The sequence below is a fragment of the Pseudomonas delhiensis genome (assembly GCF_900187975.1).
Lineage (GTDB): Bacteria > Pseudomonadota > Gammaproteobacteria > Pseudomonadales > Pseudomonadaceae > Pseudomonas > Pseudomonas delhiensis.
Window position 1 is genome coordinate 1 of the sequence record NZ_FZPC01000043.1, and the last position, 46,050, is coordinate 46,050.

General features: G+C 67.5%; 44 protein-coding genes. 11 read left to right on the plus strand and 33 right to left on the minus strand.

Annotated elements, in window-relative coordinates:
• Both CHC02_RS27480 and fpr read right to left on the minus strand, forming a co-directional pair.
• Positions 1 to 290: IS110 family transposase (locus CHC02_RS27480; RefSeq protein ID WP_141137691.1), on the minus strand; the 290-nt coding region annotated here is incomplete at its 3' end.
• A gap of 236 nt (positions 291 to 526) precedes the next feature.
• Positions 527 to 1,303 carry a ferredoxin-NADP reductase gene (fpr, locus tag CHC02_RS27485; RefSeq protein WP_089394557.1) on the minus strand — a complete coding sequence of 259 codons (777 nt, stop codon included), beginning with the start codon at positions 1,301 to 1,303 and terminating at the stop codon, positions 527 to 529.
• A gap of 232 nt (positions 1,304 to 1,535) precedes the next feature.
• Here fpr and CHC02_RS27490 point away from each other — a divergent pair, with 232 nt between their 5' ends.
• Entirely contained in the window at positions 1,536 to 2,462 is a 927-nt protein-coding gene (locus CHC02_RS27490) for a LysR family transcriptional regulator (protein WP_089394558.1), read from the plus strand.
• A gap of 104 nt (positions 2,463 to 2,566) precedes the next feature.
• On the opposite strand, the gene CHC02_RS27495 is transcribed toward CHC02_RS27490, so the two are convergent.
• Both CHC02_RS27495 and erdR read right to left on the minus strand, forming a co-directional pair.
• Positions 2,567 to 2,938: a diacylglycerol kinase gene (locus tag CHC02_RS27495; protein WP_089394559.1), complete on the minus strand. Its 372-nt coding sequence runs from the start codon at positions 2,936 to 2,938 to the stop codon at positions 2,567 to 2,569.
• Positions 2,939 to 3,019: 81 nt separating this feature from the next.
• Positions 3,020 to 3,670 carry a response regulator transcription factor ErdR gene (erdR, locus tag CHC02_RS27500; RefSeq protein WP_089394560.1) on the minus strand — a complete coding sequence of 217 codons (651 nt, stop codon included), beginning with the start codon at positions 3,668 to 3,670 and terminating at the stop codon, positions 3,020 to 3,022.
• A 226-nt stretch (positions 3,671 to 3,896) separates the two neighbouring features.
• Here erdR and CHC02_RS27505 point away from each other — a divergent pair, with 226 nt between their 5' ends.
• The gene (locus tag CHC02_RS27505) at positions 3,897 to 4,778 is read left to right on the plus strand and encodes a DMT family transporter (RefSeq protein ID WP_089394561.1); all 882 of its coding nucleotides are present in this window, start codon (positions 3,897 to 3,899) and stop codon (positions 4,776 to 4,778) included.
• A 3-nt stretch (positions 4,779 to 4,781) separates the two neighbouring features.
• Here the strand turns inward: CHC02_RS27505 and CHC02_RS27510 are convergent, their stop codons facing one another.
• Positions 4,782 to 5,522: a tRNA-uridine aminocarboxypropyltransferase gene (locus CHC02_RS27510; protein ID WP_089394562.1), complete on the minus strand. Its 741-nt coding sequence runs from the start codon at positions 5,520 to 5,522 to the stop codon at positions 4,782 to 4,784.
• Between the two features lie 167 nt (positions 5,523 to 5,689).
• On the opposite strand from CHC02_RS27510, the gene CHC02_RS27515 reads away from it, so the two are divergent.
• Both CHC02_RS27515 and CHC02_RS27520 read left to right on the plus strand, forming a co-directional pair.
• Positions 5,690 to 6,097: a quorum-sensing-regulated virulence factor family protein gene (locus CHC02_RS27515; RefSeq protein WP_089394563.1), complete on the plus strand. Its 408-nt coding sequence runs from the start codon at positions 5,690 to 5,692 to the stop codon at positions 6,095 to 6,097.
• Between the two features lie 10 nt (positions 6,098 to 6,107).
• On the plus strand, positions 6,108 to 6,329 hold the full coding sequence (locus CHC02_RS27520) for a DUF3820 family protein (RefSeq protein WP_089394564.1): 222 nt from the start codon (positions 6,108 to 6,110) through the stop codon (positions 6,327 to 6,329).
• A gap of 14 nt (positions 6,330 to 6,343) precedes the next feature.
• Here the strand turns inward: CHC02_RS27520 and CHC02_RS27525 are convergent, their stop codons facing one another.
• A complete protein-coding gene (locus tag CHC02_RS27525) occupies positions 6,344 to 8,749 on the minus strand; it encodes a phosphoketolase family protein (protein WP_089394565.1) in 2,406 nt (801 codons plus the stop codon).
• Positions 8,750 to 8,877: 128 nt separating this feature from the next.
• On the opposite strand from CHC02_RS27525, the gene CHC02_RS27530 reads away from it, so the two are divergent.
• Positions 8,878 to 10,299 (plus strand): MBL fold metallo-hydrolase RNA specificity domain-containing protein, encoded by a 1,422-nt coding sequence (locus CHC02_RS27530; RefSeq protein WP_089394566.1) that lies wholly within the window; start codon positions 8,878 to 8,880, stop codon positions 10,297 to 10,299.
• 85 nt (positions 10,300 to 10,384) lie between these two features.
• Positions 10,385 to 11,476 (plus strand): LOG family protein, encoded by a 1,092-nt coding sequence (locus tag CHC02_RS27535; protein WP_089394567.1) that lies wholly within the window; start codon positions 10,385 to 10,387, stop codon positions 11,474 to 11,476.
• A gap of 476 nt (positions 11,477 to 11,952) precedes the next feature.
• On the opposite strand, the gene recX is transcribed toward CHC02_RS27535, so the two are convergent.
• The 3 genes from recX to CHC02_RS27550 form a co-directional block, all read right to left on the minus strand.
• On the minus strand, positions 11,953 to 12,417 hold the full coding sequence (gene recX, locus CHC02_RS27540; RefSeq protein ID WP_089394568.1) for a recombination regulator RecX: 465 nt from the start codon (positions 12,415 to 12,417) through the stop codon (positions 11,953 to 11,955).
• A gap of 8 nt (positions 12,418 to 12,425) precedes the next feature.
• Positions 12,426 to 13,487: a recombinase RecA gene (gene recA / locus CHC02_RS27545; protein WP_009616839.1), complete on the minus strand. Its 1,062-nt coding sequence runs from the start codon at positions 13,485 to 13,487 to the stop codon at positions 12,426 to 12,428.
• Between the two features lie 87 nt (positions 13,488 to 13,574).
• Entirely contained in the window at positions 13,575 to 14,087 is a 513-nt protein-coding gene (locus tag CHC02_RS27550; RefSeq protein WP_089394569.1) for a CinA family protein, read from the minus strand.
• A gap of 82 nt (positions 14,088 to 14,169) precedes the next feature.
• Here CHC02_RS27550 and mutS point away from each other — a divergent pair, with 82 nt between their 5' ends.
• Together mutS and fdxA are read left to right on the plus strand one after the other, a co-directional pair.
• On the plus strand, positions 14,170 to 16,743 hold the full coding sequence (gene mutS / locus CHC02_RS27555; RefSeq protein ID WP_176450350.1) for a DNA mismatch repair protein MutS: 2,574 nt from the start codon (positions 14,170 to 14,172) through the stop codon (positions 16,741 to 16,743).
• A gap of 66 nt (positions 16,744 to 16,809) precedes the next feature.
• Positions 16,810 to 17,133 carry a ferredoxin FdxA gene (gene fdxA / locus CHC02_RS27560; protein WP_074985513.1) on the plus strand — a complete coding sequence of 108 codons (324 nt, stop codon included), beginning with the start codon at positions 16,810 to 16,812 and terminating at the stop codon, positions 17,131 to 17,133.
• 753 nt (positions 17,134 to 17,886) lie between these two features.
• Here the strand turns inward: fdxA and rpoS are convergent.
• The 8 genes from rpoS to CHC02_RS27600 form a co-directional block, all read right to left on the minus strand.
• A complete protein-coding gene (gene rpoS, locus CHC02_RS27565) occupies positions 17,887 to 18,888 on the minus strand; it encodes an RNA polymerase sigma factor RpoS (RefSeq protein ID WP_009616703.1) in 1,002 nt (333 codons plus the stop codon).
• 95 nt (positions 18,889 to 18,983) lie between these two features.
• Complete coding sequence (locus tag CHC02_RS27570; RefSeq protein ID WP_089394571.1) at positions 18,984 to 19,862, minus strand: peptidoglycan DD-metalloendopeptidase family protein; 879 nt, start codon at positions 19,860 to 19,862, stop codon at positions 18,984 to 18,986.
• A 65-nt stretch (positions 19,863 to 19,927) separates the two neighbouring features.
• The gene (locus CHC02_RS27575; protein ID WP_089394592.1) at positions 19,928 to 20,563 is read right to left on the minus strand and encodes a protein-L-isoaspartate(D-aspartate) O-methyltransferase; all 636 of its coding nucleotides are present in this window, start codon (positions 20,561 to 20,563) and stop codon (positions 19,928 to 19,930) included.
• 22 nt (positions 20,564 to 20,585) lie between these two features.
• Positions 20,586 to 21,344, minus strand: a complete 759-nt coding sequence (surE, locus tag CHC02_RS27580; protein WP_089394572.1) for a 5'/3'-nucleotidase SurE — start codon at positions 21,342 to 21,344, stop codon at positions 20,586 to 20,588.
• Positions 21,332 to 22,390, minus strand: coding sequence for a tRNA pseudouridine(13) synthase TruD (gene truD / locus CHC02_RS27585; protein WP_089394573.1), 1,059 nt, complete (start codon positions 22,388 to 22,390; stop codon positions 21,332 to 21,334). Before truD ends, surE begins: the two co-directional genes overlap by 13 nt.
• Positions 22,387 to 22,860, minus strand: a complete 474-nt coding sequence (gene ispF, locus CHC02_RS27590; RefSeq protein ID WP_089394574.1) for a 2-C-methyl-D-erythritol 2,4-cyclodiphosphate synthase — start codon at positions 22,858 to 22,860, stop codon at positions 22,387 to 22,389. The genes truD and ispF overlap by 4 nt, the downstream gene beginning before the upstream one ends.
• Before the next feature lie 56 nt (positions 22,861 to 22,916).
• Positions 22,917 to 23,765: an S-formylglutathione hydrolase gene (fghA, locus tag CHC02_RS27595; RefSeq protein WP_089394575.1), complete on the minus strand. Its 849-nt coding sequence runs from the start codon at positions 23,763 to 23,765 to the stop codon at positions 22,917 to 22,919.
• A gap of 43 nt (positions 23,766 to 23,808) precedes the next feature.
• Positions 23,809 to 24,921: an S-(hydroxymethyl)glutathione dehydrogenase/class III alcohol dehydrogenase gene (locus tag CHC02_RS27600; RefSeq protein WP_089394576.1), complete on the minus strand. Its 1,113-nt coding sequence runs from the start codon at positions 24,919 to 24,921 to the stop codon at positions 23,809 to 23,811.
• A 190-nt stretch (positions 24,922 to 25,111) separates the two neighbouring features.
• Here CHC02_RS27600 and CHC02_RS27605 point away from each other — a divergent pair, with 190 nt between their 5' ends.
• The 3 genes from CHC02_RS27605 to yedF all read left to right on the plus strand — a co-directional run bounded on the left by CHC02_RS27605 (position 25,112) and on the right by yedF (position 27,511).
• The gene (locus CHC02_RS27605; RefSeq protein WP_089394577.1) at positions 25,112 to 26,002 is read left to right on the plus strand and encodes a LysR substrate-binding domain-containing protein; all 891 of its coding nucleotides are present in this window, start codon (positions 25,112 to 25,114) and stop codon (positions 26,000 to 26,002) included.
• Positions 26,003 to 26,070: 68 nt separating this feature from the next.
• Entirely contained in the window at positions 26,071 to 27,297 is a 1,227-nt protein-coding gene (gene yedE / locus CHC02_RS27610) for a selenium metabolism membrane protein YedE/FdhT (RefSeq protein WP_089394578.1), read from the plus strand.
• Positions 27,263 to 27,511 (plus strand): sulfurtransferase-like selenium metabolism protein YedF, encoded by a 249-nt coding sequence (gene yedF / locus CHC02_RS27615; protein ID WP_009616683.1) that lies wholly within the window; start codon positions 27,263 to 27,265, stop codon positions 27,509 to 27,511. Before yedE ends, yedF begins: the two co-directional genes overlap by 35 nt.
• 874 nt (positions 27,512 to 28,385) lie before the next feature.
• Here the strand turns inward: yedF and CHC02_RS27620 are convergent.
• From CHC02_RS27620 to bamA, 16 genes are all read right to left on the minus strand, one after another.
• A complete protein-coding gene (locus CHC02_RS27620) occupies positions 28,386 to 28,583 on the minus strand; it encodes a hypothetical protein (protein ID WP_089394579.1) in 198 nt (65 codons plus the stop codon).
• A gap of 4 nt (positions 28,584 to 28,587) precedes the next feature.
• Positions 28,588 to 29,301: a 2-C-methyl-D-erythritol 4-phosphate cytidylyltransferase gene (ispD, locus tag CHC02_RS27625; protein WP_089394580.1), complete on the minus strand. Its 714-nt coding sequence runs from the start codon at positions 29,299 to 29,301 to the stop codon at positions 28,588 to 28,590.
• Positions 29,298 to 29,576 (minus strand): cell division protein FtsB, encoded by a 279-nt coding sequence (gene ftsB, locus CHC02_RS27630; RefSeq protein ID WP_089394593.1) that lies wholly within the window; start codon positions 29,574 to 29,576, stop codon positions 29,298 to 29,300. Before ftsB ends, ispD begins: the two co-directional genes overlap by 4 nt.
• A 76-nt stretch (positions 29,577 to 29,652) precedes the next feature.
• Positions 29,653 to 30,942 (minus strand): phosphopyruvate hydratase, encoded by a 1,290-nt coding sequence (eno, locus tag CHC02_RS27635; protein ID WP_089394581.1) that lies wholly within the window; start codon positions 30,940 to 30,942, stop codon positions 29,653 to 29,655.
• Positions 30,943 to 31,133: 191 nt separating this feature from the next.
• A complete protein-coding gene (gene kdsA, locus CHC02_RS27640; protein ID WP_089394582.1) occupies positions 31,134 to 31,979 on the minus strand; it encodes a 3-deoxy-8-phosphooctulonate synthase in 846 nt (281 codons plus the stop codon).
• Between the two features lie 2 nt (positions 31,980 to 31,981).
• A complete protein-coding gene (locus CHC02_RS27645; RefSeq protein WP_089394583.1) occupies positions 31,982 to 33,610 on the minus strand; it encodes a CTP synthase in 1,629 nt (542 codons plus the stop codon).
• 170 nt (positions 33,611 to 33,780) lie between these two features.
• Positions 33,781 to 35,094 (minus strand): tRNA lysidine(34) synthetase TilS, encoded by a 1,314-nt coding sequence (gene tilS / locus CHC02_RS27650; protein ID WP_089394584.1) that lies wholly within the window; start codon positions 35,092 to 35,094, stop codon positions 33,781 to 33,783.
• Between the two features lie 292 nt (positions 35,095 to 35,386).
• Positions 35,387 to 36,337 carry an acetyl-CoA carboxylase carboxyltransferase subunit alpha gene (locus tag CHC02_RS27655; protein ID WP_089394585.1) on the minus strand — a complete coding sequence of 317 codons (951 nt, stop codon included), beginning with the start codon at positions 36,335 to 36,337 and terminating at the stop codon, positions 35,387 to 35,389.
• Between the two features lie 116 nt (positions 36,338 to 36,453).
• Positions 36,454 to 39,981, minus strand: coding sequence for a DNA polymerase III subunit alpha (gene dnaE / locus CHC02_RS27660; RefSeq protein WP_089394586.1), 3,528 nt, complete (start codon positions 39,979 to 39,981; stop codon positions 36,454 to 36,456).
• A 97-nt stretch (positions 39,982 to 40,078) separates the two neighbouring features.
• Positions 40,079 to 40,690: a ribonuclease HII gene (gene rnhB / locus CHC02_RS27665; protein ID WP_089394587.1), complete on the minus strand. Its 612-nt coding sequence runs from the start codon at positions 40,688 to 40,690 to the stop codon at positions 40,079 to 40,081.
• Positions 40,690 to 41,832 carry a lipid-A-disaccharide synthase gene (gene lpxB / locus CHC02_RS27670; RefSeq protein WP_089394588.1) on the minus strand — a complete coding sequence of 381 codons (1,143 nt, stop codon included), beginning with the start codon at positions 41,830 to 41,832 and terminating at the stop codon, positions 40,690 to 40,692. Before lpxB ends, rnhB begins: the two co-directional genes overlap by 1 nt.
• A 2-nt stretch (positions 41,833 to 41,834) precedes the next feature.
• Positions 41,835 to 42,611: an acyl-ACP--UDP-N-acetylglucosamine O-acyltransferase gene (gene lpxA, locus CHC02_RS27675; RefSeq protein WP_089394589.1), complete on the minus strand. Its 777-nt coding sequence runs from the start codon at positions 42,609 to 42,611 to the stop codon at positions 41,835 to 41,837.
• Positions 42,608 to 43,048: a 3-hydroxyacyl-ACP dehydratase FabZ gene (fabZ, locus tag CHC02_RS27680; RefSeq protein WP_009616653.1), complete on the minus strand. Its 441-nt coding sequence runs from the start codon at positions 43,046 to 43,048 to the stop codon at positions 42,608 to 42,610. The genes lpxA and fabZ overlap by 4 nt, the downstream gene beginning before the upstream one ends.
• A 48-nt stretch (positions 43,049 to 43,096) precedes the next feature.
• Complete coding sequence (gene lpxD, locus CHC02_RS27685; protein ID WP_089394590.1) at positions 43,097 to 44,158, minus strand: UDP-3-O-(3-hydroxymyristoyl)glucosamine N-acyltransferase; 1,062 nt, start codon at positions 44,156 to 44,158, stop codon at positions 43,097 to 43,099.
• On the minus strand, positions 44,158 to 44,661 hold the full coding sequence (locus CHC02_RS27690; RefSeq protein WP_074985541.1) for an OmpH/Skp family outer membrane protein: 504 nt from the start codon (positions 44,659 to 44,661) through the stop codon (positions 44,158 to 44,160). The genes lpxD and CHC02_RS27690 overlap by 1 nt, the downstream gene beginning before the upstream one ends.
• 42 nt (positions 44,662 to 44,703) lie before the next feature.
• On the minus strand, positions 44,704 to 46,050 hold a 1,347-nt coding region (gene bamA, locus CHC02_RS27695), incomplete at its 5' end, for an outer membrane protein assembly factor BamA (RefSeq protein WP_089394591.1).

The window sequence follows — 46,050 nt, forward strand, 5'->3', positions numbered from 1 at the left end:
CAGATCGCTTCGGCGTCGTGGGCATCGTGCTTGTCGCCCTTGACGTAGGGTTTGACGAACTGCGGGGCGATCAGGCGGACCTCGTGTCCCAGCTGGCGCAGTTCGCGCGCCCAGTAGTGCGCACTGCCACAGGCCTCCATCGCCACCAGGCATGGCGCCAACTGGCGGAAGAAATCCTGGACCTTGTCGCGCTTGAGCTGGCGACGGCACACCACCTGTTCGTGGCTGTCGACCGCGTGCACCTGGAAGACTTGTTTTGCCAGATCCAAGCCAATGCGTTTAATGTTCATCGTGACTCCCCCTCCGGGACTGTTGCCAACACATCAGTCTGGCACCTAGATGCCGTAGGAGGGAGGAGTCCATTTCATTGCCCTACGCTCTACGGATATAGGGTGCACCTTGTAGGAGCGCGCCCTGCGCGCGATTCGCGGGCAGGGCCCGCTCCTACACAGCCCACCCGGCATTTCCCGTATCCGCCATGAACGAAAAAGCCCGCCGGGTGGCGGGCTTTTTCAGCGGATCGTGCTTACTTCTCGACGAAGGCGCGCTCGATCAGGTAGTCGCCCGGCTCGCCCATGCGCGGGGAGATCTGCAGGCCGAAGCCGTTGAGCACTTCGCTGGTCTCGTCCAGCATGCTCGGGCTGCCGCAGATCATGGCGCGGTCGTCCTGCGGGTTCATCGGCGGCAGGCCGATGTCGGCGAACAGCTTGCCGCTGCGCATCAGGTCGGTCTGGCGACCCATGTTGCGGAACTCTTCACGGGTGACCAGGGGGTAGTAGATCAGCTTCTCTTTCACCATGTCGCCGAAGTACTCGTGCTCCGGCAGGACCTTGGTGATGAAGTCGGCGTAGGCCAGCTCGCTGACCCAGCGCACGCCGTGGACCAGGATGACCTTCTCGAACTTCTCGTAGACTTCCGGATCCTGGATCACGCTCAGGAACGGCGCCATGCCGGTGCCGGTGCTCAGCAGGTACAGGTGCTTGCCGGGCTTGAGGTCGTCCAGCACCAGGGTGCCGGTGGGCTTGCGGCTGACCATCAGCTCGTCGCCTTCCTTCAGGTGCTGCAGGCGCGAGGTCAGCGGGCCGTCCGGGACCTTGATGCTGAAGAACTCCAGGTGCTCCTCGTAGTTCGGGCTGGCGATGGAGTAGGCGCGCATCAGCGGGCGACCGTTGACCTCCAGGCCGATCATCACGAACTGGCCGGTCTTGAAGCGCAGGCCCGGGTTACGGGTGGTCTTGAAGCTGAAGAGGGTGTCGTTCCAGTGGTGGACGCTGAGAACGCGCTCGGTGTACAGGTTGCTCATCAAGGACTCCTAGAGATTCGTGGCGCACCCCAGCAGATCCCGGACGTAGCGCGATTGCGCGACATTTTATAGGGGGCGAGAATATCCGCAAAATAAATTATCTGGATATTGCTAATCCAAAACGCAGATAAGGGACGCCTGGCGGCCAGCGCGCGCCAGATTACTCCCGCTGCTGCCCCGCCAGGGGCGACCGAATGTCGCGCCCCTCGCCCGCCACGGAGCCCCCGAACCGATGAAATTCACCCTGCGCCAGATGGAAGTCTTCGTCGCCGTGGCCCAGCAGGAAAGCGTCTCGCGCGCCGCCGAGGCGCTGTCGCTGTCGCAGTCGGCCACCAGCACCGCGCTGGGCGAACTGGAGCGGCAGTTCGACTGCAAGCTGTTCGACCGCGTCGGCAAGCGCCTGACCTTGAACGCCCTGGGCCACCAGTTGCTGCCCCAGGCGGTGGCGCTGCTGGACCGCGGCAGCGAGATCGAGACGCTGCTCAACGGCAAGAGCGCCTTCGGCTCCCTGGACCTGGGCGCCACCCTGACCATCGGCAACTACCTGGCCACCCTGCTGATCGGCACCTTCATGCAGCGCCAGCCGGACTGCCGGGTGCGCCTGCACGTGCACAACACCGCCCACGTGGTGCAGCGCATCGCCCACTACGAGCTGGACCTGGGCCTGATCGAGGGCGACTGCCAGCACCCGGACATCGAGGTGCAGCCGTGGATGGAGGACGAGCTGGTGGTGTTCTGCGCGCCGCAGCACCCCTTGGCCAGCGCCGGGCCGGCGGACCTGCAGCGCCTGAGCAGCGAGGCCTGGATCCTCCGCGAGCAGGGCTCGGGCACCCGCCTGACCTTCGACCAGGCCATGCGCCACCACCTCGAGCCGCTGAACATCCGCCTGGAGCTGGAGCACACCGAGGCGATCAAGCGCGCCGTGGAATCCGGCCTGGGCATCGGCTGCATCTCGCGCCTGGCCCTGCGCGACGCCTTCCGCCGCGGCAGCCTGGTGCCGGTGGATACCCCGCAACTGGACCTGCGCCGGCAGTTCTACTTCATCTGGCACCGGCAGAAATACCAGACCGCGACCATGCGCGAATTCCTCGACCTGTGCCGCAGCGAGACGGCGGGCATCAGCCGCAGCGACGAGATCGTGCTGCCGCTGATTCCCTGAGGCGGCAGCCCGGCATACACGGGAAAATTCGGCATCGACCTGTAGGAGCGCGCCCTGCGCGCGAATCGCGGGCAGGGCCCGCTCCTACAGGGAGCGACGCCGGCTCAACCCAGCAGGATCACCGCCCAGGTCACGGTGATGATGGTCAGCGCGACGAACTGCGCGGCGCTGCCCATGTCCTTGGCGTTCTTCGACAGCGGGTGGCGCTCCAGGGAGACGCGGTCGACCACCGCCTCCACCGCCGAGTTGAGCAGCTCGACGATCAGCGCCAGCAGGCACACGGCGATCATCAGCGCACGCTCGCCGCGGGTGACGTCGCAGAAGAACGCCAGCGGGACGAGGATGACGTTGATCAGCACCAGTTGGCGGAAGGCCGCCTCGCCACGGAAGGCGGCGACGAAACCGGCCATGGAGTAGCCGGCGGCATTGAGGATGCGCTTCAGGCCGGTCTGGCCCTTGAAGGGGGAGGAAGTCACGAAGGGCTCTCTGCGAAAAAGACGCGGCACTCTAAACCAGGCGCCGTAGGAAAGTGTGAAACGAAGGTCACGGGCAGCCGCTCAGGCGCCCGGAACCGTTTCCATCTGTTGCAGCAACAGCGCCGCCTGGGTACGGGTGCGCACGTTGAGCTTGCGGAAGATGGCCGTGACGTGGGCCTTCACGGTGGCCTCGGAGACGCTCAGCTCGAAAGCGATCTGCTTGTTCAGCAGGCCCTCGCAGACCATGGTCAGCACGCGGAACTGCTGCGGCGTGAGGCTGGCCAGGCCGGCGCTGGCGGCGCGCACTTCCTCGCTGAGCTCGGTCACCGCGTCGGCCTGCGGCGGCCACCAGACGTCGCCGTCGAGCACCGCGCGCACCGCCTGCTGCAGGGTGGCCATGTCGCTGGACTTGGGGATGAAGCCGCTGGCGCCGAACTCCCGGGAGCGCTGCACCACGGCGGCGTCTTCCTGGGCCGAGATCATCACCACCGGAATCTGCGGGTACTGCCCGCGCAGCAGCACCAGGCCGGAGAAACCGTAGGCGCCGGGCATGTTCAGGTCGAGCAGGACCAGGTCCCAGTCGGCCTTGTCGTTGAGCCTGGCTTCCAACTCGGCGATGCTCGCCGCCTCCACCAGCTTCGCGTCGGGACCCAGCCCGAGGGTCAGGGCCTGGTGCAGGGCACTACGGAACAGCGGGTGATCGTCAGCGATCAGGATTTCGTAGGAAGCCATGTAAGTTCCTTGGTGGCCAGGCTCGATCCCCGACCAAGGGTAGTGGCGGGGCCAGCGTGGGAAAGGTCGTAACCTGATTGCCGCATTGTACGCAAATGCATCGGCCGATGCCCGCGCAGAATGCGCCGCGCCCCCATTCCCGGCGCTCCCGCTGACAGGTTGGACAGCTTTTCAAAGTCCCTGGCTTGCGGCAGAGTTGCGCTCTTTTTTGCCTGCCGAGAACACCATGAAGAGCCACGCCCTGCGCGCCGATATCCTGATGCTGGTCACCGCCATGATCTGGGGGGTGTCCTTCGTCGCGCAGCGGCTGGGGATGGACGCCATCGGGCCCTTCCTCTACACCGGCCTGCGCTTCGCCCTCGGCGCCCTGATGCTGCTGCCGCTGCTGGCCTGGTCGGCCAGGCGCGGCGCCCAGCCGTTCAACCGCGGCCTGCTGCTGGCGGGCCTGGCCATCGGCACCGCGCTGACCCTCGGCATCAACCTGCAGCAGGTCGGCCTGCTGTTCACCAGCGTGACCAACTCCGGCTTCATCACCGGGCTGTACGTGATCATAGTGCCGCTGCTCGGCCTGCTGCTGGGCCACCGCACCGGCATGGGCACCTGGCTGGGCGCGGCGCTGGCGGTGGTGGGCATGGCCATGCTGAGCATAGGCCCGGGCTTCCAGGTGGCCTCCGGCGACTGGCTGCAGCTGGCCGGCGCGCTGGTGTGGGGCTGCCACGTGCTGCTGGTGGGGCTGTTCGCCAGCCGCTACGACCCGATCCGCCTGGCCTTCCTGCAGTTCGCCACCTGCTCGGTGGTGAGCATGGCGCTGGCGGTGATCTTCGAGGAAATCCACTGGGAGGCCATCGTCCAGGCCGGCCCGGCGCTGCTCTACGGCGGCCTGCTGGGCGTGGGCACCGGCTTCACCCTGCAGGTGATCGCGCAGAAGCACGCCATCGCCTCCCACGCCGCCATCATCCTGTCCCTGGAAGCGGTGTTCGCCGCCATCGCCGGGGCGATCTTCCTCGACGAGAGCCTGCACACGCGCGGCTACATCGGTTGCGCGCTGATGCTCGCCGGCATGCTGGTGGCCCAGCTGTGGCCGCAGAAGAAGGCCGCGGCGGCCTGAGCCCTAGAGCGCGGTGTAGGGCCGCAGAGCCTGGTGCGCCGGGCTCTGCTCGTCCAGGCCGCGCTGGTGCTTGGCGCCCAGGTAGCGCTCGCTGAACACATCCAGGTAGGCGTCCAGCGCATCCCCCGCGCGCCGGTCGCCGGCCAGGCCCAGGCACAGCGCCGCCACTTCCGCGGTGCACAGGTGCTCGTCGAACTTGGAGCGGCGCAGGCGGTAGCGCGACAGCGCCTCGGGGGTGATGCTCAGCACCGGGAAACGGTCCAGGTAGGGGCTCTTGCGGAACATCTTGCGCGCCTCGTTCCAGGTGGCGTCCAGCAGGATGAACAGCGGGCGCCTGCCGGGCGCCGGTTCCACCCGCTCCACCACCCGCTCGGCGGCGACGAACTCGCCGGGGAACACCACGTAGGGCTGCCACTGCGGGTCGTCCAGCAGCGCCAGCAGGGCCGGGTCGACCTCGATCCGCGACCAGCCGAAGGCCCAGGTGTCCGGCACCGTCTCGGCGATCAGCCAGCCGGTGTTGCTCGGCTTCAGCGGCTCGGTGTCGAACATCACCAGGCACATCCCGGCATTGGCCTGCACCCGCGGCTGCCAGGCGCACATGCAGTAGTCCGGGCGCAGGCGGCAGCCGGCGCAGCGCGGCGAACGCGAGCCGCGGGCCACGAAGGGCTTCACGCAACGGGCCAGGCGCTCGGCGCGCAGGCGGGCGACGGCATGGTTCTTGGCGGCGGGATGGGCAGGTGACATCGGCAACTCGGGCGGGCGATCACGGCGGGCGGCGATTGTAGCAGAGCCCCTGCGCGCCCAGGCCGCTCGGCAGCCAGGCGGTTTTCGGGGACAATGGCGCCCGCATCCATCCGCCGAACCCAGAAGGGTCCGCGCGGTCGAACAGGCACCCATGCCAGGAGATACCCATGCTGCGCCTAACCGCCCTCGCCCTCTGCCTCGTCCTGCCCGCGGCCCACGCCGCGTCGCTCAAGGATTTCGAACTGGCCAAGACACTGGAGAAAGTCGCCAAGGAAAGCAGCGAAGGCACGCCGCGCGCGATCAACGAGGACATCCTCGACCAGGGCTACACCGTCCAGGGCAACCAGCTGATCAACCACCTCAGCGTGCGCGCCAGCCACGCCGCGAAAATGCGCGCCAACCCCGAGAGCGTGCGCAGCCAACTGGGCGACAGCGTGTGCAGCAACACCGGCTACCGCCAGTTGCTGGCCCAGGGCGCGGTCCTCACCTACGACTTCACCGAGTACCACACCAACGCCCCGGTGGCCGTCGAGCGCTTCGACGCCGGCAGTTGCCGCATCAAGCTGCAGAAGTGAAGCCGGCGCCATGCTGGAGTCGGAAAAGCTCAACCTGCTGAAGATCGCCCGCACGCCGATGCCCTTCGGCAAGTACCAGGGGCGCATGCTGGTGGACCTGCCGGAGGAATACCTGTTGTGGTTCCAGCGCAATGACAGCTTTCCCAAGGGCGAGCTGGGCCGCCTGATGCAGATAGTGCTGGAACTGAAAGTCGAGGGCCTCAACGCCCTCGTCAAACCGCTGAAGCGCTAAGACGCCCCAGCGTTTCAACGCAGGGCCCGCGGGTCCCCCTTGCCGGCCAGCGCCGCGACCTCCTCGGCGGTCAGCAGCGCGCTGCGCGGCACTTCCAGCAGGCGCGCGCAGGCTGCCAGTACGTCGCCCCAGCTGGCCCGGTTGGCAAACAGCATGCCGGGCTCGTCGAGGGTCCCGCCGCGGTTGCGATACCCCAGCACCGAACTGCGCAGCGCATCCGGCAGGATCGGCCAGAGATGCCCGCGCGCCACCTCCGGGCGCATGTGGGTGAGCAGCACGCGGCGCCCATAGGCATCCGGGAACAGCTGCTCGATCAGCGCCTCGTCGGCCACCGCCGCCAGCTCCCAGTTGTCCCTGGGCGCGCGGAAGCGCCCGGGCTCCTGCAGGTAGACCAGGCGGTAGGGGTAGCCGGCCTCGGCCAGGCGCTCCGCAGCGCGGCGCATTTCGCCGAGCTGGTAGCTGCCATTGGCGATCAGCAACAGTGGGTCGCCGCCCGGGTGTTCCTCCACCACGATGGCGCCGTCGCGCGCCAGTTGCTCGGCCTGGGCCCGGTCGAACAGGTTCGGCCGCTCGCGCTTGGGCGCCACCAGGCAGGCCAACTGCCCGCGGCTGCGGTAGATCTGCGGCAGCAGCGCCAGCAGGCTGTTGTGGTCGGCGGGGAACAGCACCCGCACCATGTCGCTCATCTCGCCGAGCAGGCTCTCGCAGAAGGTGGTGTCCTGGTGCGACTGCTGGTTCTTGCCGTTCTCCCAGGTGTGCGAGGTGGCCACCAGCGGCCAGCCGAGCCAGCCGGCCGGGCGCCCCGCCTCTTTCTGCAGGCGGGCGAAGATCAGCGCCTGGCGCACCGCGCCGAGCATCTTCACGCAGAACGCCTCGTAGCTGGCCACCAGGTTGAGCCCGCCCTGGTTGGCCAGGCAGGCGGAGACCACGGCCTCCTCGTTGAGCGCGGTGATGACCCGCCCGTCGAGGGCCTCCAGCACGCTCTCCGGCTGGCAGACGCGGTGCTTCAGCGCCTTGAGCACGCCGCCCAGGCGGTTGCTGGCCAGTTCGTCGGGGTTGCCGACGCGGGCCCGCAGGTCCGGGTTCGCCGCGCACAGCTCGGTGAAGAAGCGGTCCAGCGCCAGCATCGGCGAGCACTGGTCGTTGCGGTAGTGCAGTTGCGGCAGGCTGGGCTCGATGGGCCGGCGCACCGCCAGCGGGTTGTCGCGCTCCAGCAGGCGCCCCTGGCGGCTCGCGGCGAACAGCGCGCAGGCGGCGTCCAGCTCGTCCTCCGGCACCCACAGCTGCGCCGCGTGGTGGTTGAACAGCTCCCGGGCGTTCGCGTCCTCGCTGGGGTTGCCCGGCAGCGGCAGGTTGTGCGCGGCGTTGCTGCCGGCGCCGTAGAAGCCGAAGCCCTTGACCGTCTCGGCGATGCCGTAGGGAATCGGCAGCGGGTAATGCAGGATGCCGCTGTTCTTCTCGTGGACGCGATGGGCCAGGCGCTGCTCCATTTCCCAGAGGGCGCAGACGAAGGCGGCCGGGTCGCGGCCATCGAAACTCAGGGGGTCGAAGCCGCAGCCGCCGAGGTGCTGCCTGAAGCCTTCCAGGCCCTCGCGGGTGCCCAGCTGGGTGCGCTGCTCGATGCGCCGGCCATTGGCGATCATCACCGGCAGGGCCACGCCGCAGTCCTCGGCGCGCCACCAGCGCGGCATCCAGTCGCTGCCGCGCTGCTCCTCGGCGGCGCCGTCGGAGAGGAAGGCCACCAGGGTCTCGCCGGGCAGCGGCAGGTGCGCGTACTGCAGTTCGGCGAAGCCCAGGTAGCCGCCTTCGGCGATGCCGCCGGCGGTATGCGGGTTGACGTGGCTGCCCAGGGGCGCGGCGACGCTGCCGTCCGGCGCCTGAGCGTAGCTGTAGAAGTCCTGCACCAGGCGTTCCAGGCCGGCGGCGTCGATGCCGTAGCACCGCGCCTGCTCGGGGTGCAGGTTGCCGGTCAGCACGTTGAGCGCCTCGATGGCCGCCACGCAGTGCCCCTGCCCCATCAGCCAGCCGCGGGTGGTGCCGGTCAGGGCATTGAGCGCCAGGTAGCCGGCGTAGGCCGGCACCATGTTCAGGGCGCCGCCGGTGTGGCCCTCGGGGCTGGCCTTGAAGTCCTCGGCCTGCAGCGGCGCGCCGTCCAGGCGCACGCGCCGCGCGTAGGTCATGTGCACCACCAGCCAGAGCCCGGCGCAGGTCAGCCGGTCCAGCGCGCGGAACATCCGGTAGACGCCGGGCAGGTCCGGCTGCAGGCCGGCCTGGACCAATTGATGAGCCATGCGGAAGACCGCAGCCTGGCTCTGCGCGCTATGCTCAAGCGGACCGTATCCGCTCAGCCATTCGGCGAATGCCGGCTGCTCCGCCGCGTGCGCGGCCAGCTCCTCCGGACTGGGCAGTATCTGCGACATGCTCGACGTTCTCCCTTGGGCTATGGGGGAAGTCTAGGTCGCCGGATGGGAGCGGCGCTGACCTGTATCAACGCCATTTCGTTCCAGCTACGCGAGTCTGAAATACCGAATCCTGCTAAGGAGGCCCCATGGCCCTACTCACTTTCATCGGCGCCGCCCAGGAAGTCACCGGCTCCTGCTACCTGCTGGAAACCCGGGATGGCGCGCGCGTGCTGCTCGAATGCGGCATGCGCCAGGGCCGCAGCAACGGCAAGAGCACCCGCGACAACGAGGCCGGCAACCGCACGCCCTTCCCCTTCGACCCGAAGAGCCTGAACGCGGTGGTCATCTCCCACGCCCACATCGACCACAGCGGGCTGCTGCCGCGCCTGGCGAAGGAAGGCTACAAGGGGCCGATCTACGCCACCGAGTCCTGCTGCGAGCTGCTGGAACTGATGCTGATGGATTCGGCCAACATCCAGGAAAAGGACGCCGAGTGGGAGAACAAGTGGCGCGCCCGCCTGAACAAGCCGGCGACCACCCCGATCTACACCGTCGAGGACACCGAGAAGGCCCTGGCCCTGCGCCGCGGGGTCAGCTACGGCAGCACCGTGGAAGTGGCGCCCGGCATCCGCGTGACCTTCCACAACGCCGGGCACATCCTCGGCTCGGCCATCGTCGAGATCGAGATCCACGAGCAGGGCCTGACGCGCCGCCTGGTGTTCTCCGGCGACCTGGGCAACACCTGCTCGCCGCTGATGTGCACGCCCACGCCGCTGAGCCGCGCCGACGTGGTGCTGCTGGAATCCACCTACGGCGACCGCGACCACCGCGACAACAACGAGACGCTGCTGGAACTGGCGGACATCCTCGAACAGGCGCAGAAGGACGGCGGCAACGTGCTGATCCCCGCCTTCGCCGTCGGCCGCACCCAGGACCTGCTGTTCTACCTCGGGCGCTTCTACCAGGAAGGCCGCCTGCCGCAGCAGATGGTCTTCCTCGACAGCCCCATGGCCGCGCGGGCCAACGACATCTACCTGCGCCACTCCGGCGAGTTCTCCGACACCGACCGCGAATACATCCGCGGCACCGGCACCGTGAAACTGTCCGAATGGCTGCCGCTGCTGCGCACCACGCAGACGCCGGAAGACTCCATGGCGATCAACCGCATCAAGAGCGGCGCCATCATCATCGCCGGCAGCGGCATGTGCACCGGCGGGCGCATCGTCCACCACTTCAAGCACAACCTCTGGCGCGAGGAATGCCACATCGTCTTCCCCGGCTTCCAGGCCAAGGGCACCCTCGGCCGCGCCATCGTCGACGGCGCCGAGAGCGTGCGCGTGCTGCGCCAGCGCATCGCCGTGCGGGCGAAGGTCCACACCCTCGGCGGTTTCTCCGCCCATGCCGGACAATCGCAATTGATTCAGTGGGTTGGCCACTTCGAGAACAAACCCGAGCTATACCTGATACATGGCGAGCGGGAAAAGATGGATGCCCTGCAGGCCGCACTGCTCGAACGCCTCGACTGGAAAGCCAACATTCCCGAACAGGGGGACCGCATCGCAATCTGAAACAGGGTCATCGCCGACAGCCGTCGGCGGCATGTCAGACTGGCGCAAGCCTACGACAAGGGGTTGAAGAACAAGGAGTATCCCCATGCCCTATGAGCCCGAGGACTACCTCTCCAGGCACTTCCAGACCAGCGGCACCGACCTGACGCAGAAGGTCGAGGAACTGGCCGCCCTCGCCGCGCCGGGCGACAGCCCGAACCTGCCGCTGTACCGCGAGATGCTCTTCACCGTGGCGCGCATGGCCCAGGCCGACCGCAACCGCTGGGACGCCAAGATCATGCTGCAGACGCTGCGCGAGATGGAGCACGCCTTCGCCACCCTCGAGCAGTTCAAGCGCCGGCGCAAGGTCACGGTGTTCGGCTCGGCGCGCACGCCCCCGGACCACCCGCTGTACGCCCTGGCCAGGGACCTGGGGCGCACCCTGGCGCGCTACGACCTGATGGTCGTCACCGGCGCCGGCGGCGGCATCATGGCCGCCGCCCACGAAGGCGCGGGGCTTGAGAACAGCCTGGGCTTCAACATCACCCTGCCCTTCGAGCAGCAGGCCAACCACACGGTGGCCGGCACCAACAACCTGCTGTCGTTCCACTTCTTCTTCCTGCGCAAGCTGTTCTTCGTCAAGGAAGCCGACGCCCTGGTGCTCTGCCCCGGCGGCTTCGGCACCCTGGACGAGGCGCTGGAAGTGCTGACGCTGATCCAGACCGGCAAGAGCCCGCTGGTGCCGGTGGTGCTGCTCGACCAGCCCGGCGGGCATTACTGGGAGCAGGCGCTGCAGTTCATGCAGGAGCAGTTGCTGGACAACCGCTACATCCTGCCCAGCGACATGCACCTGATGAAGCTGGCCCGCTCGGTGGAGGACGCAGTCGGGGAGATCGCCCACTTCTACAGCAATTTCCACTCCAGCCGCTGGCTCAAGGACAACTTCGTCATCCGCCTCAACCACCGCCTCAGCGACAGCGCCATGCAGCGCCTGCACGAGGAGTTCGGCAACCTCTGCCTGCACGACGGCTTCCACCAGCAGGCCTGCGGCGAACTGGAGAAGGACGAACCGGAATTCACCAAGCTCACGCGCCTGGCCTTCGCCTTCAACGGCCGCGACCACGGCCGCCTGCGCGAGTTGGTGAATTTCATCAATGACAAGCAGAACTGGACCGAGGCTTGTCCCGTTCCTGCATAGGCCACCGCTCCTACATGGGATGGCGCGGGTGGGTGGTGTAGGAGCGGATCTCATCCGCGAATCGCACCGGTGGTTCCGGCGATCGCGGACGTAGTCCGCTCCTACGCCCACGCCCAACCGTAGGGCGTATAACCGTTCGCGGTTATACGCCGTTGGCCCGACGTGACACCGCGCTGGCGCGTAATTCCGGGGGAACGGTGTGTGAAATGGCGTAGGGGCAACTGTCTTGCCGACTACGCCGAGATGTTCTCTGTAGGAGCGAGCTTGCTCGCGAACAGACTCCGCTGCGGGGTTTATTCGCGAGCAAGCTCGCTCCTACGAGAAGCCGTGCCCGCGTGTGTGCAAGCGGATCTTATCCGCGAACCACGCCGATACCGCCAGCTATCGCGGACAAGCCAGGGGAACGTGGTTGTGAATGGCGTAGGAGCGGACTCCGTCCGCGATCCGGCCGACAGGCCGGCCAGCGCGCGCAGGGCTCAGTCGTCCCCGCCGCGCCCGCTGAACAGGCGGTTGATGGCTTCCATGGAAAACCCCCGATAGGCGAGGAAACGCCCTTGCTGGGCACGCTCGCGGGCATCCTGGGGTAGACGGGGGAACTTGCGGCGCCAGGCGTCCCGAAGTTGCGCCTGCCAGTCGACGTCGGCCTCGCCCAGGGCCTTCTCGATCTCGCCGCGGGGCAGGCCGCGCTGGCTCAGTTCGTCGCGGATGCGCAAGGGGCCATAGCCGCTGCGCGCCTTGCTGGCGATGAAGGCTTCCAGGTAACGGGATTCGTTGAGCAACCCCTCCTCGGCCAGGCGGTCGAGGGCGGGCTCGATGAGCTCCGCAGGTGCGCCGCGCTGGCGCAGCTTGCGGACGAGTTCGGCGCGACCGTGCTCGCGCCGCGCCAGGAGGTCCATGGCGGCCCGTCGCACGGCGACGGGCGTATCGAGCACGGTCGGCATCGGCGGGATCAGTAGTCGAGGTCGGCTTCAGCGGCCTCGGCGGCTTCGGCTGCAGCCAGCTCGGCCTTGGTCGGCGCCGGCTGGTTGTTCAGCAGTTGCTCGCGGATGGCCTTGTCCAGCACCGCGCAGATTTCCGCGTTCTCTTCCAGGTACTTGGCGGCGTTGGCCTTGCCCTGGCCGATCTTGCTGCCCTGGTAGCTGTACCAGGCGCCAGACTTCTCGACCAGGCCCAGCTGCACGCCCAGGTCGATGATCTCGCCGGTGCGGTAGATGCCCTTGCCGTAGAGAATCTGGAACTCGGCCTGGCGGAACGGCGGAGCGACCTTGTTCTTCACGACCTTGACGCGGGTTTCGCTGCCGACCACCTCGTCGCCTTCCTTCACCGCGCCGGTACGGCGGATGTCCAGGCGCACGGAGGCGTAGAACTTCAGGGCGTTACCACCGGTGGTGGTTTCCGGGTTGCCGAACATCACGCCGATCTTCATGCGGATCTGGTTGATGAAGATGACCAGGCAGTTGGCGTTCTTGATGTTGCCGGTGATCTTGCGCAGCGCCTGGGACATCAGGCGGGCCTGCAGGCCGACGTGGGCATCGCCCATCTCGCCTTCGATCTCGGCCTTGGGCACCAGCGCCGCCACGGAGTCGACGATGATCACGTCCACCGCGTTGGAGCGCACCAGCATGTCGGTGATTTCCAGGGCCTGCTCGCCGGTGTCCGGCTGCGAGACCAGCAGGTCGTCGACGTTGACGCCCAGCTTGCCGGCGTAGTCCGGGTCCAGCGCGTGCTCGGCGTCGACGAAGGCGCAGGTGGCGCCCTGGCGCTGGGCTTCGGCGATGACCGACAGGGTCAGGGTGGTCTTGCCCGAGGATTCCGGGCCGTAGATCTCGACGATACGGCCTTTCGGCAGGCCGCCGATGCCCAGGGCGATGTCCAGGCCCAGGGAGCCGGTGGAGATGGCCGGGATGGCCTGGCGCTCGTGGTCGCCCATGCGCATCACCGCGCCCTTGCCGAATTGGCGTTCGATCTGTCCCAGGGCCGCGGCCAGGGCGCGCTTCTTGTTGTCGTCCATTGAAGTCCTCGCGAAGTCAGGCGGCCGGGATGGGCCACGAACAACTGTATAAGTAGACAGTATTATTTCACAGGGCAAGGCGCTCGCCTACCCCCGGACGGGATTTTCCCCGACGGCCAGTCGCAACACCCCGTCCAGAGCGGCCGCCACCGCCTGCCGGCGCACCGCGAGGCGGTCGCCGGCGAAATGCAGGCACGCCGGGAGCAGCCTTTCGCCGTCGGCCCAGCACAACCAGACGGTTCCTACAGGCTTCTCTGGTGAACCACCGTCCGGCCCGGCGATACCGCTGACCGCCACGGCGAAACGCGCGCCACTGCGCGCCTGTGCGCCACGGGCCATGGACTCGACCACCTCGCGGCTGACCGCGCCGACCTGTGGGAAAAGTTCGTCAGGCACGCCCAACTGCGCGGTCTTCTGCGCGTTGGAATAGGTGACGTAGCCGGCATCGAACCAGGCCGAGCTGCCGGCGATCCGCGTGATCGCCTCGGCGATGCCGCCGCCGGTGCAGGATTCCGCGGTGCAGACCCGCGCGCCCAGCCGCTGCAACTGCGCGCCCAGGCGCGCGGCCAGGTCGGTGATGCCTTCGTCGCCGATGCTCATTGCGTACTCCGATGCTTAAGCCGTCAGGCCGGATACCGTACACTAGGCGCTTTTGCATATAGAAGACGGACCGCCCAAAGTCATGAGCCAAAGCGACCTTTCCGCTCACACCCCGATGATGCAGCAATACTGGAAGCTGAAGAGACAGCATCCGGAACAACTGCTGTTCTACCGCATGGGCGACTTCTACGAGCTGTTCTACGAGGACGCCAAGAAGGCTGCCAAGCTGCTCGACATCACCCTCACCACCCGCGGCCAGTCCGCCGGTACGCCCATTCCCATGGCCGGCATTCCCTTCCATGCCGTGGAGGGCTACCTGGCCAAGCTGGTCAAGCTCGGCGAGTCGGTGGCGATCTGCGAGCAGATCGGCGACCCGGCCACCAGCAAGGGCCCGGTGGAGCGCCAGGTGGTGCGCATCATCACCCCCGGCACGGTCAGCGACGAGGCGCTGCTCGACGAGCGCCGCGACAACCTGCTGGCCGCCCTGCTCGGCGACGAGCGGCTGTTCGGCCTGGCGGTGCTGGACATCACCAGCGGCCGTTTCAGCGTCCAGGAAATCCGCGGCTGGGAAACCCTGCTGGCCGAGCTCGAACGCCTGAACCCCGCGGAACTGCTGATCCCCGACGACTGGCCCGCCGGCCTGCCGGCGGAGAAGCGCCGTGGCGTGCGCCGCCGCGCACCCTGGGACTTCGACCGCGACTCGGCGTTCAAGAGCCTCTGCCAGCAGTTCGCCACCCAGGACCTGAAGGGCTTCGGCTGCCAGGACCTGACCCTGGCCATCGGCGCCGCCGGCTGCCTGCTGGCCTACGCCAAGGAGACCCAGCGCACCGCCCTGCCGCACCTGCGCAGCCTGCGCCACGAGCGCCTGGACGACACCGTCATCCTCGACGGCGCCAGCCGCCGCAACCTGGAGCTGGACACCAACCTCTCCGGCGGCCGCGACAACACCCTGCAATCGGTGGTGGACCGTTGCCAGACCGCCATGGGCAGCCGCCTGCTGACCCGCTGGCTGAACCGCCCGCTGCGCGACCGCGCCGTGCTGGAGGCGCGCCAGGAGTCGATCGCCTGCCTGCTGGAACGCTACCGCTTCGAGACCCTGCAGCCACAGCTGAAGGAAATCGGTGACGTCGAGCGCATCCTCGCCCGTATCGGCCTGCGCAACGCCCGCCCGCGCGACCTGGCGCGCCTGCGCGACGCCCTGGCCGCCCTGCCGGAGCTGCAGCGCGGCATGACCGAGCTGGAGGCCCCGCACCTGGGCGAGCTGGCCGCGAGTATCCGCACCTACCCGGAACTGGCCGAGCTGCTGGCCCGGGCGATCATCGACAACCCGCCGGCGGTGATCCGCGACGGCGGCGTCATCAAGCGCGGCTACGACGCCGAGCTGGACGAGCTGCAGACCCTCAGCGAGAACGCCGGCCAGTACCTGATGGACCTGGAGATCCGCGAGAAGGAACGTACCGGGCTGTCGGGCCTGAAGGTCGGCTACAACCGCATCCACGGCTACTACATCGAGCTGCCGCGCATGCAGGCCGAGCAGGCGCCGGCCGACTACCAGCGGCGGCAGACGCTGAAAGGCGCCGAACGCTTCATCACCCCGGAGCTGAAGGCCTTCGAGGACAAGGCGCTGTCCGCCCAGAGCCGCGCCCTGGCGCGGGAGAAGCAGCTCTACGAGGAACTGGTGGAACTGCTGATCGCCCAGCTGGCGCCGCTGCAGGACACCGCCGCCGCCCTGGCCGAGCTGGACGTGCTGGCCAACCTGGCCGAGCGCGCGCTGAACCTCGACCTGAACCGCCCGCGCTTCGTCGAGGCGTCGGGCATCCTCATCGAGCAGGGCCGCCACCCGGTGGTGGAGCAGGTGCTGGAAACGCCCTTCGTGGCCAACGACCTGAAGCTCGACGAAGACACCCGCATGCTGGTGATCACCGGCCCGAACATGGGCGGCAAATCCACCTATATGCGGCAAACGGCGCTGATCGTGCTGCTGGCGCATATCGGCAGTTTCGTCCCGGCGGCGCGCTGCGAGCTGTCGCTGGTGGACCGCATCTTCACCCGTATCGGCTCCTCCGACGACCTCGCCGGCGGCCGTTCCACCTTCATGGTGGAGATGAGCGAAACCGCCAACATCCTGCACAACGCCACCGACCGCAGCCTGGTGCTGATGGACGAAGTGGGCCGCGGCACCAGCACCTTCGACGGCCTGTCGCTGGCCTGGTCGGCCGCCGAGCACCTGGCGCACCTGCGCGCCTTCACCCTGTTCGCCACCCACTACTTCGAGCTGACCGTGCTGCCGGAGAGCGAACCGGTGGTGGCCAACGTGCACCTGAACGCCACCGAGCACAATGAGCGCATCGTCTTCCTGCACCACGTGCTGCCCGGCCCGGCGAGCCAGAGCTACGGCCTGGCGGTGGCGCAACTGGCCGGCGTGCCCGGCCCGGTGATCCTGCGCGCCCGCGAGCACCTGGCACGCCTGGAGACCACCAGCCTGCCCCACGAGGCGCCCCGCCAGGAGGCCGGCAAACCCAGCGCGCCGATGCAGAGCGACCTGTTCGCCAGCCTGCCGCACCCGCTGATCGAAGAGCTCGCACGCCTCAAACCCGATGACCTGAGCCCACGCCAGGCGCTCGATTTGTTATATGCATGGAAGACGCGAATCTGACGGATAGCGGAACAAGCTGCTAGAATCGCGCGCGCTTAGCCGCCCGCCTGAGGAGAGAACTAGAAAATGACCTTCGTCGTCACCGACAACTGCATCAAGTGCAAATACACCGACTGCGTGGAAGTCTGCCCGGTGGACTGCTTCTACGAAGGCCCGAACTTCCTGGTCATTCACCCGGATGAGTGCATCGACTGCGCGCTCTGCGAACCGGAATGCCCGGCCCAGGCGATCTTCTCCGAAGACGAAGTGCCGGAGAACATGCAGGAATTCATCGAGCTGAACAAGGATCTGGCCGAGGTATGGCCGAACATCACCGAGAAGAAGGATTCGCTGCCGGACGCGGAAGAGTGGGACGGCGTCGCCGACAAGCTCAAGCACCTGGAGCGCTGATCGCTTCCTCCAAGCTCCAAGGCCCGCCTCGCGCGGGCCTTGTGCCATCTGTGACGGCACTTTTTCGCAGGCAAAAAAAGGGGCGGGATGGCCCGCCCTTTTTTCCCTACCCCATCATCCTGATGAGTCGCATCCCGCGACGTCCCGACCGGCATCCCTGTCGGCCTGCGTCATTCCCTGTACGCAGGAGTGATATTAGCTTTCCGTACAAAAGCGGCAAGCGGCTGCGGGTCGCACCCGGCGATGTTCAGGTCGAGCGCAGAAAAAATAAAATCCTTTTTATTCAATGAGTTAACTATAAAAACCTGGGGAAATAGCCCCTGGCCGGCAGGCCGAATCGTCAAAGGCTCACAGCTTTTGTAAGCGATGGCTTACAAAACCAAACTTAAAAAGTGCTGTCTCGCCTGCTGCAACGGGCAGGGAAACGGGAATTCCGTTGGGCGCATAACCGTTCGCGGTTATCCGCCGTTAGCCGCAACACCGGCGTCAGGGACAATGGCGGATAACGCCGTAGGCGTTATGCGCCCTACAATGCGGCTTCAGCGAGGAGGTATGGAGCGCTCCTCGTAGGATGGGTTGAGCGAAGCGATACCCATCGCCGTGCCGGATCAGGCGCCGGCCTTGCCGACGGAATCGCGGACGCTCCTACGCTGCATTCACGAGCGCGCGCCCTGCGCGCGAACCGCGACAGGTACGCCACAGACGAAAAAGCCCGGAGGGATGCTCCGGGCTTTTTTCGCTACGGGTGGTGCCTTACTGGAATAGCGCGTCGCTCGACAGACCGTTCTTTTCCAGGATTTCCCGCAGGCGCTTGAGCGCCTCGACCTGGATCTGCCGCACCCGCTCGCGGGTCAGGCCGATTTCCTGGCCGACCTCTTCCAGGGTGCTGCTTTCGTGGCCGCGCAGGCCGAAGCGGCGGATCACCACCTCGCGCTGCTTGTCGGTCAGCTCGGACAGCCACTGGTCGATGCTCTGGCTCAGGTCGTCATCCTGCAGCAGTTCGCAGGGGTCGGTGGGACGGTCGTCGGTCAGGGTGTCCAGCAGCGTCTTGTCCGAGTCCGGGCCGAGGGACACGTCCACCGAAGTCACCCGCTCGTTGAGGCCGAGCATGCGCTTGACCTCGTCGACCGGTTTCTCCAGCAGGTTGGCGATTTCCTCGGGGGACGGCTCGTGGTCCAGCTTGTGCGTCAGCTCGCGGGCCGCGCGCAGGTAGACGTTGAGTTCCTTGACCACGTGGATCGGCAGGCGGATGGTGCGGGTCTGGTTCATGATGGCCCGTTCGATGGTCTGGCGAATCCACCACGTCGCGTAGGTGGAGAAGCGGAAACCCCGTTCCGGATCGAACTTCTCCACCGCCCGGATCAACCCCAGGTTGCCTTCCTCGATCAGGTCGAGCAGGGACAGGCCGCGGTTGACGTAGCGCCGGGCGATCTTCACCACCAGGCGCAGGTTGCTTTCGATCATGCGCCGACGCCCGGCGGGATCGCCCCTTTGCGCGAGCCGCGCGAAGTGGACCTCCTCCTCTGGCGTCAGCAGGGGGGAAAAACCGATTTCGTTGAGGTAGAGCTGGGTGGCATCCAGCGCGCGGCTGTAATCGATGTGCTTGTGCTGCTTCGATGACAGCGAGCTTGCCTTGCCGGTGACCTGAAGTGAGACCTGCTCTTCGGCAAGTGACTCGTCGAATGTGATGGCGGGCTCCAGGAGCAGCAGCTCGTCATCCACGTCAAACTCCGGCCCTTCTTTTTTGAGTGCCATGTCGTTATCCCTTGCTGAGTTCGACAACAAGCCCGGACGAATCCATATCCTTGGGACGTCCAAGCCCGCTCACCCACGCGGGATGCGGCGGTCGATCAACGAGGTGGCAGGTATTGCAAGGGGTCCACGGGTTTGCCCTGACGGCGAATCTCGAAGTGCAGCTTCACCCGGTCCGTGCCTGTGGAGCCCATCTCGGCAATGCTCTGCCCGACTTTGACCTGTTGCCCTTCCCGAACGAGCAGCCTGCGGTTGTGGCCGTAGGCACTCACGTAGGTATCGCTGTGCTTGATGATCACGAGTTCGCCGTAGCCCCGCAAACCACTACCGGCGTACACAACCGTGCCATTCGACGCAGCCAGGACAGGCTGGCCCAATTGCCCGGCTATATCAATCCCTTTATTCAAACTGCCGTTTGATGCAAAGCGGCCTATCAAAGTGCCATTGGTCGGCCACATCCAGCCCTCCGCGCCCTTGCCCGAAGCCTGGGAAGGAGCACTGCTGGCGGGGGGTGTCGTATTGCTGACGGTGGCCGCGGGCGCGGGCCTGGCCGGTGCCGGAGAACCGGCGGCGGGCTTGCCGGCCACCACTGGCGCGACGGACGGCGCGGTTTTGGCGACCACCGGCCGTGCCGCCGTACTGGAGCCGGCGCCGCCGAAACGAATGGCCTGCCCCGGGCGGATGGTGTAGGGCGGCGGGATGTTGTTGTGCGCGGCCAGGGCCTTCCAGTCCCAGCCGTAGCGGAAGGCGATGGAGTACAGGGTGTCGCCGCGGCGCACCACGTACTGGCCGCTGGTGGTCGCCGGCGTGCGGTCGGCCTGGTTGCGGTCGACCACCTTGACCTTGCCCCCGGAGGAGGATGCGCAGGCCGCGAGCAGGGAACAGAATGCTGCCGCCAGCAGCAAGCGGACGCCGCTCCGAATCCAGATCCATTGTTTCTGGGCCGCGATAGGGCTCACCCCTTCCCCCTTATCCATCGAATATGTGCCCGGCATCTCGCCGTTATGCTCCCCCTGGCCGTGGACGGCGCTCCCGCCGCCGCTCAGCCCAGGGGGCCGTTGAGCAGGGGAACGAAGCGCACCGAGTCCAGCACGCGCCGGTCGAATCCGTCGTCGGTGCGCTCGATCAGCATCAGTTGCTGCACTTCGCCGCTGCCCACCGGGATCACCAGGCGCCCGCCCGGCGCCAGTTGGTCGAGCAGCGCCTGCGGGACCTCGGCGGCTGCCGCGGTGACGATGATACCGTTGTACGGTGCCAGCGCCGACCAGCCTTCCCAGCCATCCCCCCAGCGAAAGACAACATTTCTCAGGTTTAGCTCCGCAAGTCGCTCCTTGGCGCGGTCCTGCAGGGCCTGAATCCGCTCGACGGAGAACACCCGCTCGACCAGTTGCGCCAGCACCGCGGTCTGGTAGCCGGAGCCGGTGCCGATCTCCAGCACCTTGTCCAGGGGGCCGGCGGCCAGCAGCAGCTCGGTCATCCGCGCCACCATGAAGGGTTGCGAGATGGTCTGGTTGTGGCCGATGGGCAGCGCGGTGTCCTCGTAGGCGCGGTGCGACAGCGCCTCGTCGACGAACAGGTGGCGCGGCGTGCGGCGGATCACCTCGAGCACCCGGGCGTTGGACAGGCCTTCCTCGTACAGGCGCTGGATCAGCCGTTCGCGGGTACGCTGGGAGGTCATGCCGATGCCGCGGCGACTCAGTTCATCGGCCATGGTCCAGCCCTCCGATCCAGTCCTGCAGTCCATTGAACGCCTCGCGGAAGGTTCGGTCCAGTTGCAGCGGCGTGACCGAGACATAGCCCTGCATCACCGCATGGAAGTCGGTGCCCTCGCCGCCGTCCTCGGCGTCGCCGGCCGCCGCGATCCAGTAGCCTTCGCGGCCCCGCGGGTTGACCACCCGGACCGGCGCCGCGGCGCGCTTGCGATGGCCCAGGCGGGTCAGCTGGATGCCGCGGATGCGCTCCAGCGGCAGGTTCGGGATGTTGACGTTGAGCACGGTGCGCGGCGGCAGCTCGAGCCGCTCGTGGTTCTGCACCAGCAGGCGGGCGAAGTGCATGGCGCTGTAGAGGTTGTCCGGCTGGCGCGAGAGCAGCGAGAAGGCGAACGCCGGGCGCGCCAGGAAGCGGCCCTCGATGGCGGCGGCCACGGTGCCGGAATAGAGCACGTCGTCGCCCAGGTTGGCGCCCAGGTTGATGCCCGAGACGACCATGTCCGGCAACGTCTCCAGCAGGCCGTTGAGGCCCAGGTGCACGCAGTCGGTCGGCGTGCCGTCGACGCCGATGAATCCATTGCTCAGCCGCTGCGCGTGCAGCGGCCGGTCCAGGGTCAGCGAGCTGCTGGCGCCGCTGCGATCCTGTTCGGGAGCGACCACCACGCATTCGGCATCTTCGCTCAGCGCGTCGTAAAGCGCGGCGATACCGGGTGCGTTCACCCCGTCGTCGTTGGCAATCAGTATGCGCATGGGTTTTCCGTTTGCCCTGCTGGTACCAGCTCGACCAGCTCGCGCACGACGACGGTGGCGAAGCAGCCTGCCGGCAGGACGAATTCCAGTTGCAGAATGTCAGGGGCCGGATAATGCCATGCCAGGGCCTGGATGGGGAGGCGCAGGATGCGCCGTTCGTGCGCCAGGTCAGCATTGCCCAGCCACTGGCAAAGCGCCACCTCCGCGGCCGCCACGGCATTTTCCAGCTCGCCGCTGGCGCCGCCGGCCGGCGAAGCGCCCTGGCCCCAGAGCGGCCCGGTGGGGTGCAGGTCGAGGGCGGCCAGGCGCGGGTCGTCGCATTCCGCCTGGCCCGCCGGGAAGAAACTGCGGCTGTCGGTGAAGGCCAGCAGGTCGCCGACCTGGGCGCGGTTCCAGCTGCCGTCGGCCACCCGCCGCGCCAGCACCCGGTTGAACAGGTAGCTGCGCCCGGCCGAGAGCAGGCGCGAACGCAGGTTGCGCTGCCCGGGCAGGATGCCTTGCTCGGCGCAGCTGCGGGCGTCCACGACGTTGCCGCCGTCGAAGCCGAAGCGCTGGCTGCCGAAATAGTTGGGCACGCCCTCGGCGGCGATACGCCGCAGCCGCTCGTCGAGTGCCTCGTGCCCACCCTGCAACTGCGTGAGGCGCAGGGTGAAGCCGTTGGCCGCATGGGCGCCGCGCTGCAGCTTGCGCTGGTGGCGGGTGCGCTCGAGGATGCGCAGGCTGTCGTCCTCGGCCGCGGCCAGGTCGGGGTCGGCCTTGCCCGGCAGGTGCAGGCTGAACCACTGGCGCGTCAGCGCCTGGCGGTCCTTGAGCCCGGCGTAGCTGATCAGCCGCTGCGACACCCCGGCCGCACGGGCCAGGCGGCGCGCGGCCTCCTCGGTGTTCAGCCCGCGCTTCTCCACCCACAGCCAGAGGTGCTCGCCCTCGCCGGACAGCGGGATGTCCAGCACCTCGTCGACCTGGAAGTCCTCGGCCACCGCCTTGAGCACCGCGCGGCCGCAGGGCTCGCCATGGGCGCGCGGGCCCAGCAGCTCCAGTTCGGTCATGGACGGACCAGCAGGGCGACGGCGTGCACCGCGATGCCTTCCTCGCGCCCGGTGAAACCGAGCTTCTCGGTGGTGGTGGCCTTGACGTTGACCTGTTCGATATCGACCTGCAGGTCCTCGGCGATGGCGGCGCGCATGGCCTCGATGTGCGGCGCCATCTTCGGCGCCTGGGCGATGATGGTGGCGTCGACGTTGCCGATCACATGGCCCTTTTCGTGCACCAGGGTCACCACGTGGCGCAGCAGCGCGCGGCTGTCGGCGCCCTTGAAGCGCGGGTCGGTGTCCGGGAAGTGCTTGCCGATGTCGCCCAGGGCGCAGGCGCCGAGCAGCGCATCGCTCAGCGCATGCAGCAGCACGTCGCCGTCGGAGTGGGCGATGAGCCCGAACTTGTGGGGAATGCGCACGCCGCCGAGGGTGATGAAGTCGCCCTCGCCGAAGCAGTGCACGTCGTAGCCATGGCCGATACGCATAGAAAAACGCCCTGAGTCAGTCAGGGCGTCGATTCTACCGGAAAGCCGCGGCGCCTTCAGGACAGCGCCCGCGCATGGTGGCGCAGGTGGTCGTCGATGAAGCTGGCGATGAAGTAGTAGCTGTGGTCGTAGCCCGGGTGCAGGCGCAGCTCCAGCGGGTGCCCCGCCGCTTCCGCCGCCTGGCGCAGGGCCTCGGGCTTGAGCTGGGTGGCGAGGAAGTCGTCGCGCTCGCCCTGGTCCACCAGGATCGGCAGGCGCTCGCCGGCGCCGGCCAGCAGCTCGCAGGCGTCCCATTCGGCCCAGGCCTTGCGGTCCTCGCCCAGGTAGCGGCCGAAGGCCTTCTGGCCCCAGGGGCAGTCGCTGGGATGGCTGATGGGCGCGAAGGCCGACAGCGACTGGTAGCGCCCCGGGTTGCGCAGGGCGCAGACCAGCGCGCCATGGCCGCCCATGGAGTGGCCGGCGATGCCGCGGCGGGCGGAGACCGGGAAGTTGTCCTCGATCAGCGCCGGCAGCTCGTGCACCACGTAGTCGTGCATGCGGTAGTTGCGCGCCCAGGGCTGCTGGGTGGCGTTGAGGTAGAAGCCCGCGCCCAGGCCGAAGTCCCAGGCGCCTTCCGCGTCGCCGGGCACCTCGGGGCCGCGCGGGCTGGTGTCCGGCGCCACTATCACCAGGCCCAGCTCGGCGGCCAGGCGCTGGGCGCCGGCCTTCTGCATGAAGTTCTCGTCGGTGCAGGTCAGCCCCGACAGCCAGTAGAGCACCGGCAGACCGGCCTCGGGCTCGGCCTGGGGCGGCAGGTAGATGGCGAACACCATGTCGCAGCCGAGCGTCGGGGAATGGTGGCGGTAGCGCTGGTGCCAGCCGCCGAAGCTCTTCTGGCTGCTGAGCAGTTCGATGGATTCCGTCATGGCAGTCTCCTTGTGTCGCGAAGCCGTGGCCCCGGCGGCTCGATCAGTAGTGGATGACGGAGCGGATGCTCTTGCCTTCGTGCATCAGCTCGAAGGCCTCGTTGATCCTGTCCAGGCCCATGGTGTGGGTGATGAAGGTGTCCAGCGGGATTTCGCCCTTCTGCGCCTTCTCCACGTAGCTGGGCAGCTCGGTGCGCCCGCGCACGCCGCCGAACGCCGAACCGCGCCAGACGCGGCCGGTGACCAGCTGGAACGGCCGGGTGCTGATCTCCTGGCCGGCGCCGGCGACGCCGATGATGGTCGACTCGCCCCAGCCCTTGTGGCAGCACTCCAGCGCCGCGCGCATCAGTTGCACGTTGCCGACGCACTCGAAGGAGTAGTCCACGCCGCCATCGGTCATCTCGACGATGACGTCCTGGATTGGCTTCTGGTGGTCCTTCGGGTTGACGAAGTCGGTGGCGCCCAGTTCCCTGGCGATGTCGAACTTGGCCGGGTTGATGTCGACGGCGATGATCCGCGAGGCCTTGGCCATCCTGGCGCCGATGATCGCCGCCAGGCCGATGCCGCCCAGGCCGAAGATGGCCACCGTGGCGCCCTCTTCCACCTTGGCGGTGTTGAGCACCGCGCCGATGCCGGTGGTCACGCCGCAGCCGAGCAGGCAGACCTTCTCCAGCGGGGCGTCCTTGGGAATCCTGGCCAGGGAGATTTCCGGCAGCACGGTGTACTCGGAGAAGGTCGAGCAGCCCATGTAGTGGTAGATCGGCTGGCCGTTGTAGGAGAAGCGGCTGGTGCCGTCGGGCATCAGGCCCTTGCCCTGGGTGGCGCGCACGGCCTGGCAGAGGTTGGTCTTGCCGGACTTGCAGAACTTGCACTCGCGGCATTCGGCGGTATACAGCGGGATCACGTGGTCGCCGACCTGCAGCGAGGTCACGCCCTCGCCCACCGCTTCGACGATGCCGCCACCCTCGTGGCCGAGGATGCACGGGAACACGCCTTCGGAATCCTGGCCGGACAGGGTGTAGGCGTCGGTGTGGCAGACCCCGGTGGCGACAATGCGTACCAGCACCTCGCCCTTCTTCGGCGGCGCCACGTCCACCTCGACCACCTGCAGCGGCTGGTTGGGGGCGAAGGCGACGGCGGCACGGGACTTGATCATCTCGGAACTCCTGGCGGGTTGATGCATGGGCCTCCGCCTGCGGGGCGGAAGCGGCCGGCGAGGGACGCCGGCGGAAACCGGGCGGCCCCGGCGAAAAGCGCGGGGCACAGCCTTGAAAGTGTAGAAAAGTGCCTGGAAAGAAATAATCAGGCAATAATCAAAACATTATTGCCATGCAGGGACAATCCAGATGAATCGCTGGGAAGGCCTCGACGAATTCGTCGCGGTGGCGGAAACCGGGCAGTTCACCGCCGCCGCCGAACGCCTGGGCGTCTCCTCCTCCCACGTCAGCCGGCAGATCGCCCGGCTGGAGGAGCGCCTGCAGGCCCGCCTGCTCTACCGCAGCACCCGGCGCGTTTCGCTGAGCGAGGCCGGGCAGACCTTCCTGCAGCACTGCCAGCGCCTGCAGGATGCCCGCGACGAGGCGCTGCGGGCGGTCAGCGACCTCTCCGCCGAACCCAAGGGCCTGCTGCGCATGACCTGCGCGGTGGCCTACGGCGAGCGCTTCGTGGTGCCGCTGGTGAACGCCTTCATGGCCGACTACCCGCAGTTGCGGGTGGACATCGAGCTGTCCAACCGCCAGCTCGACCTGCTCCACGAGGGATTCGACCTGGCCATCCGCCTCGGCCGCCTGAGCGACTCGCGCCTGGTGGCCACGCGCCTGGCGCCGCGGGTGATGTACCTGTGCGCCACGCCCGGCTACCTGGAGCGCCACGGCGCGCCGCAGTCGCCGGCGGAACTGGCGCAGCACAACTGCCTGGTGGGCAGCAGCGACCTGTGGAGCTTTCTGGAGGACGGCCGCGAGACGCAGCACCGGGTCCAGGGCAACTGGCGCTGCAACAGCGGCCAGGCGGTGCTCGACGCCGCGCTGCGCGGCTTCGGCCTGTGCCAGCTGCCGGACTACTACGTGCTGGAACACCTGCGCAGCGGCCGCCTGGTCTCCCTGCTGGCGGACCACCAGCCGCCGAACACCGCGGTCTGGGCGCTCTACCCGCAGCAGCGGCACCTGTCGCCGAAGGTGCGCCAGCTGGTGGACTTCCTCAAGGATGGCCTGCAACGCCTCCACCCCGGCATGCCCTGAGGCAAGGCTGGTTCCGGCGATTCGGTTAGACTTGTCGCTTTACCCGCTACCCTGCCAAGGATGCCGTCATGCCCACTCTTGCCGCCTTCCGCGAGCGCTACCTGCTGCGCTTCTGGTCGCCACTGCCGACGCTGGTCGCGCTCGGCGTCGCCTCCGCCTACTACTTCGCCCTGACCGGGACCTTCTGGGCCGTCACCGGGGAATTCACCCGCTGGGGCGGCCACGTGCTGTCCTGGTTCGGCGTGCCGGTGCAGGACTGGAGCTACTTCAGGATCATCGGCCTGCAGGGCACGCCGCTGGACCGCATCGACGGCGTGATGATCATCGGCATGTTCCTCGGCGCGCTGTGCTGCGCGCTCTGGGCCGGCAACGTCAGCCTGCGCTGGCCGACCAGCCGGCGGCGCCTGCTGCAGGGCCTGGTGGGCGGCATCGTCGCCGGCTTCGGCGCGCGCCTGGCCATGGGCTGCAACCTGGCGGCCTTCTTCACCGGCATCCCGATGTTCTCGGTGCATGCCTGGGCCTTCATGCTGTCCACCGTGATCGGCGCCTGGTTCGGCGTGAAGCTGAGCCTGCTGCCGTTCCTGCGCACGCCGCTGAAGGTCACCGGCAAGGCTGCCAGCCTGCCCGACGCGGCGAGCCTGGCCCGCCGCGCCAAGGTGCAATGGCGCCTGGGCCTGGCGGTGCTGGCCGTGGCCGCGCTGTTCGCCGCCTGGCGCTTCGAGGTGTCCCTGGTACTGGGCCTGGCCACCCTGTTCGGCCTGCTGTTCGGCGGCCTGATCGAGCGCGCGCAGATCTGCTTCACCAGCGCCGCCCGCGACCTCTGGACCACCGGCAGGACCAAGGCAGCCTTCGGCATCCTGCTGGGCATGGCCGCGGCCTGCGTCGGCACCTTCGCGGCGATCCACCTGGGCGTGGCGCCGAAGACCTTCTGGATGGGCCCCAACGCGGTGATCGGCGGCGTGCTGTTCGGCATCGGCATCGTCCTCGCCGGCGGCTGCGAGACCGGCTGGATGTACCGATCGATGGAAGGCCAGGTGCATTTCTGGGTGGTCGGCGTCGGCAACGTGATCGGCGGCACCCTGGTGGCGGTGTACTGGGATTCGCTGGGCAGCGCACTCGCCCTGCCCTATCCCAAGCTCAACCTGCTGCAGATCTTCGGCCCCGGCGGCGGCCTGCTGCTGACTTTCGCCGGCCTTGCGCTGTGCATGCTGCTGGTGCAACTGAACGCCAACCGCTTCACCCGTTCGAGGAAAACCGCCAATGAGCGCGAACAAGACGCCGACGCTGTCGCTTGACCTGCGCGGCGAGCACTGCCCGTACAACGCCATCGCCACCCTGGAAACCCTGGAGACGCTGAAGCCAGGCGACCTGCTGGAGGTAGTCACCGACTGCTCGCAGTCGGTGCACGGCATCCCCGAGGATACAAAGCGCCACGGTTACAACTGCCTGGCGGTGGAACAGCATGGGGCGCTGTTCCGCTTCCTCATCGAGGTGCCGTTGCTGGGGTGAAAGCGGCGGCAGGCTGCAAGCGGCAGGCAAGAGCGGAAAGCCTGCCCCTGCGGAAGCGGAGTTTGTCCGCGATAGTCGGACGTATCGGCGCGGTTCGCGGATGAGATCCGCTCCTACGCTGCCCCGCCGCACCATCCCCCTGTAGGAGCGCGCCCTGCGCGCGATTCGCGGGCAGGGCCCGCTCCTACAATTGCCATGAGGCACGGTATATCCCTCCCCCGTAGGAGCGGAACTTTTCCGCGATAGCCGGACGTATCGGCGCGGTTCGCGGATGAGATCCGCTCCTACGCTGCCCCGCCGCACCATCCCCTGTAGGAGCGCGCCCTGCGCGCGATTCGCGGGCAGGGCCCGCTCCTACAATTGCCATGAGGCACGGTATATCTCTCCCCCGTAGGACCTTGTCCGCGATAGCCGGACGTATCGGCGCGGCTCGCGGATGAGATCCGCTCCTACGCTGCCCCGCCGCACCATCCCCTGTAGGAGCGCGCCCTGCGCGCGATTCGCGGGCAGGGCCCGCTCCTACAATTGCCATGAGGCACGGTATATCCCTCCCCCGTAGGAGCGGTCCGCGATAGCCGGACGTATCGGCGCGGTTCGCGGATGAGATCCGCTCCTACGCTGCCCCACCGCACCATCCCCCTGTAGGAGCGCGCCCTGCGCGCGATTCGCGGGCAGGGCCCGCTCCTACAATTGCCATGAGGCACGGTATATCTCTCCCCCGGAGCGGACCTTGTCCGCGATAGCCGGACGTATCGGCGCGGTTCGCGGATGAGATCCGCTCCTACGCTGCCCCACCGCACCATCCCCTTGTAGGAGCGCGCCCTGCGCGCGAAATCGCGGGCAGGGCCCGCTCCTACAGGTCTAGGCCGAATCGCTACGCCCGGTATTGCGGCCGTGGCGCCACGAGGACCGCCGGCACCACCACGGAGGTGATCGGGTAGGCGGCGCTGCAGGTACCCAGCAGCGCCAGGCCCAGGCACAGCCAGGGCATGCGCCAGCCGTCGCCGGCCCAGCGCAGGATGCGGTGCAAGTCGCCTTCGAGCCTGGGCAGGAACCTCGCAAGGCGCTTCATGGTTTCAGCGTTTTCCGAAAGTCCGTTGCAGCCGCTGCAGGTCTTCCGGGGTGGTGACCTTGATGTTGTCGGCGCGGCCTTCGACCATCTTCGGCGCGCTGCCGGCCCACTCCATCGCCGAGGCTTCGTCGGTGATGGCTGCGCCCGCCACCAGGGCGTCGGCCAGGGCGCGGTGCAGGGCGCCGAGGTGGAACATCTGCGGCGTGTAGGCCTGCCAGACCACGCTGCGGTCGACGGTTTCCAGCACCCGGCCATCGGCGCCGACGCGCTTGAGCGTATCCCGTGCCGGCACGCCGAGCAGGCCGCCCACGGGGTCGTTCTCCAGTTCGCCCAGCAGGCGGTCGAGGTCGCCGCGGCTGAGGTTCGGCCGCGCCGCGTCGTGCACCAGCACCCAGTCGTCGCTGGCGGCGCCCTGTTCGTTGAGCAGCAGCAGGCCGTTGAGCACCGAGTCGGCGCGCTCGCGGCCGCCTTCGGCGCGCAGGATGCGCGGGTCGGCGGCGCAGGGCAGGTCCGGCCACCAGGGGTCGTCAGGCGCCAGGCAAACCACCAGGCCCTTGAGCATGGGGTGGCCGAGGAAGCAGTCGAGGGTGTGTTCGAGGATGCTGCGGCCGGCGAGGTCGAGGTATTGCTTGGGGCGGTCGGCGCGCATGCGCGAGCCAATGCCCGCGGCGGGGATCACGGCCCAGAAGGCCGGCAGGGAGATGTCGCGGAATTTCATTGCGCCAGCTGGTAGAGGGTTTCCTTGTCCTTGACCATGCCGAGCTCGTGGCGGGCACGCTCCTCGACCGTCTCGGTGCCTTTCTTCAGTTCCGCCACCTCGGCCTCGAGGATGCGGTTGCGCTCGAGCAGGCGCTGGTTCTCGCCCTGCTGGTCGGCGATCTGCTTCTCCAGCTCGCGCACCTGCGCCAGGCTGCCGTCCCCTACCCACAGGCGATACTGCAGGCCGGCGAGGGCCAGTATCAGGAAGAGGAACAGCCAGTAGGGGCTGCGCAGCTTACTCAGACGCAATTGGTGGACTCCATGTGCGAAGGGGTGGCTCCTGCCACCCCTTCACCGTACCAGACTAGCGTCAGCCGCGGAATTCCGCGCGGCCACGGTACGGCGCCTTGGCGCCCAGCTGCTCTTCGATGCGCAGCAGCTGGTTGTACTTGGACACGCGGTCGGAACGGCACAGCGAGCCGGTCTTGATCTGGCCGGCGGCGGTGCCTACGGCCAGGTCGGCGATGGTGCTGTCCTCGGTTTCACCGCTGCGGTGCGAGATCACCGCGGTGTAGCCGGCGGCCTTGGCCATCTGGATGGCTTCGAGGGTCTCGGTCAGCGAGCCGATCTGGTTGAACTTGATCAGGATGGAGTTGCCGATGCCCTTCTCGATGCCTTCCTTGAGGATCCTGGTGTTGGTCACGAACAGGTCGTCGCCGACCAGTTGCACCTTGCCGCCGATCTTGTCGGTGAGGACTTTCCAGCCGGCCCAGTCGGACTCGTCCATGCCGTCTTCGATGGAGATGATCGGGAAGCGCTCGGCCAGGCCGGCCAGGTAGTCGGCGAAACCGGCGGCGTCGAACACCTTGCCTTCGCCTTCGAGGTCGTACTTGCCGTCCTTGAAGAACTCGCTGGAGGCGCAGTCCAGGGCCAGGGTCACGTCGTCACCCAGCTTGTAGCCGGCGTTGGCCACGGCTTCGGAGATGGCGGCCAGGGCTTCTTCGTTGGACGCCAGGTTCGGGGCGAAACCGCCTTCGTCGCCCACCGAGGTGCTCAGGCCACGGGCCTTCAGCACGGCCTTGAGGTGGTGGAAGATCTCGGCGCCCATGCGCAGGGCATCGGCGAAGGTCTTGGCGCCGACCGGCTGGACCATGAACTCCTGGATGTCGACGTTGTTGTCGGCATGCTCGCCGCCGTTGATGATGTTCATCATCGGCACCGGCATGGAGTACACGCCCGGGGTGCCGTTCAGGTCGGCGATGTGCGCGTACAGCGGCACGCCCTTGGCCTGTGCGGCAGCCTTGGCGGCGGCCAGGGACACGGCCAGGATGGCGTTGGCGCCCAGCTTGGCCTTGTTGTCGGTGCCGTCGAGTTCGATCATCGCCTGGTCCAGCGCCTTCTGCTCGACCGGGTCCTTGCCCAGCAGCAGGTCGCGGATCGGGCCGTTGATGTTGGCCACGGCCTTCAGCACGCCTTTACCCAGGTAACGGCTCTTGTCGCCATCGCGCAGTTCGAGTGCCTCGCGGGAACCGGTGGAAGCACCGGACGGGGCGCAGGCGCTGCCGACGATGCCATTGTCCAGGATCACGTCCGCTTCAACGGTCGGGTTGCCGCGGGAGTCCAGGACCTCACGGCCCTTGATGTCGACGATCTTTGCCATTCTTGATAACACTCCGAAGATAGATAAACGGGGCGGCTGGTGAGACTTTAGAACCTGTTCAAGGTCTCGCCGAGCGCAGCCCAGGCAAGGCGGAAGCAAGCGAAAAAGCGCAGTTTACATAGAGTAAATGAGCATCTTTTCGATTGTTTCCAACGCAGCATGGGCAAGCGCAGGCAGACATTGTCAGGTTCTCAGGCGGTCTCGATGGTGGGGAAATGCTTCACCAGGTCGTCCAGCTGCTTGAGCTGGGACAGGAAAGGCTCGAGCTTGTTCAGGCGCAGGGCGCACGGACCGTCGCACTTGGCGTGCTCGGGGTCCGGATGGGCCTCCAGGAACAGGCCGGCCAGGCCCTGGCTCATGCCGGCCTTGGCCAGGTCGGTGACCTGGGCGCGGCGGCCGCCGGCGGAATCGGCGCGGCCGCCCGGCATCTGCAGGGCATGGGTCACGTCGAAGAACACCGGGTACTGGAACTGCTTCATGATGCCGAAGCCGAGCATGTCCACCACCAGGTTGTTGTAACCGAAGGAGGAGCCACGCTCGCAGAGGATCAGCTGGTCGTTGCCGGCCTCCTCGCACTTGGCCAGGATGTGTTTCATCTCCTGGGGCGCGAGGAACTGGGCCTTCTTGATGTTGATCACCGCGCCGGTGCGGGCCATGGCCACCACCAGGTCGGTCTGCCGCGAGAGGAAGGCCGGCAGCTGGATGATGTCGCACACTTCGGCCACCGGGGCGGCCTGGAAGGGCTCGTGGACGTCGGTGATCACCGGCACCTTGAAGGTCCGCTTGATCTCTTCGAAGATCTTCAGCCCCTCTTCCATGCCCGGGCCGCGGAAGGAGTGCATGGACGAGCGGTTGGCCTTGTCGAAGCTGGCCTTGAACACGTAGGGGATGCCGAGCCTCTCGGTCACCCGCACGTATTCCTCGCAGACCTGCATGGCCAGGTCGCGCGACTCCAGCACGTTCATGCCGCCGAACAGCACGAAGGGCAGCTCGTTGCCGATCTGGATGTCGCCGACGCGGATGATCTTCTGGGTCATGCTCAGGCCTTCCCGGCTTGCTTCAGGGCGGCGTTGACGAAGCCGCTGAACAGCGGGTGGCCATCACGCGGGGTGGAGGTGAACTCCGGGTGGAACTGGCAGGCGACGAACCACGGATGGTCCGGGGCCTCGACCACTTCGACCAGGGCGCCGTCGCCGGAGCGGCCGGAAATCTTCAGGCCGGCTTCCCGCAGTTGCGGCAGCAGGTTGTTGTTCACTTCGTAGCGGTGGCGGTGGCGCTCGACGATCACGTCCTTGCCGTAGCAGTCGTGCACCAGGGTGCCGGCTTCGAGCTGGCATTCCTGGGCGCCCAGGCGCATGGTGCCGCCCAGGTCGGAGGCCTCGGTGCGCACTTCGGTGGCGCCGGTGGAGTCCTGCCATTCGGTGATCAGGCCGACCACCGGGTGGCCGCTGGCCTTGTCGAACTCGGTGGAGTTGGCGTCCTTCCAGCCCAGCACGTTGCGGGCGTATTCGATGACCGCCACCTGCATGCCCAGGCAGATGCCCAGGTAGGGGACCTTGTTCTCGCGGGCGTACTGCACGGCGGTGATCTTGCCTTCCACGCCGCGCAGGCCGAAGCCGCCCGGGACCAGGATGGCGTCGGCGCCGTCGAGCAGGCCGGTGCCCTGCTGCTCGATGTCCTCGGAGTCGATGTAGCGCAGGTTGACCTTGGTGCGGCTCTGGATGCCGGCGTGGGTCATGGCTTCGATCAGCGACTTGTAGGCGTCGAGCAGTTCCATGTACTTGCCGACCATGGCGATGGTGACTTCACGCTCGGGGTTGAGCTTGGCGTCGACCACCCGGTCCCACTCGGACAGGTCGGCCGGGCCGCACTCCAGGCCGAAGCGCTCGACGACGATGTCGTCCAGGCCCTGGGCGTGCAGCACCGACGGGATGCGGTAGATGGTGTCGACGTCTTCCAGGGAGATGACCGCGCGCTCCTCGACGTTGGTGAAGAGGGCGATCTTGCGGCGCGAGGAGACGTCCACCGGGTGGTCGGAACGGCAGACCAGCACGTCCGGCTGCAGGCCGATGGAGCGCAGCTCCTTGACCGAGTGCTGGGTCGGCTTGGTCTTGGTCTCGCCGGCGGTGGCGATGTACGGGACCAGGGTCAGGTGCATCAGCATGGCGCGGCGCGAACCGATTTCCACGCGCAGCTGGCGGATCGCCTCGAGGAACGGCTGCGACTCGATGTCGCCGACGGTGCCGCCGACTTCCACCAGGGCCACGTCGGCATCGCCGGCGCCCTTGATGATGCGGCGCTTGATCTCGTCGGTGATGTGCGGGATCACCTGCACGGTGGCGCCCAGGTAGTCGCCGCGGCGCTCCTTGCGCAGCACGTCCATGTAGACGCGGCCGGTGGTGAAGTTGTTGTTCTGGGTCATGGTGGTGCGCACGAAGCGCTCGTAGTGGCCCAGGTCGAGGTCGGTCTCGGCGCCGTCGTGGGTGACGAACACCTCACCGTGCTGGAACGGGCTCATGGTGCCCGGATCGACGTTGATGTACGGGTCCAGCTTGAGCATCGTGATCTTCAAGCCACGCGCTTCCAGAATGGCAGCCAAGGAAGCCGAGGCGATGCCTTTCCCCAATGAAGAAACAACACCACCCGTGACGAAGATGTAGCGCGTCATGAAAAGCCCTGAATGTCAGCGTTTAGGCGGCTGGGCCGCCGGGGAAGCGAATGAATGGGCCGCGGCCCAAACCGCGGCGCATGCCGCGCTCAATAGCGAACTCCCGCTGATTCCGTGGGAATCGGCGGGAGCGGTACAAGACGGGAGCGTAGTCTACCGGAAAGGCCCTTTCATCTCAAACCCGGGTCACTCGTCGGGGGCGTCCAGCACAGGCGCCAGCCCGTCTCGCCGGCCCGGCGCAGCGCCGGCAGGTTGGCCACGCCGAGCAGTTGCCCGCCGCGCCAGAGCAGCGGCAGCCGCGGCCGGACGAAGGCCGGCAGGGCGCTTTCGTTGAGCAGCCGCTTGAGGTCGCGGTGGCCGCGCCGGGCCAGTTCCAGCCGCTCGCCGCCGCGACGCAGGCTCACCCGCAGCGGCCCGACGGGCGGTGCACCTTCCAGGTGCAGAAGGCCATTGCCGGGCAGCGCCAGGGGCTGCGTCGGGTCGTCCCAGCTCAACTCGCACGCCGCCTCCTGCAACCAGGCACCGGACAGCCACCAGAGCCGCCCGCCGCTGCGCTGCAGCTCGCCGGTGGCCAGGCGCCAGACCGGCTCGGCATCCCCGGCGGCATCGCGCAGGGCCTGCCAGCCGGCCCAGTGGGCGCTGTCCGGCATGGGCGCGAAGGGCGCCAGCCAGTGGCGCAGGGCATTGCGCTGGCGGCTTTCGCTGAGCGCCAGCAGCGGCGCCAGGGCCAGCGAGGGCACGTCCAGCCAGTCGAACGGATTGCCGGGCCGCGCCGCGGCCAGGTCCTGCTGCGCCAGTTCGGCCAGCAGCGCCTCGGCCTCGGCCAGGTGCGCGGCGCTGCGGGCGATGTTGCCCGGCGCCTGCGGCCAGCGCTCGGCGAGCAGCGGCAGCACGCGCTGGCGCAGGTAGTTGCGGGCGAAGCCGGTGTCGGCGTTGGACGGGTCCTCGATCCAGCGCAGGCCATGCTCGCGGGCGTAGGCTTCGAGTTCGGCGCGGGAGACGTCCAGCAAGGGCCGCAGCAGCATGCCACACCCCAGCGGCCGGGCTGCGGGAATGCCGGCCAGGCCACGCACGCCGGCGCCGCGCAGCAGGCGGAACAGCAGGGTCTCGGCCTGGTCGTCGCGGTGCTGGGCGGCCAGCAGGCAGTCGCCCGTTTTCAGGTGTTTCGCAAAAGCCTCGTAGCGTGCGCGGCGCGCGGCCTGCTCCAGGCTGGCGCCCGCCGCTACCGTCACCCGCTCGACCAGCAGAGGGACGCCCAGCTCGCGGCAGAACGCCTCGCAGTGCGCCGGCCAGGCGTCGGCCACGGCCTGCAGGCCATGGTGGACATGGATGGCGGACAGAGGCGGCAGGGATTCGGTCCTGGCCAGCCCGGCCAGCAGATGCAGCAGCACGGTGGAATCCAGCCCGCCGGAGAAGCCTACCCGCCATGCCGGGGCCTGGCGCCAGGGGGCCAGGGCGGAGAGCAGGCGGGATGCTAGGGGCATGGGGGCGGCTACAGGCTACAGGCTACAGGCTACAGGCTACAGGCGAAGAGCGTATGGCATAACCGGCGGCTCCGCAGGCTCTTCGTAGGAGCGAGGGGGACGCCTAGTTCTTGCTCGCGAATGGAGTTTTCCGCTAGCTGCGGTGTGGGGATTGACGCTGTTCCCTCTCCCCAACCCTCTCCCTGAAGGGAGAGGGGGCTGTTCGGAGCGGTTTGGGAGTGAGGCGTCATCCTGCCGGGGGCGTGCTCTTCGCTCTTGCCTGCAGCCTGCCGCCTGAAGCCTGCCGCCGCCGTCAGGCAATCCCGTAGCTCATCAGCCGCTCGTAGCGGCGCGCCAGCAGTTCGTCGACGCTCAGGCCCTTGAGTGCGCCCAGTTGCGCCTTGATGGCGTTGCGGATGTTCTGCGCAGCGGCGGCCGGGTCGCGGTGGGCGCTGCCCAGGGGCTCAGGGATCACGGTGTCGACGATGCCCAGGTCCTTCAGGCGGGCCGCGGTGATGCCCATGGCCTCGGCGGCTTCCGGGGCCTTTTCGGCGGTGCGCCAGAGGATCGAGGCGCAGCCTTCGGGGGAGATCACCGCGTAGGTGGAGTACTGCAGCATGTTCAGGTTGTCGCAGACGCCGATGGCCAGCGCGCCGCCGGAGCCGCCCTCGCCGATGACGGTGGCGATGATCGGCGTCTTCAGGCGCGCCATGACGCGCAGGTTCCAGGCGATGGCCTCGCTCTGGCCGCGCTCTTCGGCATCGATGCCCGGGTAGGCGCCGGGGGTGTCGATGAAGGTCAGGATCGGCATCTTGAAGCGTTCGGCCATTTCCATCAGGCGGCAGGCCTTGCGGTAGCCTTCGGGGCGCGGCATGCCGAAGTTGCGGCGCACCTTCTCGCGCACTTCGCGGCCCTTCTGGTGGCCGATGACCATCACCGGCTGGTCGTCCAGGCGGGCGACGCCACCGACGATGGCGGCGTCGTCGGCGAAGTGGCGGTCGCCGTGCAGCTCTTCGAACTCGCTGAAGATGTGCTCGATGTAGTCCAGGGTGTAGGGCCGGCGCGGGTGGCGCGCGAGCTGGGCGATCTGCCAGCTGCTCAGGTTGCCGAAGATGTTCTCGGTCAGCGCGCGGCTCTTGTCTTCCAGGCGGGCGATTTCATCGCTGATGTTGATGGAGTTGTCGTTGCCGACCAGACGCAGCTCTTCGATCTTGGCTTGCATGTCGGCGATCGGCTGTTCGAAATCGAGGAAGTTCGGGTTCATGGGCTATCCGTCGTGCTGAATGGCGGCAGGGCCTGGTCCGTATGGCGCCCTACCTTACGGTATCGGGCGCCCAGGGTCGAGACTGGCGGGCGGCGGCACTGGGCCACCGGCTCACGCTAGCGGTAGTTGAGGAAGACGTTGTCGCGCCCGAACTGGTCACGCAGGGCTTGAATCAGCGCATCGGCCGGGTCGATGCGCCAGTCGTCACCGAACTGCAGCAGGGCGCGGGCGTCGCTGGAACTGTAGTCGACGGTCACCGGGCAGTTGCCGCGGTGGCGGGTGCAGAGGTCGGCCAGCCAGCGCAGGCGGTCGCCCTTGAGCGCATCGGCAGCGACTTTCAGCCGCAGGCTCTCGGCCAGCGCGGTGCGCGCCTCCTCCAGGCCCATCACGCGCTTGGCGCGCAGGCGCAGGCCGCCGGAGAAGTCGTCCTGGCTGACCTCGCCCTCGATCACCACCATGGCGTCGGTCTGCAGCAGGCCCTGGTTGGCGGCGAAGGCCTCGGCGAACAGCGAGGCCTCGATGCGCCCGGAACGGTCGTCGAGGGTGACGAAGCCCATCTTGTCGCCGCGCTTGTTCTTCATCACCCGCAGGTTGACGATCAGCCCGGCCACGGTCTGGGTGTCGCGCGCCGGCTTGAGCTCGACGATGCGCTGGCGGGCGAAGCGGCGCACCTCGCCCTCGTACTCGTCGATCGGGTGACCGGTGAGGTAGAGGCCGAGGGTGTCCTTCTCGCCTTTCAGGCGTTCCTTGAGGGTGAGTTCCTTGGCCTTGCGGTGGTTGGCGTAGACGTCCGCCTCGGGCTCGGCGAAGAGGCCGCCGAACAGGTCCATGTGGCCGCTGTCGTGGCTGCGCGCGGTCTGCTCGGCGGCCTGGATGGCTTCCTCCATGGACGCCAGCAGCACCGCGCGGTTGCGGTCGATGTCGGCCAGGTAGGCCTTGGGCTCGTCATGGAAGTACGGGCCCAAGCGGTCCAGGGCGCCGGCGCGGATCAGCGCCTCCAGGGTGCGCTTGTTGATGCGCTTGAGGTCGATGCGGTCGCAGAAGTCGAACAGGTCCTTGAACGGCCCGCCCTCGTTGCGGCATTCGGTGATGGCTTCCACCGGGCCTTCGCCGACGCCCTTGATCGCGCCCAGGCCGTAGACGATCTGGTTGTCGTCGTCGACGGTGAAGCGGAACTCGGAGTTGTTCACGTCCGGGGCGACGATGCGCAGCTTCATGTGCCGGCATTCTTCGATCAGCGTCACCACCTTGTCGGTGTTCTGCATATCCGCGGTGAGTACCGCGGCCATGAAGGGCGCCGCCCAGTGGGTCTTCAGCCAGGCGGTCTGGTAGGAAACCAGGCCGTAGGCGGCCGAGTGCGACTTGTTGAAGCCGTAGCCGGCGAACTTTTCCACCAGGTCGAAGATGTTGCCCGCCAGGTCCTTGTCGATGCCGTTGTTGGCGCAGCCCTCGATGAAGCCGCCGCGCTGCTTGGCCATCTCCTCGGGCTTCTTCTTGCCCATGGCGCGGCGCAGCATGTCGGCGCCGCCGAGGGTGTAGCCGGCCATCACCTGGGCGATCTGCATCACCTGTTCCTGGTACAGGATGATGCCGTAGGTGGGCTTGAGCACCGGTTCCAGGCCGGCGTACTGGTAGTCCGGGTGCGGGTAGGAGATTTCCTCACGACCGTGCTTGCGGTTGATGAAGTCGTCCACCATGCCCGACTGCAGCGGGCCGGGACGGAACAGCGCCACCAGTGCGATCAGGTCTTCCAGGCAGTCCGGCTTGAGCTTCTTGATCAGCTCCTTCATGCCGCGCGATTCCAGCTGGAACACCGCGGTGGTCTCGGCCTTCTGCAGCAGGTCGTAGGTCTTCTTGTCGTCCAGCGGGATGCGGTCGATGTCGACCAGGTTCTCGTCGCCGGCCTTGCGCTGGATGCGATGGATGATCTCCATCGCCCACTTGATGATGGTCAGGGTGCGCAGGCCGAGGAAGTCGAACTTCACCAGGCCGGCGGCCTCCACGTCGTCCTTGTCGAACTGGGTCACCAGGCCGGCGCCCTCTTCGTCGCAGGCGATGGGCGAGAAGTCGGTGAGCTTGGTCGGCGCGATCACCACGCCGCCGGCGTGCTTGCCGGTGCCGCGGGTGATGCCTTCCAGCTTCAGGGCCATGTCCCAGATTTCCTGGGCTTCCTCGTCGGACTTGAGGAAGTCGCGGAGCATTTCCTCCTGCTCGAAGGCCTTGTCCAGGGTCATGCCGACTTCGAAGGGGATCATCTTCGACAGCTTGTCGGCCAGGCCGTAGGACTTGCCCTGCACCCGCGCCACGTCGCGCACCACCGCCTTCGCGGCCATGGAGCCGAAGGTGATGATCTGGCTCACCGCGTTGCGCCCGTAGGCGTCGGCCACGTAGTCGATCACCCGGTCGCGGCCTTCCATGCAGAAGTCCACGTCGAAGTCGGGCATGGAGATACGTTCGGGGTTGAGGAAGCGTTCGAACAGCAGGTCGTAGGCCAGCGGGTCGAGGTCGGTGATCTTCAGCACGTAGGCCACCAGGGAGCCTGCGCCCGAACCCCGGCCGGGGCCCACCGGCACGCCGTTGTTCTTGGCCCACTTGATGAAGTCCATCACGATCAGGAAGTAGCCGGGGAAGCCCATCTGGATGATGGTGCCCAGCTCGAACTCCAGGCGGTCGACGTAGACCTGGCGCTTTTCCTCGTAGTTCGGCGTGTCCTTGGGCAGCAGCACCGCCAGGCGCTCCTCCAGCCCTTCGTAGGAGACATGGCGCAGGTAGTCGTTGATGTCCATGCCTTCGATGGGAATCGGGAAGTTGGGCAGGAAGTACTTGCCCAGCTGCACCTCGATGTTGCAGCGCCTGGCGATCTCGATGGTGTTTTCCAGGGCCTCGGGCAGGTCGCTGAACAGCTCGGCCATTTCCGCCGGGGTCTTCAGGTACTGCTGGTCGGAGTAATTGCGCGAGCGGCGCGGGTCGTCCAGGGCGCGGCCTTCGCCGATGCACACGCGGGTCTCGTGGGCCTCGAAGTCTTCCTGCTTGATGAAGCGCACGTCGTTGGTGGCCACCAGCGGCGCGCCACTGCGCTCGGCCAGGGCCACGGCGGCGTGCAGGTGCTCCTCGTCGTTGACCCGCGCGGTGCGCTGCACTTCCAGGTAGAAGCGGTCCGGGAAGACTTCCATCCATTCGGCCAGCAGCGAGTCGGCCAGGGCGTCGTCGCCGCTGAGCAGGGCCTGGCCGACCTCCCCTTCCTTGGCCGCGGACAGTGCGATCAGGCCCTCGGCGGCCTGCTTCAGCCAGTCGCGCTCGATGATGATCTCGCCGTTGCGCTGGCCTTCCTGCCAGCCGCGGGAGATCAGCTCGGTGAGGTTGCGGTAGCCCTTGGCGTTCATCACCAGCAGCGACAGGCGGCTGAGCGGGCCGTCCTCGTCGCGGCCGGCCAGCCAGACGTCGGCGCCGCAGATGGGCTTGATGCCGGCGCCCATGGCGGTCTTGTAGAACTTCACCAGCGAGCACATGTTGCTCTGGTCGGTGATCGCCACCGCCGGCATGCCGGCGCCGGCCACTGCCTTGCACAACGGCTTGACCCTGACCAGGCCGTCGACCAGGGAGTACTCGGAGTGCAGACGCAGGTGGACGAAAGAGGCGGTCATGACGGTCCTATGCAACGCGGAAACGATAAGCGGCCGATTGTACCGGCCCGCTCCGCAAAGCTACAGGCTTCAGATCGCCACTGCCGCCGTGTGGCGCTCAGAAGATGCCGGCCGGGCTTTCCAGCAGCGCGCGCACCGGGGCGAAGGAACGCCGGTGGATGGGCGTGGGGCCCAGGCGCTTGAGGGCTTCCAGGTGCACCGGGGTCGGGTAGCCCTTGTGCCCGCCGATGCCGTAGCCGGGGTAGAGGGCTTCCATTTCCTGCATCTCGCGGTCGCGGGAGACCTTGGCCAGGATGGAGGCGGCGGCGATGGCCGGCACCTTGGCGTCGCCCTGCACCACCGGGGCCGCCGGCACCCTGAGCCTGGGGCAGCGGTTGCCGTCGATCAGCGCCAGTTTCGGGATGACGCTCAGGCCTTCCACCGCGCGCTGCATGGCGAGCATGGTGGCGTGGAGGATGTTCAGCCGGTCGATTTCCTCGACCTCGGCGCGGGCGATGCACCAGGCCAGGGCCTTCTCGCGGATCTCATCGAACAGCGCCTCGCGGCGCGCCTCGCTGAGCTTCTTCGAGTCGTTCAGGCCGATGATCGGCCGCGCCGGGTCGAGGATAACCGCGGCGGTGACCACCGGGCCGCAGAGCGGGCCGCGGCCCACCTCGTCGACACCGGCCACCAGTTCCTCGACCAGGTCGAAATCCAGGCCCATCTGCATCAGCGTTTCTCCATCAGGGCGAGCACCGCTTCGGCGGCCTGCGCGGACGCATCCTGGCGCAGGGCGCGGTGGATGGCGTCGAAGGATTCGGTCTGCGCGCTGCCGTCGTCCAGCAGCGGCAGCAGGTGTTGCGCCAGGGCCTCGGGGGTCGCCGCGTCCTGGATCAGCTCGGGGGCCAGCAGGCGCCCGGCGAGCAGGTTGGGCAGCGAGACGTAGGGGCTCTTCACCAGGCGCTTGAGGATCCTGTAGGTCAGCGGCGCGACCTTGTAGGCGACCACCATCGGCCGCTTGTACAGCAGCGCCTCGAGGGTGGCGGTGCCGGAGGCGATCAGTACCGCGTCGCAGGCGGCCAGGGCTTCGTGGGACTGGCCGTCGAGCAGTTGCAGCGGCAACTGGCGGCCCTGCAGCATCTGCTCCAGCTGCGCGCGCCGCTCAGGGCTGGCGCAGGGCAGCACGAAGCGCAGACCCGGGCGCTGCTGCAGCAGGCGCTCGGCGGTGTCGAGGAAGAGCGCACCAAGCTTGCCCACCTCGCCGCCCCGGCTACCCGGCAGCAGCGCCACCACCTGGGCGTCGGCCGGCAGGCCGAGCTGCGCGCGCGCGGCGGCGCGATCGGCTTCCAGGGGGATGGTGTTGGCCAGCGGGTGGCCGACGAAGCGCACCGGCACGCCGTGCTCCTCGTAGAACTTCGCCTCGAAGGGGAACAGCGCCAGCATCAGGTCGCAGGCCTGCTTGATCTTCAGCACGCGCTTCTGCCGCCAGGCCCAGACCGAGGGGCTGACGTAGTGCACGGTGCGGATGCCGGCGCGGCGCAGTTGCAGTTCCAGGCCGAGGTTGAAGTCCGGCGCGTCGATGCCGATGAAGACGTCGGGGCGCGCGAGTATCAGGGTGCGGATCAGGTCCTTGCGCCGCTTCAGCAGCTCGCGCAGGCGGCCGAGGACCTCGACCAGGCCCATGACCGCCAGGCGCTCCATGGGGAATTCCGAGACCAGGCCCTGGGCCTGCATGCGCGCACCGCCCACGCCGATGAACTCGACCTCGGGATGGCGCTCGCGCAGGGCCTGCATCAGGCCGGCGCCGAGGATGTCCCCCGAGGCCTCGCCCGCCACCAGGGCGACGCGCAGCTTGCCGGTGCCCGCAGCCATGGTCAGCGGGTGATGCCGCGGGTGGCGCTCTGGATGGAAGCGCAGAACACCGCGACTTCCGGGAACTGCGCGGCGGATTCGGCCAGCTCGGCGAGCGCCTCCTCCACGGTCAGGCCCTGGCGGTACACCACCTTGTAGGCCCGGCGCAGGGCATGGATGGCCTCGGCGCTGAAGCCGCGGCGGCGCATGCCCTCGAAATTCATGCTGCGCGCCTCGGCGGGGTTGCCGAAGACGGTCACGTAGGCCGGTACGTCCTTGCCGATGGCGGTGCCCATGCCGGAGAAGCTGTGGGCGCCGATGCGGCAGAACTGGTGCACCAGGGTGTAGCCGGAGAGGATCGCCCAGTCGTCCACGTGCACGTGCCCGGCCAGCGCGGTGTTGTTGACCAGGATGCAGTGGTTGCCGATCACGCTGTCATGGCCGACGTGGACGTAGGCCATGAACAGGTTGTGGTCGCCGATGGTGGTTTCCGAACGGTCCTGGACGGTGCCGCGGTGGATGGTCACACCCTCGCGGATCACGTTGTGGTCGCCGATCACCAGGCGAGTCGGCTCGCCCTTGTACTTCAGGTCGGGAGTGTCCTCGCCGACGCTGGAGAACTGGAAAATCCGGTTGTGTCTGCCGATCTTCGTGGGGCCCTTGAGCACCACGTGCGGACCGATCACCGTACCTTCGCCGATTTCCACATCCGGCCCGACGATGGACCAGGGGCCCACCTCTACGTCGTCGGCCAGCCTTGCCCGCGGATCGATGATGGCGCGAGGATCGATCAAACTCATAGTTTGCGTTCCGCACAGATGATTTCGGCCGAGCACACCGGCTTGTCATCGACGGTGGCGTGGCAGTCGAACTTCCAGATGCCGCGCTTCACGCTGATGAACTGGGCATGCAGGTTCAGTTGGTCGCCCGGCAGCACCGGCTGGCGGAAGCGCAGCTTGTCGGAGCCGACGAAGTAGTACAGGGTGCCGTCGGCCGGCTTCACGTCGAGCATCTTGAAGCCGAGGATGCCGGCCGCCTGGGCCATGGCCTCGATGATCAGCACGCCGGGCATGATCGGGTGCTGCGGGAAGTGGCCGTTGAAGAAGGGCTCATTGATGCTGACATTCTTGTAGGCGCGAATGCGCTTGCCTTCGATGTCCAGCTCCACCACCCGATCCACCAGCAGGAAAGGGTAGCGATGAGGCAGGTATTCGCGAATCTCGTTGATGTCCATCATGTTCAGGGGAGCCTGTTCAGAAAAGGGAAACGCCAAAAAATGCGTGACTCACGCATCAGATGGAGTGTCTCCGCTCGGGGTCACGGCGGCCAGGCGCTTTTCCAGCTGTTGCAGACGACGGGCCATGTCGTCGAGCTGGCGAATACGGGCAGCGCTCTTCTTCCATTCAGCGGCGGGCTGCATGGCCGTGCCGGATGAGTAGGCGCCCGGCTCGGTGATCGAGCGGGTGACCATGGTCATGCCGGTGACGAAGACGTTGTCGCAGATCTCGATGTGCCCGACCAGGCCGACGCCGCCGGCGAGCATGCAATGCCTGCCGATCTTGGCGCTGCCGGAAATCCCGCAGCAGCCGGCCATGGCGGTGTGATCGCCGATCTGCACGTTGTGCGCGATCATGATCTGGTTGTCCAGCTTGACGCCGTTGCCAACCAGGGTATCGGACAGCGCACCACGGTCGATGGTGGTGTTGGCGCCGATCTCGACGTCGTCGCCGACGGTCACCCCGCCGATCTGCGCGATCTTCTGCCAGGCGCCCTGCTGCTTGGCGAAGCCGAAGCCTTCACCGCCGAGCACGGCGCCGGACTGGATGACCACGCGCTTGCCGATGCGCACGTCGTGGTAGAGGGTCACGCGCGGGGCCAGCCAGCCGCCGTCGCCGATCACGCTGCGCGCGCCGACGAAGCAGTGGGCGCCGAGGGTGACGCCGGCGCCTATCTGCGCGCCGGCCTCGATCACCACATAGGGGCCGATGCTGGCCGTGGGATCGACACTGGCGCTGGCATCGACCACCGCGGTGGAGTGGATGCCGGCGGGCGCCCTGGGTTTGGGGTCGAACTGGTGCGACAGCCCGGCGTAGGCCAGGTAGGGGTCGGGCACCACCAGCGCGTTGCCGGTGAAGCCTTCGGCATCGGCGGCGGTGAGCAGCACAGCACCAGCCCGGCTGTCGGCCAGGAACCTGCGGTACTGCGGGTTGGCCAGGAAGCTCAGTTGCTCGGGGCCTGCGTCCTGCAGGGTGGCCAGGCCGTGGATGACCACGGCCGGGTCGCCGCGCAGCTCCGCCTGGAGCTGGGCGGCCAGTTCGGCGAGGGTATGGGACCGCGGGCTCATCATCAGCGCAGCTGGTTCATCCGCTCGATGACCTGGCGGGTGATGTCGTACTGGGGCTTGACGTCAACCACCGCGCCGCGCTCGACCACCAGGTCGTAGCCGCCCTTCTTGATGGTTTCCTCCACGGCCTGGTCCAGCTTCGGCTTGAGCTTCTTGAGCATCTCGCGGTCGGCCGAGGCCTTGGCTTCGTTCAGTTCCTTGGACTGGAACTGGAAGTCGCGGGCCTTCTGCTTGAAGTCGTCCTCGGCCTTGTCGCGCTCGGACTTGGACAGCTTGCTGCCGCCATTGACCAGCTTGTCCTGCAGGGCCTTGGCGTCGCTTTCCAGGGCACGCAGCTTGGTCAGTTGCGGGCCGAACTTCTTCTCGGCGTCGACGGCATACTGCTTGGCCGCATCGGACTCGAGGAGTGCCATCTGGTAGTTGAGCACCGCGATCTTCATGTCGGCGAACGCAGGGCTCGCCATCAGGGCGGCGGTGATCAGGACGAACTGGGTCAACTTACGCACATTGCACTCCTGCACAAAGCTAGGTTGTCTATACAACAAGTCTTAGAAGGTCTGCCCCAGGGAGAACTGGAAGATCTGGGTCTCCGCGTTGTCCGGCTTCTTGATCGGGGTACCGAGGCTGAAGCTCAGCGGGCCCAGCGCGGTGATCCAGGTCAGGCCCACGCCCACGGACATGGCCATGTCGTTGAGCTTGATGCCGTCGCAACCCTGGGTGGTGGACAGCGGGCAGTCCGAGTCGAACACGTTGCCCACGTCCCAGAACAGTACGGTACGCAGCTGGCTCTGGTCCTTGACGAAGGGCAGCGGGAACAGCAGTTCGGCGCCGCCGGTGATCATCACGTTACCACCGAAGGCCTGCGGGTCCTGGTCCGGGTCAGTGTAGCGGCCCTTGGCGTCAGGCCCCGCCGTCTCCTGGCCGGTGGCCGGGTCTATGACGCGGCTCGGCGTGCTGCGCGGGCCGAGAGAACTGTCCTTGAAGCCGCGCACCGAGTTGAAGCCGCCGGCGTAGTAGTTCTCGTAGAACGGCAGGCGGTCGGTGGAGCCGTAGCCGTCGCCGTAGCCCAGCTCGGTGTGGAAGCGCATGGTGTAGGTGTCGGACAGCGGCGCGAAGATCTGGCCGCGGTAGTCCAGCTTGTAGAACGACAGGTCGCTGCCGGGGATGGTCGACTCCAGCACCAGGCTCTGGGAATGGCCGCGGGTCGCCAGCACGCCCTTGTTCAGGGTGGACTCGGACCAGCCGATGGAGGCCTTGAAGTTGGTGAAGTTGTCGCCTTCCTTCTCGAGGAAGTCGAAGATCTCGTCGACGGTGTAGGCGCCGGTGTCGATGGTGTCGCGCTGCACGGTCAGGCCGTAGGTCAGGCGCGAGGTCTCGCTGATCGGGTAGCCGATGCTGACGCCGGCGCCGAGGCTGTTCACCGAGTAGTCGGAAACGTCGACGTCGAGCTTGTCGTAGTCGGTCTTGCGGTAGAAGGCGTTGTAGCCCAGGCTCACGCCGTCGACGGTCCAGTAGGGGTCGACGAAGCCGAAGTTGTAGCGGGTCTGGTAGTCGGACTTGGTCAGGCCGACGCTGACCTTGTTGCCGGTACCCAGGAAGTTGTTCTGGCTGATCGAGCCGCCGAGGATCAGGCCCGCGTCCTGGGCGAAGCCGATGCTGGCGGTGATGGAGCCGGAGGGCTGCTCTTCCACGCTGTAGTTGACGTCCACCTGGTCGTCGGTGCCCGGCACCGCCGGGGTCTCGACGTTGACCGTCTTGAAGTAGCCCAGGCGCTCCAGGCGCTGCTTGGACTGGTCGATTAGGTAGGTGCTGGCCCAGCCGCCTTCCATCTGGCGCATCTCGCGGCGCAGCACCTGGTCTTCGGTCTTGGTGTTGCCGCGGAAGTTGATGCGGTT

Excerpts from the sequence above, each read along its gene's own strand:
- rpoS (WP_009616703.1), bottom strand. The coding sequence starts at position 18,888 with ATGGCACTCAAAAAAGAAGGGCCGGAGTTTGACGTGGATGACGAGCTG.
- CHC02_RS27645 (WP_089394583.1), bottom strand. The coding sequence starts at position 33,610 with ATGACGCGCTACATCTTCGTCACGGGTGGTGTTGTTTCTTCATTGGGG.
- surE (WP_089394572.1), bottom strand. The coding sequence starts at position 21,344 with ATGCGCATACTGATTGCCAACGACGACGGGGTGAACGCACCCGGTATC.
- CHC02_RS27655 (WP_089394585.1), bottom strand. The coding sequence starts at position 36,337 with ATGAACCCGAACTTCCTCGATTTCGAACAGCCGATCGCCGACATGCAA.
- yedF (WP_009616683.1), top strand. The coding sequence starts at position 27,263 with ATGAGCGCGAACAAGACGCCGACGCTGTCGCTTGACCTGCGCGGCGAG.
- lpxD (WP_089394590.1), bottom strand. The coding sequence starts at position 44,158 with ATGATGAGCCCGCGGTCCCATACCCTCGCCGAACTGGCCGCCCAGCTC.
- CHC02_RS27490 (WP_089394558.1), top strand. The coding sequence starts at position 1,536 with ATGAAATTCACCCTGCGCCAGATGGAAGTCTTCGTCGCCGTGGCCCAG.
- truD (WP_089394573.1), bottom strand. The coding sequence starts at position 22,390 with ATGACCGAACTGGAGCTGCTGGGCCCGCGCGCCCATGGCGAGCCCTGC.
- fdxA (WP_074985513.1), top strand. The coding sequence starts at position 16,810 with ATGACCTTCGTCGTCACCGACAACTGCATCAAGTGCAAATACACCGAC.
- CHC02_RS27600 (WP_089394576.1), bottom strand. The coding sequence starts at position 24,921 with ATGATCAAGTCCCGTGCCGCCGTCGCCTTCGCCCCCAACCAGCCGCTG.
- lpxB (WP_089394588.1), bottom strand. The coding sequence starts at position 41,832 with ATGGCTGCGGGCACCGGCAAGCTGCGCGTCGCCCTGGTGGCGGGCGAG.
- recA (WP_009616839.1), bottom strand. The coding sequence starts at position 13,487 with ATGGACGACAACAAGAAGCGCGCCCTGGCCGCGGCCCTGGGACAGATC.
- ispD (WP_089394580.1), bottom strand. The coding sequence starts at position 29,301 with ATGAAATTCCGCGACATCTCCCTGCCGGCCTTCTGGGCCGTGATCCCC.
- CHC02_RS27550 (WP_089394569.1), bottom strand. The coding sequence starts at position 14,087 with ATGAGCATCGGCGACGAAGGCATCACCGACCTGGCCGCGCGCCTGGGC.
- CHC02_RS27535 (WP_089394567.1), top strand. The coding sequence starts at position 10,385 with ATGCCCTATGAGCCCGAGGACTACCTCTCCAGGCACTTCCAGACCAGC.
- ispF (WP_089394574.1), bottom strand. The coding sequence starts at position 22,860 with ATGCGTATCGGCCATGGCTACGACGTGCACTGCTTCGGCGAGGGCGAC.
- CHC02_RS27515 (WP_089394563.1), top strand. The coding sequence starts at position 5,690 with ATGCTGCGCCTAACCGCCCTCGCCCTCTGCCTCGTCCTGCCCGCGGCC.
- dnaE (WP_089394586.1), bottom strand. The coding sequence starts at position 39,981 with ATGACCGCCTCTTTCGTCCACCTGCGTCTGCACTCCGAGTACTCCCTG.
- mutS (WP_176450350.1), top strand. The coding sequence starts at position 14,170 with ATGAGCCAAAGCGACCTTTCCGCTCACACCCCGATGATGCAGCAATAC.
- tilS (WP_089394584.1), bottom strand. The coding sequence starts at position 35,094 with ATGCCCCTAGCATCCCGCCTGCTCTCCGCCCTGGCCCCCTGGCGCCAG.
- eno (WP_089394581.1), bottom strand. The coding sequence starts at position 30,942 with ATGGCAAAGATCGTCGACATCAAGGGCCGTGAGGTCCTGGACTCCCGC.
- CHC02_RS27510 (WP_089394562.1), bottom strand. The coding sequence starts at position 5,522 with ATGTCACCTGCCCATCCCGCCGCCAAGAACCATGCCGTCGCCCGCCTG.
- CHC02_RS27520 (WP_089394564.1), top strand. The coding sequence starts at position 6,108 with ATGCTGGAGTCGGAAAAGCTCAACCTGCTGAAGATCGCCCGCACGCCG.
- CHC02_RS27530 (WP_089394566.1), top strand. The coding sequence starts at position 8,878 with ATGGCCCTACTCACTTTCATCGGCGCCGCCCAGGAAGTCACCGGCTCC.
- rnhB (WP_089394587.1), bottom strand. The coding sequence starts at position 40,690 with ATGCAGATGGGCCTGGATTTCGACCTGGTCGAGGAACTGGTGGCCGGT.
- CHC02_RS27570 (WP_089394571.1), bottom strand. The coding sequence starts at position 19,862 with ATGGATAAGGGGGAAGGGGTGAGCCCTATCGCGGCCCAGAAACAATGG.
- recX (WP_089394568.1), bottom strand. The coding sequence starts at position 12,417 with ATGCCGACCGTGCTCGATACGCCCGTCGCCGTGCGACGGGCCGCCATG.
- CHC02_RS27505 (WP_089394561.1), top strand. The coding sequence starts at position 3,897 with ATGAAGAGCCACGCCCTGCGCGCCGATATCCTGATGCTGGTCACCGCC.
- erdR (WP_089394560.1), bottom strand. The coding sequence starts at position 3,670 with ATGGCTTCCTACGAAATCCTGATCGCTGACGATCACCCGCTGTTCCGT.
- CHC02_RS27620 (WP_089394579.1), bottom strand. The coding sequence starts at position 28,583 with ATGAAGCGCCTTGCGAGGTTCCTGCCCAGGCTCGAAGGCGACTTGCAC.
- kdsA (WP_089394582.1), bottom strand. The coding sequence starts at position 31,979 with ATGACCCAGAAGATCATCCGCGTCGGCGACATCCAGATCGGCAACGAG.
- CHC02_RS27605 (WP_089394577.1), top strand. The coding sequence starts at position 25,112 with ATGAATCGCTGGGAAGGCCTCGACGAATTCGTCGCGGTGGCGGAAACC.
- fabZ (WP_009616653.1), bottom strand. The coding sequence starts at position 43,048 with ATGATGGACATCAACGAGATTCGCGAATACCTGCCTCATCGCTACCCT.
- lpxA (WP_089394589.1), bottom strand. The coding sequence starts at position 42,611 with ATGAGTTTGATCGATCCTCGCGCCATCATCGATCCGCGGGCAAGGCTG.
- fghA (WP_089394575.1), bottom strand. The coding sequence starts at position 23,765 with ATGACGGAATCCATCGAACTGCTCAGCAGCCAGAAGAGCTTCGGCGGC.
- CHC02_RS27525 (WP_089394565.1), bottom strand. The coding sequence starts at position 8,749 with ATGTCGCAGATACTGCCCAGTCCGGAGGAGCTGGCCGCGCACGCGGCG.
- fpr (WP_089394557.1), bottom strand. The coding sequence starts at position 1,303 with ATGAGCAACCTGTACACCGAGCGCGTTCTCAGCGTCCACCACTGGAAC.
- yedE (WP_089394578.1), top strand. The coding sequence starts at position 26,071 with ATGCCCACTCTTGCCGCCTTCCGCGAGCGCTACCTGCTGCGCTTCTGG.
- CHC02_RS27575 (WP_089394592.1), bottom strand. The coding sequence starts at position 20,563 with ATGACCTCCCAGCGTACCCGCGAACGGCTGATCCAGCGCCTGTACGAG.